This window comes from Xanthomarina spongicola (genome assembly GCF_003148645.1).
Taxonomy (GTDB): Bacteria; Bacteroidota; Bacteroidia; order Flavobacteriales; family Flavobacteriaceae; genus Xanthomarina; species Xanthomarina spongicola.
Map to the genome: position 1 here is coordinate 1 of NZ_QGGP01000005.1, position 57,671 is coordinate 57,671.

Annotated in this window: 51 protein-coding genes and 5 tRNA genes (1 of these 56 running past the window's edge); 12 read left to right on the top strand and 44 right to left on the bottom strand. The window is 31.1% G+C overall.

What is annotated here, in order from left to right; genetic code table 11:
- The 4 genes from LX78_RS10235 to LX78_RS10250 all read left to right on the top strand — a co-directional run.
- Positions 1-1,080 (top strand): gliding motility-associated C-terminal domain-containing protein (locus LX78_RS10235; RefSeq protein ID WP_146192571.1); only part of this gene is annotated, 1,080 nt, incomplete at its 5' end.
- Positions 1,081-1,085: 5 nt separating this feature from the next.
- Positions 1,086-2,024: a PorP/SprF family type IX secretion system membrane protein gene (locus LX78_RS10240; protein WP_109682576.1), complete on the top strand. Its 939-nt coding sequence runs from the start codon at positions 1,086-1,088 to the stop codon at positions 2,022-2,024.
- 10 nt (positions 2,025-2,034) lie between these two features.
- The gene (locus LX78_RS10245; protein WP_170109840.1) at positions 2,035-3,900 is read left to right on the top strand and encodes an OmpA family protein; all 1,866 of its coding nucleotides are present in this window, start codon (positions 2,035-2,037) and stop codon (positions 3,898-3,900) included.
- Positions 3,901-4,064: 164 nt separating this feature from the next.
- Positions 4,065-4,298 (top strand): (4Fe-4S)-binding protein, encoded by a 234-nt coding sequence (locus tag LX78_RS10250; protein ID WP_109682578.1) that lies wholly within the window; start codon positions 4,065-4,067, stop codon positions 4,296-4,298.
- 71 nt (positions 4,299-4,369) lie between these two features.
- On the opposite strand, the gene LX78_RS10255 is transcribed toward LX78_RS10250, so the two are convergent.
- The 25 genes from LX78_RS10255 to LX78_RS10375 all read right to left on the bottom strand — a co-directional run bounded on the left by LX78_RS10255 (position 4,370) and on the right by LX78_RS10375 (position 27,391).
- Positions 4,370-4,687: a DUF3467 domain-containing protein gene (locus LX78_RS10255; protein ID WP_109682579.1), complete on the bottom strand. Its 318-nt coding sequence runs from the start codon at positions 4,685-4,687 to the stop codon at positions 4,370-4,372.
- Between the two features lie 77 nt (positions 4,688-4,764).
- Complete coding sequence (rpoC, locus tag LX78_RS10260) at positions 4,765-9,066, bottom strand: DNA-directed RNA polymerase subunit beta' (protein ID WP_109682580.1); 4,302 nt, start codon at positions 9,064-9,066, stop codon at positions 4,765-4,767.
- Between the two features lie 61 nt (positions 9,067-9,127).
- Positions 9,128-12,940 carry a DNA-directed RNA polymerase subunit beta gene (gene rpoB / locus LX78_RS10265; protein ID WP_109682581.1) on the bottom strand — a complete coding sequence of 1,271 codons (3,813 nt, stop codon included), beginning with the start codon at positions 12,938-12,940 and terminating at the stop codon, positions 9,128-9,130.
- 125 nt (positions 12,941-13,065) lie between these two features.
- The gene (gene rplL, locus LX78_RS10270; protein ID WP_109682582.1) at positions 13,066-13,440 is read right to left on the bottom strand and encodes a 50S ribosomal protein L7/L12; all 375 of its coding nucleotides are present in this window, start codon (positions 13,438-13,440) and stop codon (positions 13,066-13,068) included.
- Between the two features lie 62 nt (positions 13,441-13,502).
- Positions 13,503-14,024, bottom strand: a complete 522-nt coding sequence (gene rplJ, locus LX78_RS10275; RefSeq protein WP_109682583.1) for a 50S ribosomal protein L10 — start codon at positions 14,022-14,024, stop codon at positions 13,503-13,505.
- Between the two features lie 19 nt (positions 14,025-14,043).
- Positions 14,044-14,733, bottom strand: coding sequence for a 50S ribosomal protein L1 (rplA, locus tag LX78_RS10280; RefSeq protein ID WP_109682584.1), 690 nt, complete (start codon positions 14,731-14,733; stop codon positions 14,044-14,046).
- A 17-nt stretch (positions 14,734-14,750) separates the two neighbouring features.
- The gene (gene rplK, locus LX78_RS10285; protein WP_109682585.1) at positions 14,751-15,191 is read right to left on the bottom strand and encodes a 50S ribosomal protein L11; all 441 of its coding nucleotides are present in this window, start codon (positions 15,189-15,191) and stop codon (positions 14,751-14,753) included.
- Between the two features lie 72 nt (positions 15,192-15,263).
- Positions 15,264-15,818: a transcription termination/antitermination protein NusG gene (gene nusG, locus LX78_RS10290; protein ID WP_109682586.1), complete on the bottom strand. Its 555-nt coding sequence runs from the start codon at positions 15,816-15,818 to the stop codon at positions 15,264-15,266.
- Between the two features lie 11 nt (positions 15,819-15,829).
- Positions 15,830-16,027 (bottom strand): preprotein translocase subunit SecE, encoded by a 198-nt coding sequence (gene secE / locus LX78_RS10295; RefSeq protein ID WP_109682587.1) that lies wholly within the window; start codon positions 16,025-16,027, stop codon positions 15,830-15,832.
- Positions 16,028-16,043: 16 nt separating this feature from the next.
- Positions 16,044-16,116: transfer RNA gene (locus LX78_RS10300), tRNA-Trp, on the bottom strand.
- Positions 16,117-16,177: 61 nt separating this feature from the next.
- Entirely contained in the window at positions 16,178-17,365 is a 1,188-nt protein-coding gene (gene tuf, locus LX78_RS10305; protein WP_109682588.1) for an elongation factor Tu, read from the bottom strand.
- A gap of 70 nt (positions 17,366-17,435) precedes the next feature.
- Positions 17,436-17,507: transfer RNA gene (locus LX78_RS10310), tRNA-Thr, on the bottom strand.
- A gap of 9 nt (positions 17,508-17,516) precedes the next feature.
- A tRNA-Gly gene (locus LX78_RS10315) sits at positions 17,517-17,589 on the bottom strand.
- Between the two features lie 28 nt (positions 17,590-17,617).
- A tRNA-Tyr gene (locus LX78_RS10320) sits at positions 17,618-17,699 on the bottom strand.
- 79 nt (positions 17,700-17,778) lie between these two features.
- Positions 17,779-17,852, bottom strand: a tRNA-Thr gene (locus LX78_RS10325).
- Between the two features lie 100 nt (positions 17,853-17,952).
- Positions 17,953-18,255 (bottom strand): ribosome hibernation-promoting factor, HPF/YfiA family, encoded by a 303-nt coding sequence (hpf, locus tag LX78_RS10330; RefSeq protein WP_109307806.1) that lies wholly within the window; start codon positions 18,253-18,255, stop codon positions 17,953-17,955.
- A 37-nt stretch (positions 18,256-18,292) separates the two neighbouring features.
- Entirely contained in the window at positions 18,293-19,183 is an 891-nt protein-coding gene (locus tag LX78_RS10335) for a tyrosine-type recombinase/integrase (protein WP_109682589.1), read from the bottom strand.
- Between the two features lie 113 nt (positions 19,184-19,296).
- Entirely contained in the window at positions 19,297-19,491 is a 195-nt protein-coding gene (gene rpsU, locus LX78_RS10340; RefSeq protein WP_109682590.1) for a 30S ribosomal protein S21, read from the bottom strand.
- Between the two features lie 83 nt (positions 19,492-19,574).
- Positions 19,575-20,993, bottom strand: coding sequence for a carboxypeptidase-like regulatory domain-containing protein (locus LX78_RS10345; RefSeq protein WP_109682591.1), 1,419 nt, complete (start codon positions 20,991-20,993; stop codon positions 19,575-19,577).
- Between the two features lie 14 nt (positions 20,994-21,007).
- Positions 21,008-22,174, bottom strand: a complete 1,167-nt coding sequence (locus tag LX78_RS10350; RefSeq protein WP_109682592.1) for an acyl-CoA dehydrogenase family protein — start codon at positions 22,172-22,174, stop codon at positions 21,008-21,010.
- Positions 22,175-22,187: 13 nt separating this feature from the next.
- Complete coding sequence (locus tag LX78_RS10355; protein WP_109682593.1) at positions 22,188-23,054, bottom strand: ComEA family DNA-binding protein; 867 nt, start codon at positions 23,052-23,054, stop codon at positions 22,188-22,190.
- A 19-nt stretch (positions 23,055-23,073) separates the two neighbouring features.
- Complete coding sequence (locus LX78_RS10360; RefSeq protein WP_109682594.1) at positions 23,074-24,750, bottom strand: alanine/glycine:cation symporter family protein; 1,677 nt, start codon at positions 24,748-24,750, stop codon at positions 23,074-23,076.
- A gap of 90 nt (positions 24,751-24,840) precedes the next feature.
- A complete protein-coding gene (locus tag LX78_RS10365) occupies positions 24,841-25,866 on the bottom strand; it encodes a potassium channel family protein (RefSeq protein ID WP_109682595.1) in 1,026 nt (341 codons plus the stop codon).
- Positions 25,867-25,875: 9 nt separating this feature from the next.
- Positions 25,876-26,103, bottom strand: a complete 228-nt coding sequence (locus LX78_RS14935) for a PspC domain-containing protein (RefSeq protein WP_109307798.1) — start codon at positions 26,101-26,103, stop codon at positions 25,876-25,878.
- 16 nt (positions 26,104-26,119) lie between these two features.
- Positions 26,120-27,391: a DUF2851 family protein gene (locus LX78_RS10375; RefSeq protein WP_109682596.1), complete on the bottom strand. Its 1,272-nt coding sequence runs from the start codon at positions 27,389-27,391 to the stop codon at positions 26,120-26,122.
- A 159-nt stretch (positions 27,392-27,550) separates the two neighbouring features.
- Between LX78_RS10375 and LX78_RS10380 the strand changes: the two genes are divergently transcribed.
- Both LX78_RS10380 and LX78_RS10385 read left to right on the top strand, forming a co-directional pair.
- Complete coding sequence (locus LX78_RS10380; RefSeq protein ID WP_109682597.1) at positions 27,551-28,315, top strand: hypothetical protein; 765 nt, start codon at positions 27,551-27,553, stop codon at positions 28,313-28,315.
- A gap of 180 nt (positions 28,316-28,495) precedes the next feature.
- On the top strand, positions 28,496-28,897 hold the full coding sequence (locus tag LX78_RS10385; RefSeq protein ID WP_109682598.1) for a hypothetical protein: 402 nt from the start codon (positions 28,496-28,498) through the stop codon (positions 28,895-28,897).
- A 101-nt stretch (positions 28,898-28,998) separates the two neighbouring features.
- On the opposite strand, the gene LX78_RS10390 is transcribed toward LX78_RS10385, so the two are convergent.
- The 4 genes from LX78_RS10390 to LX78_RS10405 all read right to left on the bottom strand — a co-directional run bounded on the left by LX78_RS10390 (position 28,999) and on the right by LX78_RS10405 (position 34,741).
- Positions 28,999-29,979, bottom strand: coding sequence for a PLP-dependent cysteine synthase family protein (locus tag LX78_RS10390; protein WP_109682599.1), 981 nt, complete (start codon positions 29,977-29,979; stop codon positions 28,999-29,001).
- A gap of 207 nt (positions 29,980-30,186) precedes the next feature.
- Positions 30,187-31,773, bottom strand: a complete 1,587-nt coding sequence (locus LX78_RS10395; protein ID WP_109682600.1) for a DUF1254 domain-containing protein — start codon at positions 31,771-31,773, stop codon at positions 30,187-30,189.
- 58 nt (positions 31,774-31,831) lie between these two features.
- A complete protein-coding gene (locus tag LX78_RS10400) occupies positions 31,832-33,379 on the bottom strand; it encodes a DUF1214 domain-containing protein (protein WP_109682601.1) in 1,548 nt (515 codons plus the stop codon).
- Positions 33,380-33,505: 126 nt separating this feature from the next.
- Positions 33,506-34,741 (bottom strand): ABC transporter permease, encoded by a 1,236-nt coding sequence (locus LX78_RS10405; protein ID WP_109682602.1) that lies wholly within the window; start codon positions 34,739-34,741, stop codon positions 33,506-33,508.
- Between LX78_RS10405 and LX78_RS10410 the strand changes: the two genes are divergently transcribed.
- The gene (locus LX78_RS10410; protein WP_109682603.1) at positions 34,742-36,037 is read left to right on the top strand and encodes an exo-beta-N-acetylmuramidase NamZ family protein; all 1,296 of its coding nucleotides are present in this window, start codon (positions 34,742-34,744) and stop codon (positions 36,035-36,037) included.
- Position 36,038: 1 nt separating this feature from the next.
- On the opposite strand, the gene LX78_RS10415 is transcribed toward LX78_RS10410, so the two are convergent.
- The 4 genes from LX78_RS10415 to LX78_RS10430 form a co-directional block, all read right to left on the bottom strand.
- Positions 36,039-36,782: a hypothetical protein gene (locus tag LX78_RS10415; RefSeq protein ID WP_146192572.1), complete on the bottom strand. Its 744-nt coding sequence runs from the start codon at positions 36,780-36,782 to the stop codon at positions 36,039-36,041.
- A gap of 241 nt (positions 36,783-37,023) precedes the next feature.
- On the bottom strand, positions 37,024-37,383 hold the full coding sequence (locus tag LX78_RS10420) for a hypothetical protein (protein ID WP_146192573.1): 360 nt from the start codon (positions 37,381-37,383) through the stop codon (positions 37,024-37,026).
- 181 nt (positions 37,384-37,564) lie between these two features.
- Positions 37,565-38,404 (bottom strand): sterol desaturase family protein, encoded by an 840-nt coding sequence (locus LX78_RS10425; protein WP_109682606.1) that lies wholly within the window; start codon positions 38,402-38,404, stop codon positions 37,565-37,567.
- A gap of 45 nt (positions 38,405-38,449) precedes the next feature.
- Positions 38,450-38,944, bottom strand: coding sequence for a YkgJ family cysteine cluster protein (locus tag LX78_RS10430; RefSeq protein ID WP_109682607.1), 495 nt, complete (start codon positions 38,942-38,944; stop codon positions 38,450-38,452).
- Between the two features lie 118 nt (positions 38,945-39,062).
- Here LX78_RS10430 and LX78_RS10435 point away from each other — a divergent pair, with 118 nt between their 5' ends.
- Positions 39,063-39,758 (top strand): class I SAM-dependent methyltransferase, encoded by a 696-nt coding sequence (locus tag LX78_RS10435; protein WP_109682749.1) that lies wholly within the window; start codon positions 39,063-39,065, stop codon positions 39,756-39,758.
- A gap of 3 nt (positions 39,759-39,761) precedes the next feature.
- Here LX78_RS10435 and LX78_RS10440 read toward each other — a convergent pair whose 3' ends face one another.
- From LX78_RS10440 to LX78_RS10450, 3 genes are all read right to left on the bottom strand, one after another.
- Positions 39,762-41,384, bottom strand: a complete 1,623-nt coding sequence (locus LX78_RS10440) for an amidohydrolase (protein ID WP_109682608.1) — start codon at positions 41,382-41,384, stop codon at positions 39,762-39,764.
- Positions 41,385-41,579: 195 nt separating this feature from the next.
- Complete coding sequence (locus LX78_RS10445; RefSeq protein ID WP_109682609.1) at positions 41,580-43,313, bottom strand: TonB-dependent receptor; 1,734 nt, start codon at positions 43,311-43,313, stop codon at positions 41,580-41,582.
- Positions 43,314-43,354: 41 nt separating this feature from the next.
- Positions 43,355-46,378 (bottom strand): tetratricopeptide repeat protein, encoded by a 3,024-nt coding sequence (locus LX78_RS10450; RefSeq protein WP_109682610.1) that lies wholly within the window; start codon positions 46,376-46,378, stop codon positions 43,355-43,357.
- Between the two features lie 188 nt (positions 46,379-46,566).
- On the opposite strand from LX78_RS10450, the gene LX78_RS10455 reads away from it, so the two are divergent.
- On the top strand, positions 46,567-47,253 hold the full coding sequence (locus tag LX78_RS10455; protein ID WP_109682611.1) for a cell division ATP-binding protein FtsE: 687 nt from the start codon (positions 46,567-46,569) through the stop codon (positions 47,251-47,253).
- Here LX78_RS10455 and LX78_RS10460 read toward each other — a convergent pair.
- The 5 genes from LX78_RS10460 to LX78_RS10480 form a co-directional block, all read right to left on the bottom strand.
- Complete coding sequence (locus LX78_RS10460) at positions 47,250-48,200, bottom strand: hypothetical protein (protein ID WP_109682612.1); 951 nt, start codon at positions 48,198-48,200, stop codon at positions 47,250-47,252. The two genes, LX78_RS10455 and LX78_RS10460, sit on opposite strands and share 4 nt — an antisense overlap.
- Positions 48,184-48,651 (bottom strand): hypothetical protein, encoded by a 468-nt coding sequence (locus LX78_RS10465; protein WP_109682613.1) that lies wholly within the window; start codon positions 48,649-48,651, stop codon positions 48,184-48,186. The genes LX78_RS10460 and LX78_RS10465 overlap by 17 nt, the downstream gene beginning before the upstream one ends.
- Before the next feature lie 29 nt (positions 48,652-48,680).
- Positions 48,681-49,595, bottom strand: coding sequence for an SGNH/GDSL hydrolase family protein (locus tag LX78_RS10470; RefSeq protein ID WP_109682614.1), 915 nt, complete (start codon positions 49,593-49,595; stop codon positions 48,681-48,683).
- Complete coding sequence (locus LX78_RS10475; RefSeq protein WP_109682615.1) at positions 49,595-51,025, bottom strand: MBOAT family O-acyltransferase; 1,431 nt, start codon at positions 51,023-51,025, stop codon at positions 49,595-49,597. The genes LX78_RS10470 and LX78_RS10475 overlap by 1 nt, the downstream gene beginning before the upstream one ends.
- A gap of 62 nt (positions 51,026-51,087) precedes the next feature.
- The gene (locus LX78_RS10480) at positions 51,088-52,683 is read right to left on the bottom strand and encodes a right-handed parallel beta-helix repeat-containing protein (protein WP_109682616.1); all 1,596 of its coding nucleotides are present in this window, start codon (positions 52,681-52,683) and stop codon (positions 51,088-51,090) included.
- 106 nt (positions 52,684-52,789) lie between these two features.
- On the opposite strand from LX78_RS10480, the gene LX78_RS10485 reads away from it, so the two are divergent.
- Positions 52,790-53,674, top strand: coding sequence for a glycosyltransferase family 2 protein (locus LX78_RS10485; protein ID WP_170109841.1), 885 nt, complete (start codon positions 52,790-52,792; stop codon positions 53,672-53,674).
- 1 nt (position 53,675) lies between these two features.
- Positions 53,676-54,596, top strand: a complete 921-nt coding sequence (locus LX78_RS10490; protein WP_109682618.1) for a glycosyltransferase family 2 protein — start codon at positions 53,676-53,678, stop codon at positions 54,594-54,596.
- On the opposite strand, the gene LX78_RS10495 is transcribed toward LX78_RS10490, so the two are convergent.
- Positions 54,593-55,015 (bottom strand): sugar 3,4-ketoisomerase, encoded by a 423-nt coding sequence (locus tag LX78_RS10495; protein WP_109682619.1) that lies wholly within the window; start codon positions 55,013-55,015, stop codon positions 54,593-54,595. The two genes, LX78_RS10490 and LX78_RS10495, sit on opposite strands and share 4 nt — an antisense overlap.
- Positions 55,005-55,835: a glycosyltransferase gene (locus LX78_RS10500; RefSeq protein WP_109682620.1), complete on the bottom strand. Its 831-nt coding sequence runs from the start codon at positions 55,833-55,835 to the stop codon at positions 55,005-55,007. The genes LX78_RS10495 and LX78_RS10500 overlap by 11 nt, the downstream gene beginning before the upstream one ends.
- A gap of 41 nt (positions 55,836-55,876) precedes the next feature.
- Here LX78_RS10500 and LX78_RS10505 point away from each other — a divergent pair, with 41 nt between their 5' ends.
- Entirely contained in the window at positions 55,877-57,028 is a 1,152-nt protein-coding gene (locus LX78_RS10505; protein ID WP_170109842.1) for a glycosyltransferase, read from the top strand.
- Here LX78_RS10505 and LX78_RS10510 read toward each other — a convergent pair.
- A protein-coding gene (locus LX78_RS10510) for an O-antigen translocase (RefSeq protein ID WP_109682622.1) crosses the window boundary here: on the bottom strand, positions 57,018-57,671 show its 3' portion. It continues 663 nt past the right edge of the window; only the last 654 of its 1,317 coding nucleotides appear in the window; its start codon lies off the right edge, out of view — the gene reads right to left on this strand; its stop codon occupies positions 57,018-57,020. The two genes, LX78_RS10505 and LX78_RS10510, sit on opposite strands and share 11 nt — an antisense overlap.

Here is a 57,671-nt window from a genome sequence, read left to right on the forward strand (position 1 = left end):
AATGGAAGTCTTGAGATTTGTGAAGATGATACCAATACTTACGATTTATTTAATAGTCTTGGTGGTACGCCTGATTCTGGTGGTATCTGGTCTCCTGCTCTTAATAGTGGTACTGGACTTTTCGATCCTGCTCTTGATGCGCCTGGAACATATACCTATACAGTTGTCAATCAACAATGTGGTTTCTTTGATTCAGCTGAAGTAATTGTAACAATAACAGAATTACCTGATATAACAGGTTTAGAATTAAGTACTAATAATATTTGTGAAGGCGAAAACCTTATGGTTAATATTTTAAACGCTAATTCACTTGAGGATGGTAATTATTTTATTATTTACAATATCACTGGAGCTGATAACTTCACCGATTCTGTTTTGGTTACAATAAATAATGGTGAAGGTAACTTTCTTATTTTAGCAAGTGCTTTCACAATTTATGGAAATTATGAGCTAAATATCACAGATTTTATTCCTGAAAATGGTATCTGTAGTGCTGATACTTCATTTTTAAATCCAATAGTTTTTGAAGTCTATGAAAGTATAACTCCAATTCTAGTTGATCAAGGAGATGTGTTTTGTATTAGTGTTAACCCAACTATAGAAGATCTTTCAAATAATATCACTAACAATGATACAGTAATTTGGTATGACAGTATTGAAAATGGCAATATAATTCCACCAAATACACTATTAGTTGATGGAGAAACCTATTATGCCTCTATAATGTCTTCAAATAATTGTCCAAGTATAATCAGATTAGCAGTCACCGTGAATTTAAAGGCTTGCATTGATGATTTATTAATACCAGATGGATTCTCACCAAATGGCGATCATATTAATGATACGTTTCATATAAATAATTTAAACGAATTATATCCAAACTTCTATTTGGAAATATACAACCGATATGGTAATAAGCTTTATAAAGGAGATATAAATACACCTGATTGGGACGGAAAATCAAATACAGGATCTAGTTTAGGAAACTCGGTTGTTCCAGTAGGAGTTTATTACTTTATTTTAAAATTTAATGATGGTAATCGACAACCAATCCAAGGTCGAGTATATTTAAACATGTAATACAAATGCTGAATAAAAGTAACATAATATACATTTTTTTATTTCTGATAGGAAGTATTTTTACTAGCTATGGTCAGCAAGATCCTCAGTATACACAATATATGTATAACATGAGTCTTATTAATCCTGCATATGCTACTGATAATAGTGAAGTTATAAACTTAGGATTGCTTTATAGGTCTCAATGGGTTGGTGCAGTTGGATCTCCTTCAACTGGAACTTTCTTTGCGCATTCTACCTTAACTGATAGAGTTGAAGGTGGGCTATCTATTTATCATGATCAAATTGGTGACGTTGTAAATAACACCAATTTATTTGCTGATATAGCATACGTAATTCCTGTAAGTGCTAATTCAAAATTGTCTTTAGGTCTAAAAGCTGGATTATCTTTTTATTCTACGAATTTTGATGGTTTTAAGTATTCAGATCCTACACCTGATCCAACTTTTTCAGAGAATTATAGTCGAACCTTTCCAAACATAGGAGTAGGTGCATATTATTTTTCAGATAATTATTATATAGGGATTTCAGTACCAAATTTATTGAAATCAAAATATATTAAAGATAGTGATGGAATTGCTTCAGAAGCTACTGAAAAATTACACATTTTTTTTACAGGTGGCTATGTTTTCAATTTAAATGAAAACTTAAAATTGAAACCTGCTTTTATGGCAATTGGAGTTAATGGAGCACCTATTTCATTCGATTTGACCACGAATGTACTGATAAATAATTTTTTAGAATTTGGTATTGGATATAGGTTTGGAGATGGTCTATCTGGTTTAGTGAATTTTAGTGTCACAAAATCTATTAGAATTGGATATGCTTACGATTATACTATTTCAAATTTAGGTGATTTTAATTCAGGATCGCATGAAATCATCTTATTAATAGATCTTTCAAAACTTGGTAATGGTTACGATAAATCACCAAGATTCTTTTAAAATAATTATTATGAGAATATTCAAAATATTTTTTTTCTTATTGTCTCTTTGTCATGTAGCGCATTCACAAGATGCAAAACTTAAAAAGGCAAATAAATTATTTATGGAAAAGTCTTATGTAAAAGCTGCAGAAATTTATGAAGAACTGAAAGTTAACGATAGTTCACTTATAAATCTAGCTGATGCTTACTACTATAATTCTATGATGAATAAAGCTGTAGAAAATTATTCAAAAGCTATAGCTTCAAAAGTGACTATACCTAATGACATGTATTTTAAGTATGCTCAAGCCTTATATGGTACAAACAATATAAGTAAGGCAGATTCTATAATGTCTAATTATAAAGATAAGAACATAAATTCACCTTCATTTGTAAGTAAGGTTAATATGGCAAATCCTTTTATCTATGAAATAAAACAAATTACTAAAGGTGCACAGCCAGGTGATTTTGGCATCAATTATTTTGGAGATAAACTAGTCTTCTCTTCCTTAAGAAATACGGATAGTAAAAATTATAATTGGAATGAAAAACCATATTTAGATCTCTATTCTGCTAATTTTACAGAAAATAGTGCTCTAGAAAACATTCTACCATTTAATTCTGATGTAAATTCTAAAACACATGAAAGTAATGCTATTTTAACAAATGATGGTAAAACCATGTATTTCTCAAGAACTAGCTTAAAACGATTTAAAATTGGGAACGAAAAAATAGCTACTGTCAGATTGTATAAGGCGTCATTAATTGATAATGAGTGGACTAAAATTGAAGAACTCCCATTTTCTAGTGAATTGTATTCCATACAACACCCATGTTTGAATACTGATAATTCAAAACTTTATTTTTCTAGTGATATGCCAGGTGGAAAAGGTTCTTTTGATATTTATTATGTAACTATTAATGGTGAAGAATATGGAACTCCAATTAATTTAGGAGAATCTATTAATACGCCTCAATTAGAGCAATTTCCATTTATATCTAAAACTGGAAGTTTATACTTTGCCTCAAACGGTTTGCAAGGATTAGGAGGGCTAGATGTTTTTATGTGCGAATTCAATAATGAAACATGGAGTTCTCCTTTAAATCTAGGAAATACTTTAAATAGTCCTTTAGATGACTTTGGTTTTATAGTAAATGTAGAAGACAATACAGGTTTTTTCTCTTCAAACAGAGAAGGAGATGATCATTTGTACCATTTTAATAGAATTGAAAATGAAAGAAAATTAATTGTTAAAGGATTAGTAAGAGATAAAAACTCTAAAGAATTACTATCGGAAACTTTGGTAACATTATTTGATGAAAACAATAAACCTATTGATTCATTTAAAGTAGGATTAGATGGGAAATATTCTTTTAAAGTTAAACCATATAGTTCTTTTAAAATTGAAGGCTATAAACCGTTTTATATTCCAAATGCAATTAATTTTGAAACTGATGATTCAGGTATAATTGAATTAAATATAGAATTAGAGATTGAAACCTATGATGATGCTGAAGAGCTTATTGTAGAAAAAGAAGATGGATACGTTTATATTGAATTAGAAAACATATATTTTGATCTTGACAAATGGGATATTAAACCAAATGCTGGTAAAACACTAGATATACTAGTAAATCTGATGAAAAAATACCCTCGTATGGAAGTACAGCTAGGTGCCCATACTGACAACCGAAGCACCTTTGAATATAATTTGGTTTTATCAGCAAATAGAGCCAAATCAGCTATGAACTATATACTTTCTAAAGGAATAGAAGCAAATCGTCTAACTTCAAAAGGTTATGGTGAAAGTAAATTATTGGTTAATTGTGGAGAAAACTGTACTGAAGAAGAACATGCAATTAATAGACGTTGTGAATTTATTATCATGAAATAGAATAAAGCATCAATTAAAGGTTAATTAACAGGTAGTTCATCGAATAAATAACATTATTGTTGTATTTAATCGAATTTTTAATACATTTAATCGATTTTCTGTAAGTTCAGAATTTCATTTTTATACATTTAATTTAGATTATAACCCCAAATAATGATCTACTTATGGAAACAAATAACCCAAATGTTTTCAGTAATAACGATATTACTGTAACCTACAAACCTCGTGTTTGCATTCACGCAGAGCGTTGCGCAAGAGAACTTTCAAATGTCTTTAGAGATTCCGTTATCCCTTGGATAGATCTTGACGGAGCTTCCACTAAAAAAATTATACGTCAAATAAAGAAATGCCCTTCGGGAGCATTAGATTATTGCTTAAATAAAAAAGAAGCCTGTTAAGTATTTTATACTAGATTTAAAACATAAAAACCCATTGAAAATTCAATGGGTTATTAAAATACTTATTCTTTTTAAGCTTCTCCAGTTGGACCAAAATTTAAAGGAATTGGAGGTTGCTCGTAATCTTTAATTTCGCCATGGGCATTTTCAAATTTATGAACATTATCTCCTAATGCTTTAAATAACCTTTTAGCATGTTGTGGTGTTAAAATAATTCTGGATTTCACCTTACTTTTTGGAGTTCCAGGCATAATACTAACAAAATCAATAACAAATTCTGATACTGAATGATTAATAATGGCCAAATTAGAATAAGTTCCTTCAGCTACTTTTTCATCTAATTCAATATTAATTTGTCCTGGTTTTTTTTTATTTTTTTCGTCTGACATAATCTATTAAGTTTTAAACAAAGAATCCTGCAATAGCAGGATTCTTATAATTATTTATATTTAATGAAAACCAAAACTTAGTTATAATTAACTTCTTGTTTTGCCTGCATCATTTCATCGAATTCCTCTTTAGAACCAACAATTATATTTTCGTAAGTTCTCATACCAGTTCCAGCTGGAATTCTATGACCTACAATAACATTTTCTTTAAGTCCTTCTAAAGTATCAACTTTTCCATTTACAGCTGCTTCGTTAAGAACTTTAGTTGTTTCTTGGAACGATGCTGCAGAAATAAACGATTTAGTTTGTAACGATGCTCTTGTTATACCTTGTAAGATTGGAGTTGCAGTTGCTGGTTGCGCATCTCTTGCTTCAACAAGTTTCTTATCTTCTCTACGTAATAAAGAATTTTCATCTCTTAATTCACGTGGTGTTACAATTTGTCCAGCTTTTAAAGTTGCAGATTCTCCTGCATCTTCTACTACTTTCATTCCAAAAACTTCATCATTTTCTTCAATGAAATCAGATTTATGAACTAATTGATCTTCTAAGAAAGTTGTATCTCCAGAATCTATTATTCTAACTTTACGCATCATTTGTCTTACAACAACTTCAAAATGCTTATCGTTAATTTTCACACCTTGTAAACGGTAAACTTCTTGAACTTCGTTAACCAAATACTGTTGTACAGCTGAAGGTCCTTTAATATTCAAGATATCGTTTGGTGTTATAGAACCATCCGAAAGAGGCATACCAGCTTTAACGAAATCATTTTCTTGAACAAGTATTTGGTTCGATAATTTTACTAAGTATTTCTTAATATCGCCTAATTTAGATTCTATAATAATTTCACGATTTCCTCTCTTAATTTTTCCAAAAGAAACAACACCATCAATAGCACTTACTACAGCTGGATTAGAAGGATTACGAGCTTCAAATAATTCTGTAACACGTGGTAAACCTCCTGTAATATCTCCAGATTTAGCTGATTTACGAGGTATTTTAACTAAAATCTTACCGACTTTAATTTTATCTCCATCATCTATCATTAAATGTGCTCCAACTGGTAAGTTGTAAGAACGGATAGTTTCTCCTTTAGAATCTTCAATATGAAGTGTAGGGATTAACTTTTTATTTCTAGATTCAGAAATTACTTTTTCTTGGAATCCAGTTTGTTCATCTATTTCAACTTGGTAAGTAATACCTTGTTCAATATTTTCGTAACGTACTTTTCCAGCAAATTCTGAAATAATAACACCATTATATGGATCCCAAGCACAAACTACATCTCCCTTTTTAAGTGCATCACCATTTTTAACATTAATAGTTGATCCATAAGGAATGTTATTTGTACTTAATACAATTCCAGTTTTCTTATCAACAAGTTTCAGCTCGGATGTACGAGAAATTACAATGTTAATTGCATTTCCATCTTTATCTTCACCTTTAACTGTTTTAAGTTCGTCTATCTCAGCAATTCCATCAAATTTTACTGCTAATTTATTTTCTTCCGAAATGTTTCCTGCAATACCACCTACGTGGAACGTACGAAGTGTTAATTGTGTACCTGGTTCACCAATAGATTGTGCTGCCACAACACCAACGGCTTCACCACGTTGTACCATTTTATTAGTTGCAAGATTACGTCCATAACATTTAGCACAAATACCTTTCTTAGCTTCACATGTTAATGGAGAACGAACTTCAACAGCATCTATAGGTGAATTTTCTATTGCTTTAGCAATATCTTCATCAATTAATTCTCCTGAAGCAACTAATAATTCGTCAGTTAATGGATTATAAACATCGTTTAATGAAATTCTACCTACAATTCTATCTTTTAACGGCTCAACAACTTCATCATTTTTCTTTAATGGTGTTACTTCAACACCTCTAAGAGTACCACAGTCTACGCTATTTACAATAACGTCTTGAGATACATCTACTAAACGACGCGTTAAATAACCAGCATCTGCAGTTTTAAGAGCTGTATCGGCAAGACCTTTACGAGCACCATGGGTTGAGATAAAGTATTCTAAAATTGAAAGTCCTTCTTTAAAGTTAGAAAGAATTGGATTTTCAATAATCTCTCCACCACCAGCATTAGATTTTTTAGGTTTCGCCATTAATCCACGCATACCTGTAAGCTGACGAATCTGTTCTTTAGATCCACGAGCTCCAGAGTCAAGCATCATATATACAGAGTTGAAACCTTGTTGGTCTTCACGAATACGTTTCATGGACAACTCAGTTAACTCAGCATTTGTTGAAGTCCAGATATCAATAACTTGGTTATAACGTTCGTTATTTGTTATTAATCCCATGTTATAGTTACCCATAATACCATCAACTAAGCCGTTAGCTTTGTCAATCATAGATTGCTTTTCTGGTGGAATAATAATATCTCCTAAACTAAATGATAAACCACCTTTAAAGGCGAAATTATAACCTAAGCTTTTAATTTCATCAAGGAAATTAGCTGTTTCAGGAACTGAAGTTACTTTTAAAATATCACCAATAATATTTCTTAATGATTTTTTAGTAAGTACTTCGTTTATATATCCAGCTGCATGAGGTACATTTTTATTAAAAAGTACACGTCCTACAGTTGTTGGAATAATTTGTAATGTTAACTCTCCTGCTTCATTAAAGTCGTAAGTTCTAACTTTAATTGATGCATTTAACTCAACTTGCTTTTCGTTATAAGCAATAATTACCTCTTCTGGAGAATAGAAAGTTAACCCTTCACCTTTAATAGGTACATCTTTTGTAGACTTACGCTCTTTAGTCATATAATAAAGACCTAGAACCATATCTTGAGAAGGTACAGCAACTGGCGAACCATTTGCAGGATTTAAGATATTATGAGACGCTAACATTAATAATTGTGACTCTAAAATAGCTTCTGGTCCTAATGGTAAATGCACAGCCATTTGATCTCCATCAAAATCGGCATTAAATGCAGTAGTTACAAGTGGATGTAATTGGATTGCTTTTCCTTCAATTAATTTAGGTTGAAAAGCTTGAATACCTAGTCTGTGTAACGTAGGAGCACGATTTAAAAGAACTGGATGCCCTTTTAAAACATTCTCTAAGATATCCCAAACTACAGGTTCTCTTCTATCTATTATTTTCTTAGCAGATTTTACCGTTTTTACAATACCTCTTTCAATTAATTTTCTAATTACAAAAGGTTTGTAAAGCTCAGCTGCCATATTTTTAGGCAATCCACATTCGTATAATTTTAATTCTGGTCCAACAACAATTACCGAACGAGCTGAATAATCAACACGCTTACCTAGTAAGTTTTGACGGAAACGACCTTGCTTTCCTTTTAATGAATCTGATAAAGATTTTAAAGGTCTATTAGAATCTGTTTTTACTGCTGAAGATTTACGGGTATTATCGAATAACGAATCTACAGATTCTTGTAACATACGTTTTTCGTTACGTAAAATAACTTCAGGTGCTTTAATTTCAACAAGTCTTTTAAGACGATTGTTTCTAATAATAACACGACGATAAAGATCGTTTAAATCTGAAGTAGCAAAACGTCCTCCATCAAGTGGAACTAATGGACGTAATTCTGGTGGAATAATTGGAACTACTTTCATAATCATCCATTCTGGACGATTTTCTCTGTTCTCATTAGACTCACGTAAAGATTCTACAACTTGTAAACGTTTTAAAGCTTCTGTTTTACGTTGCTTAGACGTTTCTGTGTTTGCTTTATGTCTTAATTCGAATGATAAGCCATCTAAATCTATTCTAGCTAATAAATCTATTAAGCACTCAGCTCCCATTTTAGCAATAAACTTATTAGGATCTGTATCATCTAAATATTGATTTTCTTTAGGAAGCGTTTCAAGAATATTTAAATATTCTTCTTCTGTTAAGAAATCCATTTTTTGAACTGGTTCTCCTTCAGCATTGTTAGCAATACCTGCTTGAATTACTACATAACGTTCGTAGTAAATAATCATATCTAATTTCTTAGATGGTAATCCTAAAAGGTAACCTATTTTATTTGGTAACGAACGGAAATACCAAATATGAGCAACAGGAACTACAAGATTAATGTGTCCTACTCTATCTCTACGTACTTTCTTCTCTGTTACTTCTACTCCACAACGGTCGCAAATAATACCTTTGTAGCGAATTCTTTTATATTTACCACAAGCACATTCGTAATCCTTTACAGGACCAAAAATACGCTCACAGAATAAACCGTCACGTTCTGGTTTATGAGTTCGATAATTGATAGTTTCTGGTTTTAACACCTCACCTCTTGATTCTGCTAAAATAGACTCTGGTGATGCTAAACCAATTGAGATTTTGTTAAATCTCTGTACTGTATTCTTATCTTGTTTTCTTGCCATAATAAATGGTGATATCGAATTATTTTGTAAACTTAAATTTCCCCTCTTTCGAGGTGATTTTTTATTCCTCTAATCTAATGTCTAGTCCTAAACCTTTCAATTCGTGCATAAGTACGTTGAAAGATTCTGGTAATCCAGGTTCTGGCATTGGTTCTCCTTTAACTATACTTTCGTAAGTTTTAGCTCTTCCAATAACATCATCAGATTTAACTGTCAATATTTCTCTTAAAGTTGCAGATGCTCCATACGCTTCAAGTGCCCAAACTTCCATTTCTCCAAAACGCTGACCACCAAATTGTGCTTTACCACCTAATGGTTGTTGTGTAATTAATGAGTATGGTCCAATAGAACGTGCGTGCATCTTATCGTCAACCATATGTCCTAATTTTAACATATAGATAATTCCAACTGTTGCAGGCTGATCAAATCGGTCTCCTGTTCCTCCATCATATAAATACGTATGTCCAAATCTTGGAATTCCAGCTTCGTCTGTAAATTCGTTAATTTGATCAAGAGTAGCTCCATCAAAAATAGGTGTCGCATACGTACGTCCTAATTTTTGTCCAGCCCATCCAAGAACAGTTTCATAAATCTGACCAATATTCATACGAGAAGGTACACCAAGTGGATTTAAAACTATATCTACTGGAGTTCCATCTTCTAAGAATGGCATATCTTCTTGACGAACGATACGTGCAACAATACCTTTGTTACCATGACGTCCTGCCATTTTATCACCAACTTTTAGCTTACGTTTTTTAGCTATATAAACTTTAGCTAATTTTATAATACCTGCTGGAAGTTCATCTCCAACAGAAATTGTAAACTTCTCACGTCTTAAAGAACCTTGTAAATCGTTTTCTTTAATCTTATAATTGTGAATTAAATCGGCAACAAGCTTGTTTGTATAATCATCTGTTGTCCATGTACCACTTGTTAAGTGTGTATAATCATCAACAGCGTTTAACATTTTAAGAGTGTATTTTTTACCTTTTGGTAAAACTTCTTCACCTAAATCATTAAAGACACCTTGAGCTGTTTTACCATTTATAATAGCAAATAGTTTTTCAACTAAAACATCTTTTAAATCATCAAACTTCTTATCGTAGATACCTTCTAATTGAGTGATATCTTCTTTATCTTTTGCACGTTTGCGTTTATCTTTAACTGCACGAGCAAAAAGTTTTTTGTCTATTACTACACCATTTAATGAAGGCGACGCTTTTAAAGATGCATCTTTAACATCTCCAGCTTTATCACCAAAAATAGCGCGTAATAATTTTTCTTCCGGTGTTGGATCGCTTTCTCCTTTCGGAGTAATTTTTCCAATAAGAATGTCTCCAGGTTTTACTTCAGCTCCAACTCGAATCATCCCGTTTTCATCAAGGTCTTTAGTAGCCTCTTCTGAAACGTTAGGAATATCATTAGTTAATTCTTCGTTACCTAATTTAGTATCTCTTACTTCAAGAGAGTACTCGTCTATATGAATTGATGTGAAAACATCATTTCTTACTACTTCTTCAGAAATTACAATTGCATCCTCAAAGTTATACCCTTTCCAAGGCATAAAGGCTACTTTCATATTTCTACCTAAAGCTAATTCTCCTTTTTGAGTAGCATATCCTTCACAAAGAACTTGACCTTTTACAACTTTATCGCCTTTTACAACAATTGGCTTCAGGTTAATAGATGTTCCTTGATTGGTTTTTCTGAATTTTACTAATTGGTATGTTTTAACATCGCTATCAAAACTTACTTTAGCTTCATCTTCAGTTCTATCGTATTTAATAGTAATTTCGTTTGCATCAACATACTCTACAACTCCATTTCCTTCGGCATTAATTAAAACACGAGAATCTGAAGCTACTTGTCTTTCTAATCCTGTTCCAACAATAGGAGCTTGAGGACGTAATAAAGGAACTGCTTGACGCATCATGTTTGATCCCATTAAGGCTCTATTCGCATCATCATGTTCCAAGAATGGAATTAAAGATGCAGAAATTGAAGCAATTTGATTAGGAGCAACATCTGTATAATGAATTTGATTTGGATCCACAACTGGGAAATCGCCTTCCATTCTAGCAATTACCTTATCGTGAAGAATTTTTCCTTTATCATCAACTTTTACAGTTGCTTGAGCAATCATTTGATCTTCTTCTTCTTCAGCACTTAAATAAATTGGTGTGCTTTTAATATCTACAACTCCATCAGTTACTTTTCTGTAAGGTGTTTCGATGAAACCCATTGAATTTACCTTAGCAAATACTGAAAGTGAAGAAATAAGACCAATGTTTGGACCCTCTGGAGTCTCAATTGGACAAAGTCTTCCATAGTGCGTATAGTGAACATCACGTACTTCGAATCCTGCTCTTTCACGAGATAAACCTCCAGGTCCTAATGCAGATAAACGACGCTTGTGCGTAATTTCGGCAAGAGGATTGGTTTGATCCATGAATTGAGATAACTGGTTAGTTCCAAAGAAAGAATTAATAACAGACGATAATGTCTTAGCATTAATTAAATCTATTGGAGTAAATACTTCGTTATCTCGTACATTCATGCGTTCACGAATAGTACGAGCCATACGAGCTAAACCAACACCAAATTGAGATGATAATTGCTCACCAACTGTACGTACACGACGGTTAGATAAGTGATCGATATCATCAATTTCTGCTTTAGAATTGATAAGTTCGATTAAATATTTAATAATGGTAATAATATCTTCTTTTGTAAGCACTTGCTTATCCATTCCAATATCAAGACCTAATTTTTTATTCATTCTATAACGACCTACTTCACCTAAAGAGTAACGTTGGTCTGAGAAGAATAATTTATCTATAATACCACGTGCTGTTTCCTCATCTGGCGGCTCAGCATTACGTAGTTGTCTATATATATGTTCAACAGCCTCTTTTTCAGAGTTTGTTGGATCTTTTTGAAGTGTATTATGAATAATAGCATAATCTCCTTGTTGCGCACTTTCTTTATGTAAAAGAATAGTCTTTACGCTTGTTTCAAGAATTTCTTCAATATTGTCTTTATCTAAAACCGTATCACGATCTAAAACAATTTCGTTACGTTCAATTGAAACTACTTCACCAGTATCTTCATCAACAAAATCTTCATGCCATGTATTAAGTACACGAGCTGCAAGTTTACGACCTAGAACTTTTTTCAATCCAGCTTTAGAAACTTTTACTTCTTCAGCAAGGTCAAAGATTTCAAGAATATCTTTATCACGTTCAAAACCAATAGCTCTAAATAACGTTGTTACAGGTAATTTTTTCTTACGATCGATATACGCATACATTACAGAGTTAATATCTGTAGCGAATTCAATCCAAGATCCTTTAAAAGGAATTACTCTTGCAGAATATAATTTAGTTCCATTTGCATGAAAAGATTGTCCGAAAAACACACCAGGAGAACGATGTAATTGAGAAACTACAACACGTTCTGCACCATTGATACAAAAAGTACCAGAAGGTGTCATGTAAGGAATAGTACCTAAGTACACATCTTGAACAATAGTCTCGAAATCCTCATGTTCAGGGTCTGTACAATAAAGTTTTAATCTAGCCTTAAGTGGAACGCTATATGTAAGTCCTCTTTCAATACATTCTTCAATGGTATATCTAGGTGGATCGATAAAGTAATCTAAAAATTCTAAAACAAATTGATTACGTGTGTCTGTTATTGGGAAGTTTTCCATGAAGGTATTATAAAGACCTTCATTACCTCTTTCTTCAGATTTAGTTTCTAACTGGAAAAAATCCTGAAAGGATTTAATCTGAATATCCATAAAATCTGGATATTCTGTTCTATTTACAATAGACGAGAAGTTTAATCTTTCAGCTTGTGTTACTAACATCAATGGACGAAATTTTGATTAAAAAAAAATGTTTGTTTATAGCCTGCTGGCTATATACGACAAATGGTCTAGGTCTTAGAGAGTACTCTCCAGACCTAAACCTTTGTTAATTTTGGGTGATAAGCTTACTTAAGCTCAACCTCAGCTCCAGCCTCTTCTAAAGAAGCTTTTAAAGCTTCTGCTTCATCTTTAGAAACACCTTCTTTGATAGCACTAGGTGCACCATCAACTAATTCTTTAGCTTCTTTTAATCCTAAACCAGTTAATTCTTTAACTAATTTAACTACTGCTAATTTAGAAGCACCAGCTGCTTTAAGCATTACATCAAATTCTGATTGCTCCTCAGCAGCGTCTCCACCACCAGCAACTGGACCAGCCATAGCTACAGCAGCAGCTGCAGGCTCGATACCATACTCATCTTTTAATATAGTTGCTAATTCGTTTACTTCTTTTACAGTTAAGTTAACTAATTGTTCTGCGAAATCTTTTAAATCTGCCATTTTTCTATCGTTTTAATAGTTTTAATAAAATATAATTTGTTTAAGTGCGTACACGTTTTAAATTATCCTTCTTTTTCGGATAATGTTTTGATAATTCCTGCTAATTTTCCACCACTTGATTTAAGTGCTGAAATAACATTTTTAGCTGGTGATTGTAATAATCCAATAATATCTCCAATAACTTCCTCTTTAGATTTAATATCTACTAGAGAGTCTAATTGTTCATCTCCAATATAAATTGCTTCTTCAATAAACGCTCCTTTTAAAAGTGGTCTATTTGATTTTTTACGGAAATTTTGAATTATTTTTGCTGGAGCATTACCAGTTTCAGAATACATAACTGAAGTATTTCCTTTTAATGTTTCAGGAAGTTCTCCAAAGTCTTTTTCTGATGCTTCCATTGCTTTTGCAAGCAACGTATTTTTAACAACTGCTAATTTTACGTTTGCTTTAAAACAAGCACGACGTAAATTTGATGTACTAGCTGCATCTAATCCAGAAATATCTGCTAAATAGATATTTGTATTATCAGCTAATTGTGCAGTTAATTCTTCGATTACATGTGATTTTTCTTCTCTTGTCATAATAAAAGTTTTAAACTACTTAACCGATTTTTGGATCTACAGCTAAACTAGGACTCATAGTAGAAGACATATATATGCTTTTTACATAAACTCCTTTTGCTGCAGTTGGTTTTAGTTTCATTAATGTTTGTAATAATTCGTTTGCGTTATCTACAATTTTATCAGCACTAAAAGATGCTTTTCCAATTGATGCGTGAACGATTCCAGTTTTATCAACTTTAAAGTCAATTTTACCAGCTTTAACATCGCTAACAGCTTTAGCAACATCCATAGTAACAGTACCTGTTTTTGGGTTTGGCATTAAACCACGAGGACCTAATACACGTCCTAAAGGACCTAATTTACCCATAACACTTGGCATAGTTACAATAACGTCTACATCTGTCCATCCACCTTTAATTTTATCAAGGTATTCGTCTAAACCAACATAATCAGCACCAGCTTCTTTAGCTTCTGCTTCTTTATCTGGTGTTACTAATGCTAAAACTTTAACGTCTTTACCTGTACCATGAGGAAGTGTTACAACACCTCTTACCATTTGATTAGCTTTTCTAGGATCTACTCCTAATCTTACTGCTAAATCAATAGATGCATCAAATTTGGTATTGGTTATTTCTTTTACTAATGCTGATGCTTCAGTAACAGAATAAATTTTACCTTTTTCTATTTTAGCTAAAGCTTCTTTTTGTTTTCTTGTTAATCTTGCCATCTTAAAAATTTTTTAGATTAATTAGGGGCTTCGCCACCTTTAACAGTTATACCCATAGATCTTGCAGTACCTGCTATCATCTTCATTGCTGAATCAATAGTAAATGCATTTAAATCTACCATTTTGTCTTCTGCGATGGTTCTAACCTGATCCCAAGAAACTTTTGCTACTTTCTTTATATGAGGTTCTCCCGAACCTTTTTTTACTTTGGCCGCTTCTAATAATTGTACAGCTGCAGGTGGTGTTTTGATTACAAAGTCAAATGATTTGTCTTTGAAAACCGAAATCACAACTGGTAAAACTTTACCAGGTTTATCTTGGGTTCTTGCATTAAACTGCTTACAGAACTCCATGATATTTACTCCAGCGGCACCTAAAGCGGGTCCAACCGGTGGCGACGGATTCGCTGCACCTCCCCTAACTTGTAGTTTAACTACTTTACTTAACTCTTTTGCCATTTTTAATAATTTAATTTATTTGCAATTCTTACTAATTTGAAGCATAAGATTGCATTTATTATGTAACAATTATTATACTTTTTCTACTTGCATATAACTTAATTCTAAAGGTGTTTTTCTACCGAAAATCTTCACCATAACTTCAAGTTTACGCTTTTCTTCATTTATTTTTTCGATAGTTCCATCAAAACCATTGAATGGTCCATCGATTACTTTAACAGTTTCTCCAACATTAAATGGAATAGCTACATTAGAATCTGTATCTACAGCTAATTCATCTACTTTACCTAACATTCTGTTAACTTCAGATTGTCTTAATGGAACAGGATCACCACCTTTTGTTTCACCTAAAAAACCAATTACATTTGTAACAGATTTAATAATATGAGGTATTTCTCCAGTTAAATTTGCTTTAATCATTATGTAACCTGGAAAATAAACTTTTTCTTTATTTATTTTCTTTCCGTTACGAATTTGTATTACTTTTTCGGTTGGAACTAAAACTTGATCAACATAATCTTGTAGGCCTAATCGAGCTATTTCATTTTCGATATAAGCTTTAATTTTATTCTCTTGACCACTTACAGCACGTACTACGTACCATTTTTTATCATTCCCTTCAGACATAAATTCTTATTTTAACCGTTAATAAATTTAAAATAGAATCCTACCACTTTACTAAATACTGTATCTACACCCCAAATTGCTAATGAGAAAATGATAGAAAATACAGCAACTAATATTGTTAAACTTTGTGCTTCAGCCCATGTTGGCCAAGACACATTGTTTTTCAATTCTTCAAATGATTCTTTTATATAGTTTACAATTCCAGCCATTATATAATTTTATTTGCACGGGTTGAGAGACTCGAACTCCCGACACCTGGTTTTGGAGACCAGTGCTCTACCAACTGAGCTAAACCCGTAAATACAAGTCAAGGCATTCCGAAAATCGGAATACCTTAACTTTATATTTATTAAACTTTATTAGTCTAAAATTTCAGTAACCTGACCAGCTCCAACAGTTCTTCCTCCTTCACGAATAGCGAAACGAAGACCAACATTCATTGCAATTGGTTGAATTAACTCAACGTGAATTGTTAAGTTATCTCCAGGCATAACCATCTCTACTCCTTCTGGAAGCGCAATGTTTCCAGTTACGTCAGTTGTACGTACGTAAAATTGAGGACGGTAGTTATTATGGAATGGAGTATGACGTCCACCTTCTTCTTTTTTAAGGATATAAACCTCAGCTTTAAATTTAGCATGTGGTGTTACAGAACCTGGCTTACAGATTACCATTCCTCTTGAAATTTGAGTTTTCTCAATACCTCTTAATAAGATACCAGCATTATCTCCAGCTTCTCCTCTATCAAGGATTTGACGGAACATTTCGATACCAGTAATAGTAGAAGTTAATTTCTCAGCTCCCATACCAATAATCTCAACAGGATCTCCTGTATTAGCAATACCAGTTTCGATACGACCTGTAGCAACAGTTCCACGACCAGTAATAGAGAATACATCTTCAATAGGCATTAAGAAAGGCTTATCAACTTCTCTTAAAGGCTCTTCAATCCAAGAATCAACAGCTTCCATTAATTCTAATACTGTATCTACCCATTTTTGCTCACCATTTAAAGCTCCTAAAGCAGAACCAGCAATTACAGGTCCGTTATCTCCATCGTATTCATAGAAAGAAAGTAAATCTCTAACTTCCATATCAACCAATTCGATTAATTCTTCATCATCAACCATATCCACTTTATTCATGAATACAACGATACGAGGAATACCTACTTGACGACCTAATAAGATGTGCTCTCTTGTTTGTGGCATAGGACCATCAGTAGCCGCAACTACTAAGATAGCACCATCCATTTGTGCAGCTCCAGTTACCATGTTCTTTACATAATCCGCGTGACCTGGACAGTCTACGTGAGCATAGTGACGTTTTGCAGTTGCATATTCTACGTGTGAAGTATTAATTGTAATACCTCTTTCTTTTTCTTCTGGTGCATTATCAATTTGATCGAATGATCTTGCTTCTGAGAAACCTGCATCAGCTAATACTTTAGTAATAGCAGCAGTTAAAGTTGTTTTACCGTGATCTACGTGTCCAATTGTACCAATATTTAAGTGTGGTTTTGAACGATCGAAAGTTGCCTTTGCCATGTTTTTAAAAATTTAATCTTAGTTATATAATAATATTAGTGTATTCTAATTTAAACATCTCTTTAAATAGAGCCAATGACGGGAATTGAACCCGTGACCTCTTCCTTACCAAGGAAACGCTCTACCCCTGAGCTACACCGGCTTAAAAAAGAGCGAGAGACCGGGTTCGAACCGGCGACATTCAGCTTGGAAGGCTGACGCTCTACCAACTGAGCTACTCTCGCAATAATTTAATATCCTAAATTTTAAAAGTGGGGAGAGCAGGATTCGAACCTGCGAAGACGTAGTCAGCAGATTTACAGTCTGCCCTCGTTGGCCGCTTGAGTATCTCCCCAATTAAAATTTTTCACTCTTTTAAAGAACTTTATCAATCTTACTAGCCTTTCCTGCTAATAATAATTTCGATATTTTAGAGCCGATGGAGGGACTCGAACCCACGACCTGCTGATTACAAATCAGCTGCTCTAGCCAGCTGAGCTACATCGGCTTTTATTCTCTTTTTTACATAAAAAAAAGCCCGCTATTTCTAACGGACTGCAAATGTATATATTTATTTTCGTATTCAAAACATTTTTTGAGAAATTTTATTATAAATGTGCTCTTAATTTTTCTTTTCGCTTTTTAAGCTGTCTTTCTAATGATGCAATTGCCATATCTGTACCTTCTTCAAACGTTTTACATTGTTTTTTTACTACAAAACTATCTCCAGGCACACTTACTCGAGCTTCAAAAATTTTATTCTCTTTATCACTAGTATTTTCTAATTTCAAATAAACATCTGAGCTTATTACCTTGTCATAAAATAAATCTAACTTATCCATACGCTTTTGAATAAAGTCAATCAATTTTTTGTCTGCATTAAAATTGACGGATTGCGTGTTTACTTTCATACTTCTTTGTTTTTGGTTAGACAATAGGTTAAATAAATTACTTTTTACTTCTAGGGTGTGAGTTTAGATACACTTTTTTTAATTCTGCAATACTATTATGAGTATATATTTGTGTAGCAGCTAAACTTGTATGTCCTAGTAATTCTTTTACAGCATTTAAATCTGCACCTTGGTTTAGTAAATGAGTTGCAAAAGAATGTCTTAAAATATGCGGACTCTTTTTTACCTTACTTGATGCTAAACTAAAATACTCATTAATTATTCGGTAAACAAGTGTTTCATAAATTTTAACTCCTTTTTTTGTTAAAAAAAGATAGTCTGAATCTTCTATACTTAGTAATTGGTTTCTCGATATAATATAATCCTTCAATGTTTGAATTACTGATTCTATTAACGGAACAAAACGTTCCTTATTTCTTTTTCCAAGAACTTTTAACGTTTTATTAGAATAATCGACATCTTTTAATTTAAGTTCTACTAATTCTATTCTTCTAATTCCAGTAGAATAAAAAAGCTCTATAATAAGTTTGTTTCTTATACCTTCAAAAGTATCTTCAAAATGTATTTCGTCTAAGACTGTCGCTATTTCTGTTTCAGAAAAAGGAACTTGAATTTTTTTACTTGTTTTTAAGGCTTTGTGTTTTGCTAAAGGGTTTGACTGAATACTTTCAGTCTTTAATAAAAATTTATAATAAGAATTTAAAGCTGAAACTTTTCGGTTTATGCTTCTATTTATAATGCCTTTCTCAACTAGGCTTACAATCCAGCTTCTAATCTGTGAATAGTTGACTGTTTCAATTGCATTTGAATCGAATTCTAAATTTATATATTCTGAGAATTCATTTATATCTTTTTGGTATGCCTTTATAGTAAGTTTCGAGTATTTCTTCTCGAGTAATAAATAGTCTATAAACGATTGAAAAGACATTTGTAGGTTTTGAGTGTTTAGTAAATATAATAACTTTAAAAAGAAGGTTAAGTAAATAACAAAAAAAATCCTGCAAATGCAGGATTTTTATATGATTTAACAAAATAAAGATATTAGATGTTTTCCTGATCTCTTAAATTTTGAACGTATTGTGCTTTTTGTATTTGAGCTCTACGTACTACAGATGGCTTATCAAACTGCTTACGTGTTTGTAGTGCGCGTTTTGTTCCAGTTCTATCAAACTTTCTCTTGTAACGCTTTAACGCTCTATCTATATTTTCTCCTTCTTTAATTGGTATTATTAACATAGTGTCTTAACCTCCTCTCTTTTAGAATTTCAAGGCGCAAATATAAAAACTAATTTAGAATTGACAATTCTTTTTTTTAAAAATTATTCTTTAAATAATGTAGACCTTTTTGTTAAGTCTTGAATCAGCTTTTCTTCTTCTTCACTTTCAAGTAAGGTGTTATAGTTTTTCCAGAATGATTTGTTATATGGTTTAGGTGAAAATATGTCGGAATCCCATTCTTGATTTAAGGCTTCTTCAATTATTTCTTTATCTAAAATAATTTCTGTAAACAATATTTCTTGTACTGTGTAATAGTATCTTTCGTCCTTATCGTAATTAGATTCATCTTTACTGTCTGTTGGTTTATAACCTACATTTACCAGTTTAGGAGTTTCGTAATAAATATAATTTGGATACATCTTATCTTCATATTCCATATAAGTAATTATCAACTTATGATTGAGATGTGTATCGAATAATGATTTACTTCTGTTTTTCTGAATATCGGAAGCTGCAACAAGTTGATATTCTATTTTTTTAATTGCATAGGTGTCCCAATAAATATATAACCAACCTTCGGCTTTGTAACCATCGTTGTAAATTCCTTTTGTGTTTAGATTTATAAAATCTGAACTTTCAGAAATTTTAATTTTATATATTTTTCTATCGTTGTCAACTAAAACAGTATCTAGTTCAAACTGATGCTTTTCAAGTATGTTCTCATCAAACAAAGCTTTAGAATCGCTTGAATTTCTTAAAAGATTTAATTTTCCTTGAAATAAGTTTTGTAAACCATTAACTCTATTATCATTCCATTTAATGGCTTTTACTAAGGAAGCTGTTTGAATAGTATCTCGCTTTAAGTTTTTAGCTTGTAGGTTAACATTTCTTGCTTGATATTTTAAATACGAAGTATAAGCTAGTAAGCTATCAACATCTCTTAAATCGTAACTTTTTCTAACTTGATCTACATTTATTTTAAGATACTCTTCTGAAGACGTTGCAGAACTAGAATCGTAAAGCGTAATAGCACTTTCAATTAACCATTTAAATTCTTTTTTATTTCGTTCTTTATGTCTTAAAAATCCTTTTTGTAAATATGAAGAATCCGGAAGATTTTCTGATAGTCTTTCTAGCGCTCTAAGTACAATATCGTTTCCTGTTTTTGGCCTTGTTTCGGCAACCAGAAGAATTTCGTCTAAAGACGCAACATCTGATTCTAAATAAACATCGAATGTATTGTCGAATTCATTAACTGGAATCTTATAACTTTTAAAGCCAATAGAAGAAATGACTAAGGTGTCGCTCTGATATTTTTGAGGAACCAATAAAACAAATTTCCCATCTGCATTTGTTATAGTACCAATTGTCGTATTTTTAACATACACACTTGCACTTTCTAATGGCAGAAAAGATTCTGTATCAAATACTGTGTTTTTTAATTCGGTTTGCGAAAACGTTGAAAAACTAACTAATAAAATAACTAGACCTAAAATATGTTTGAAATGGGAAAGCTTCATATTTAATTATTTAATTAAGTAGCAGGCTTATAATTCTTATCGTCTAAAATCATTTTTGCTAAAATTTCACGAAGAATCTCCGATGTTCCTCCACCTATTGGACCAAGTCTACTATCGCGTAATAATCTAGCCATAGGATATTCTTCCATATAACCATAACCACCTAAAAATTGCAGACAGTCGTATATTACTTCGTCTGCCATCTTAGTCGATTTCAATTTAGACATGGTAGCTTGCTTTACAACATATTCGCCTTTATTAAGTCTGTAAGCTACAGAATAGTTAAACTCTCTACAGATTTCCATATCTGTATATAATTCTGCGAATCTATGTCTTAAGGCTTGAAATTTATTGATTGTTTTTCCAAAAGCTGTACGTTCGCTCATGTATTGTTTGGCGTAATCTAAAGCGAATTCTGCTCTGGCATGCGAATTGATTCCCATAATCAATCTTTCTAAAGCAAAATGCTGCATGATGTATGGAAAACCTTTACCTTCTTCACCCATTAAATTGCTAGCAGGAATCGTAACATTATCGAAAGCAATTTCTGCTGTATCACTAGCTCTCCATCCTAACTTATCTAATTTGGTAGCAGAAATTCCTGGTGTATCTCTATCCATGATAAAAATACTCATTCCACGATGTCCTGCATCTGGATCTGTTTTGGCAGCAACTACTAAATAATCGCTATAAACACCATTAGTAATAAAGGTTTTAGAACCATTAATAACATAAGAATCTCCTTTTTTTATAGCTGTCGTTCTCATTCCAGCAACATCACTACCTCCAAAAGGTTCTGTAATACAAAGACAACCAATTTTATCTCCAGTAATACTTGGTGCTAAATATTTTTCTTTTATTTCGTGGCTTCCTTCTTTATTAACATGCGTCATGGCTAAATATGCATGAGCCCACATGTTTGCTGCAAAACCTCCAGAATTTATTTTTTGAAGTTCCTCTAAGAAGATTACAGTATAAAATAAATCAAGATTCAAACCTCCATATTCTTCAGGATAAGCTAATCCGAAAAATCCCATGTCGCCAAATTTTTTCCAAATAAAACGTTCAACCGTTCCGGTTTTTTCCCATTTTTCAATGTGAGGAACTACTTCTTTCTGTAAAAAATCTTGGAGACTTTCTCTAAACATTTGATGTTCTTCTGTGAAGTACATACTATTCATACTTTTTTCTTTATTAATTGAGCTTCAAATATAATTTAATTATCTCGATTTTATTCGCTGGAAAGCTTTTAACTTTTAATAATTCGTCTAAAGAATTATAACCTTCTCTTAAGGTTCTTTGTTCTATAATGTGATGAGCAACCTCATAATCTATATATTGAATGGTTACCAATTCTTCAATAGTTGCTGTATTTAAATGTATTTTTTCTACTTGCCTAGGAGTTTTTACAGTGAATTGTTCTGTAATGCGTTCAATAACTTCTGGAGACAACCCATAAACCTCTTGTAACTGAACATCTGCAATAAAGCCTCCATATTTATTTCGATAAGCAACAATACGTTTTGAGTACGCCTCTCCTATGCCATTTACTTTTTGAAGTTGCGAAGCCGAAGCAGTATTTAAATCTTGTTTCTGTTCAAATGTTTTAGGCTCATTATTATTTTGATATGAATAATTGGATTTAGGCTTAGGATTAGTAATCCATTCCGGAAATTTAAAATAAGGTGAAATTATAGCTAGCAAAGAATCTGAAATCTTTGTCACATTTTGAAACTCTTCTGCAGAATTAACCCATTTATCTTCTGCTCTAAATTGTAATAGCCTATCTATTTCTTCATTAGTCATTCCAAGTGTATAGCCTTTATAATCTGTAATAAAATTAGGATTAAATGGGTATATTTTTGGTTTTCGATTTTCAATTTCAACCAGACGAAGAGAATCTATTTCATTTTGGAAAATTAATAATTCTTCTTCATTTACTTGAGGTACTTTAGATGAAAAATCAACAAAACTATAAACAGCTTGCAAAAGGATAATGATGAGTAATAATAAGAAAATCCCATTCCGTTGTTTTTTTGTAAACGTGAAATGGGATTTCATTTTATGAGGTTTTTATATTTTACATATGTTCTGTAACATCTACAGCTCCATCTTCAATTGCTTCTTTTTTAGCAGTAATGGCACCAATATAACGTTTCATTTCGTCTCTTACTTTTGGGAATAAGAAGAATAAACCTATCATATTTGGGAATACTAATGCCAGAATCATAGCATCAGAGAATTTTATAACAGCATCTAGTGTTGCTGCAGCTCCAATTACTACAAATAATAAGAATAATATTTTATAAACTAAATCTGCTACTTTTCCTTTACCAAATAGGTATTTCCAAGATTGTAATCCATAATAAGACCACGATATCATAGTAGAAAAAGCAAATAACACAATAGCAACTGTTAACACATAAGAGAAATGTGGTATTACAGAATCGAAAGCCATTGAGGTTAAATCTACACCATTAATTGGTAAACCAGTTTCATTTAAAAGAACACTACTACCATGTGCTGCAGAATAATTAAATACGGATTGCACATCTGTTCCATTAATATTAAAGAAAATAATAACTAAAGCTGTCATGGTACAAATAACTACAGTATCAATAAATGGCTCTAGTAAAGCAACTACACCTTCTGATGCTGGATATTTTGTTTTTACAGCAGAGTGAGCAATTGCAGCAGATCCTGCGCCAGCTTCGTTTGAGAAAGCTGCACGTTGAAAACCTACAATTAAAACACCAACTAAACCACCAAGTCCAGCCATAGGCGTAAATGCTCCTTCTATAATCAATTTAAAGGCTAAACCAATATCGCTAAAGTTTGCAAAAATAATTATTAGGGAGGCAACAATATAAATTCCTGCCATAAAAGGAACCACTTTCTCTGTTATACTAGCGATTCTTTTAATTCCACCTATAATAACAATTCCAACTAAAACAGCTAAAATAATTCCAATAATTACACCATTGGAACCTCCTTCTAACTGAAGCATGGAACTAATTTGTACAGCTGCTTGGTTAGATTGAAATGCATTACCACCTCCAAAAGAAGCACCAACACATAAAATAGCAAATATAATCCCTAAGACCTTACCTATTTTAGCAAAACCTACTTCTTTAAGTCCTTTTGAAAGGTAATACATTGGACCTCCATATATCGTTCCATCTTCACCAACATCTCTATATTTTACACCCAGAGTACATTCTACAAATTTCGTAGACATTCCAATTAGTCCACATATAATCATCCAAAATGTTGCTCCAGGACCTCCAAGACCAATAGCTACTGCAACACCTGCAATATTTCCTAATCCAACTGTACCAGACACTGCTGTTGCCAGAGCCTGAAAGTGAGATACTTCACCATGAGCGCTTTCGTCACGAATGGTATCTTTAATATCTTCAATTGCAAGGGCTTCATCATTATTATATAACTTATCAACACCATGCTTTTCAATATCAACATATTTACCTCTAACAGTATTAATAGCTGTTTTAAACTTTGTAATGGCTGGAAATCTAAAATAAATAGTAAAAAACGTAGCGCCTCCAACTAATAGCAAAACAACAAAAGGAATATTATATTCTCCAATTGGTACAGTAGTTAATATAAATCCTTCCCACCAAACTGCAATTGGCATAAAGGCATCGTTAATTTTCTCGTCTAACCCTTTCTCTGCTTCTTGTGAAAAGATTAAGATAGGTGTGATAAGGGTTAAAATTGAAAGAAGATATTTCTTCATAAGAATTTTTAATTAGTTAGTTTTTTTTATTAGTGTGACAAGATGCTAAAAAAAAATGATTTTTTAAAACATCTCTAGTTAAAAAGTATTTTAGTGTTGAATATTATAAACTGAATTTAAAGTCTGTATCTGCTCTGGTCTTCCTAGAACTATTATTTTAGAATTAGGCACTAATTTCAATTCTGCTTCAGGATTTATTAAATACTCTCCATTTGCATCCTTATATCCTATAATACTACAACCGGTTTTTTTACGAAGATCTAAATCTCTAATAGTTTTTATTTCAGAAGTATCATATAATTGTTCAACAGAAATTTCTTCAATATTAATATTAGACTTTCCAACAATAGATAAATTATCAATAAATTCTAATAAACCAGGTACAACAACTAATGATGCCATATGGTCTCCTCCAATCTTATCTGGAAGAATCACGTTGTTTGCTCCAGCAAGTTTTAGTTTTTTATAGGATGTTTCTTGAGATGCACGACTAATAATATTCATGTTTTTATTAATCTGTCTAGAAGAAAGTACTACAAACAAGTTATCGGCATCGTTAGGTAATGCTGAAATTAATGTACTTGCTCTTTCTATTCCAGCTTGTATAAGTGTTTCGTCTTCATTAGCATTACCAATAACGAAAGGAAATAACACGCTTTGAAATTTTTCTGCAATTTCTTTTTCCCGTTCTATAATTACAAATGGCTTTTCATAAGCTAATAATTTTGTAGCTGCTTGCTTACCATTTCTTCCAAAACCACAAATAATAATATGGTTTTTAAGACTATCAATCTTTTTTTGCATCTTTTTTTGTTTTAGTCCTTCAAAATTATTTTTACTTATAATATACTCTGTAATAATACTTATAGCATAACCAACTATTACAACACTTGTAAGAATTAAAAATATAGTGAATATTTTAGAAGTGTCATCCAATGGCTGTACTTCTCCATAACCAACAGTTGTAATGGTTATTACAGTCATGTAAAAAGCGTCAATCCATGTTAGTTGAGATAATACTTTAAATCCAATAACTCCTGCACTTAACAAAACAACTAACAATAATATTGCCGTGTAGATTTTAGATCTTAAAAGTCTTATTAAAGGGTTATGCATTTTTTGAGTTTATAAATCGAATACTGACGAACGTTTTGTATAAAGTAAATCTTTAATATGCATCCAAAAAGCAATAAACAGATATAGTGCAAATCCAAAACCTAAGGTTACAAAGGTTAAATATAAAAAAGAAGTTCTCACCACCTTTGCTCTAATTCCAAATCTGTCAGCAATACGCTGGCAAACGTAATATCCATGCTTTTGAAAATAAAGTAAGATTTTATAAAAAATGTTCATGCTGCAATTTAATAATTTATTTGATGATTAAAGCATTACCAACTGCACATTGCAAACATTTATTTTTATTGCAATATTCTTCTTTTAATTGAAGTAAGGCTTGAGATTGCAAAGCAGATTTTGACACCTGTTTTAAACTGTTAAATGCAGAAATAATGCTATTTTTTTCTGAAGGTATTTGTTGTAGTAACTTTAATATAGTTTCGTTAATATCTTCATTTTGACTTTTTGCATAACTAAATTTAAGAGGAATAATGGTATTAATAAGTAACAAGTCTATAAATGATTTAGTTATTTTTTTCTGACTTAATTTAGATACTTTTTGAAATGTATAATGTGATTTCCAAAATTCTGATGTGCTTACTGAAAACAATTTATAAAACCCATCTATTGTATTTATTTCTATAACTTTTGAAAACAAATGTTGTTCTGTATGATAAAGTGTTGCTAGCTGTGAAAGCCTAATAGTTGGAAAATTTTGAGGTCTTAATCTAAAAAACTGAACTGGAATAACTTGGTCTTTATTTAAATTAAATTTTTGATTTAAAAACTCATACTCTTTTTTTAACTCTAAATAATAAACATCTTGAATATCTTCATCCAGAAACCCAGCTTGTCCAAACATTAAAGCCTCTAATGATTTAGGTTTTGCATGAAGTTTTCTAATAATTGAAAAATCTATCGAATTGGCTAAACTAAAAAATGAGTCGCCATTTACTTTCAAACCAAAATTTTTGGTTAACATTTTAAATAAAACGGCTTCCCAATTATTTTTTGAAGTTTCCAATAACGTTTCAATAGTTTTTGATTTTCTCTCTAAACGTTCAAAATAAATACGCTCTAACCAATTATTTAAGACAAACTCATCAATTTCATGAAAATCTGTTTCACAATTAATCCATTTATTTTTTGCTGCAAATAATTTATTGTAGTTCTGTAATACATTGGCATCTATATATTGTTTAAGCTCCAAGGTTGGAATAATGGAATTATTCTTTCTAAAAATTTCAGTATCATGTTCCCAAACCACATGCAAAATTACATTATCATAAGCTTTATCACTTTCATGATTATGCACAAACCAATCGCTAGATTTAATATGAATTTCTACATTTCCAGCCCAAAGCTGCTCTGCAATTTTAAGTTGTGCATTAAAAAAGTCTGGCCCAGAATTGGTGTTTTGTTGTCCTACTGAAACAATTTCTAGACGCTCATGTTGTGTCGTTTGCAAATGATTGCTATTTACTTTTTTATGTTGCCAGATATAATGTAAAAAGTCTTCTTGCATAATATTAAAAGTACAAGATACAAAAATTCAATATCCAAATTACCTCTGTTAAACTACAATTAATAAGACCATAGAAATTCTTATTTTTCCCTAAAAGAATGATTTTAATATTATATCTTTAAGCTAGTATTATTTGGTTTAAATATTAAAAAAAATAAAATGTATAAAAAAGTTATTCTTACTTGTTTTCTACTAAGTAGTTTATTTATTACTGCACAGGATTCAAGCGATTCAAATTCAGAAACTAAAAACACCTCCTGGAGCTTTTTAGTAGAACCTTATTTAATGTTTCCTAATATGAAAGGAGATACACAAATTCGAGAAAATTTACCTTCATTAGGTGTAGATGCAGATACCGATAATATTTTTAGTCATCTTAAAATGGGAGCTATGCTTTATCTTGAGGCTAAAAATGAAAATTGGGCAATAACATCAGACTTTGTTTATATGAAACTTGGCGAAGATGTAACACCATCTTCATTAGTGCAAAGTGGCGAACTGGAAGTAAAAGAAACTTTATGGGAACTGGATGGTTATAGACGAATCCTTCCTATGCTTGAAGCTGGTATAGGTATGAGGCTAGTGAGTGTAAGTGCAGATGCAGATTTTTCTTTTGTATTTCAAGATAGAAGTGCAGATATTACTGAAACTTGGATTGACCCTATTATAGTTATTCGATCTCATAATGTAATAAAAGACAATTTTCTTTTAAATGTAAAAGGAGATATTGGAGGCTTTGGAATAGGCTCGGAGTTTACATGGCAAATACAATTAGATGCTGGTTATAAATTTTCAGATCTTTTCAATTTAATGATTGGTTATAGATATATTGGTATTGATTACGAAACTGGAAGTGGACAAGATTATTTTGCTTATAACATTGATACCTTTGGTCCCGAAATACGTTTAGGGTTTAATTTCTAAGGGTTAATATTTTTAAAAGCAAAACTATTTAATAACCATTAGTAACAATTAATTACCATGATACGTATATAACGCTATAAAATGGTAAGCTTCAGTTAATATAGAAGAAAGTTAATAATTCCATATATTAGCACCTTCAAACAATCAGCCATCTTTTAATGGCACAAAAAACTTAAATCTATGAAGACCTATATAGGAATTTTATTTTTCGGAATGATTTTATTTTCCGGATGCGATCAATCTGATTCTAAAAAAACAGATAGTGCTACAGACCAAACAATTACACAAGAAGAACCAGCAAAACAAGTAACTAACACACCAGAAAGTAATTCTGATAATGTTTCTATTACTTCTACGCCAGTTAAGACTGCTACAGGCTTGAATCCTCCTCATGGGCAAGCAGGTCACGATTGTGCTATTGCAGTTGGTGCGCCTTTAGATGGTAGTAAAAGTTCATCTCCAGTAGTAAACCCTGGAAGTTCATCTCCTGTTCAGACTCAGACTGCCCCAGGAATGAATCCTCCTCATGGACAAGCTGGTCACGATTGTGCTATTGCAGTTGGTGCGCCATTGAATAAATAATATTTTAAATTAAAACATAATAAAAAAAACCTGAGCTAAATACTCAGGTTTTTTTAATTTATTAAGATTCTTCGGTCGTTTCACTCCTTCTGAATGACAGATTAATCGATATAACCCATTTTCTTCATCCATTCGTCGTTGAACATTTTACCTACATATCTACTTCCATGATCGTGGAATAAAACCACAACGACATCGTCTTTTGTAAACTGTTCTTTTAATTGCAACAAACCTTTAATAGCAGCTCCAGCAGAGTTTCCTAAAAACATACCTTCTTTCTTTGCTAATAATTGGGTGTAAACAGCTGCATCCTTATCGGTTACTTTTGTAAAACCATCAATGATGTCGAAATCGACATTTTTAGGCAAAATATCTTCACCAATGCCTTCGGTTACATAAGGATAGATTTCTTTTTCATCGAAAATCCCTGTTTCATGATATTTCTTAAATACAGAGCCATAGGTGTCTATTCCCCAGACCTTTACATCTGGATTTTGTTCTTTTAAATATCTTCCTACTCCAGAAATAGTTCCACCTGTACCAACACCAACAACAAAATGAGTAATTTTTCCTTCAGTTTGATTCCAAATTTCAGGACCAGTACTTTGGTAATGCGCTTTGGTGTTGCTTAAATTATCGTATTGGTTTACGTACCAAGAGTTAGGAATCTCCTCACCTAAACGTTTAGATACAGAATAATACGAACGTGGATCGGTTGGGTCTACATCTGTAGGACAAACAATAACTTCTGCTCCTACAGCTCGAAGTATGTCTGTTTTTTCTTTACTTTGCTTGTCTGCCATTACAAAAATACATTTGTAACCTTTAACAATAGCTGCTAAAGCCAAACCCATTCCTGTATTACCAGAAGTCCCTTCAATAATAGTTCCTCCAGGTTTTAAACGTCCATCTGCTTCGGCATCTTCAATCATGGTAAGAGCCATTCTGTCTTTTACAGAATTTCCAGGATTAAAGGTTTCGTATTTTGCTAATACCAAACAAGGTAAATCTTCAGTTAATTTATTTATTTTAACCAAAGGTGTGTTTCCAATGGTTTCTAAGATATTTTTCGCGTAATCCATTCTAAAAATTTTCAGCTGCAAAGGTAGGTTTTTGCTATGAATTCATGAATACATTTTAAAAAGAATTAAGTTTTGGAATTTTAGTATATATTATTTGAATGTTTGCAACCAAATATTTAAAAAGCTTTTTTTTTAGGCAAACTTTAAAGTAAAAAAACCGAGACTTTGTCATCGGTTTTTTTAAATCCTTTTTATATGTAGTGTATATTATTTCACCAATTTAAAATCACCAGGCTGCCATGTTTTGTCAAACCAAGGTTCTAGTGGACCATAGAGTCTAAAAATCACAAAAAATCCTTTGCCTTTTACCGACTGTAACCAATTGGCTTCTTTACCTTCGGGAGCACTATTTGTCGCTCCAAAATACAAGGTAACAGATCCATCTTCGTTCTTTACTAATGGTGTTCTTTGGCTACTTACGCTAGGTAAAGCCTGTCCGGTTTGCAATTCTGAACGTGTTTGTGGATCGTACATCACCACCGACCAAAAATCTTTTACCGGCACATTTGCAGGAATATTAAGGGTATAGTTGTTTTTACCATCAAGATAGTTGCCGTCTGCATCTAGAAAAGCTATAGCATATTGTGACCCTTTACCTATCATTTTTAAGACCATAGCTGGGGTATTTACTGTAGCTGCATAGAAAAAGCGTGTTCGTGCATCTAAGAATCGCCCTCCTTTACCATCACTTTTCAACCACTGATAACTACCACCAATAAAACCAGATTCCCAATGTCCAGTTTCAAAAATAGATGATTCTTTCTCTCTAGTTTTAAATGTTATTGCCCGAGCCGTGGCGTTTCCTACAGCTACGGCATCTGTTAAGATGTCTTGCATTCTATTATCTGGATTAAATGGGATTTCTTTTTCTATTCCAATACTTGCAAACAAACCACGTAATTCTGGATCTAAGAAAGAAACCGGTTCTCGTTGAATGACATCGTTTAGTTCTTTGAAAAAATCGAAATTGTTTGCATGAATAGTGTTAAACAGCTTTTTCGAACTATTAATGAATTTCATAGAAGGTTGTTTATCTTTATCTTTTATCGGATAAATTTTTAAACCGTTACGAAACATTTCTGATGAGAAATCTGGTTTTCCATCTACTAAGAAGCCTCTAAGAATAAGCCAATTGACATAGCTTGTAGATTTGGCCACAAAATAGCCCTCTGGTGTTTCTCCATCAAAATCGGGTGGTAGTATTAAGTATTTACCTCCTTTACCCCTGTCTGGACCAGGAGCACCCATATCTACTACAAATCTAAAATAAGCATCGTTTACAGTACCTGGGCCACAACCTGCAGGAATCTCTACAACTGTAGGTCCATCATTTTTTAAATCGAGAAAAGTGGTTGCATACACCGTACTAGTATTGCCTGTTAAAAATAATGGATTAGAATCCATTAATTCATCGAATATAACTACTTGATTCGACGTGTTAGCACCTGCTTCTTCCAAACCCAACCTAATACCTTCTATAGAAGTCGCTGGAATTCCGTTTAAAAATGTTTCAACACCTCTCATAAAGTCGAGATTGTCGTATACTTTTTTTGTGGTTTCTTCAGACGGCAGTCCATCGAAGAAGTTTAAGGTGCCTAGCCTTGTTTCTACCACATCTGGAGTCAATATTTTATCAGGAATATCTGTATTGTACTTTTCTTTTATCGATTCTAGTGAACTCGTTTCGACTACCACGTCTTCTACTTTATTCTCTTCACTAGTATTTTTGCAGTTGATTATAGCCAAAAGGGAAAAGACACCGATGGCATATGGCAATTTGTGTTTTAAATTCATACTTAAAAGGTTTTTAATTGATTGTTTGATTCATTTTTATTTAATAAATTATATAATGTTATTTCATCAATTCAATATCGCCAAGCTGCCATGTTTTATCAAAGAATGCTTGCTGAGTACCATAGGTTCTAAATACAGGGAACCATCCTTCATCTTCATTGGTTTGAACCCAGTTGCTCTCCTTACCTTCAGGAGATGTATGACTTATGTACAAATCAACACTACCATCGTCATTTATTTTTAACTCCTTATCTCTCGAGTCAATGCTAGTAGCTCTTAGTTTATCTTTTGCCTCTGTATTGTCTATGAAACAACGTGTCACTTCGCTATAAATAGTAAACGCCCAAAAATTTGAAGCTGGCATATCTGCTGGAATATGGATTTTGTATGTATTAGAACCCAATAAGAAATTACCGTCTTTGTCTTTTTTGTTGGTTAAATAACTAGTAGTTCCAGGGCCAGGAGTGTTCGATTTCATACCTGCAGTTACTGTTACTGCTTCGAAATAATATTCATTGCTTTCATCTAAATAGTAATCTGTCTTGCTTGATTTGGTTAATGGGAAATTACCCATCAATCTGTACCAAGTAGTATTGTCATAATAAGGTTTGTCTTCTCTTGGCTCAATCTGGTTTGCTCTAGACATCAATTCTCCCAATTTGGCACCTTCAGTCAAGGTCTTTTTCAGTTCTGCTGATGGATTTAATGGTTGACCATTTTCAATCCCAAAATACCTCATGTAAGTATAGAAGATTTTATCTTGTTGCACCATCGGTTCATCTTGAATAAACTGGTGCACCAATTCAAAATATGCATATCCACTTGGCATGACACCCGAAAAACGTTTGTTTGTATTAGAAATAAATTTTGCTGGTTTCAATGGTTCACCAAATTTTCCAATCAAAAAGTTATCTTTCATCTTGTCAACTTCTGCTTGATCAGTTGATAAGAATCTGGTACCAATCATAATTTTATTGGTGGTAGCGTTAATTACAAAATACCCTTTCGTATCTAGTTTTGAAACATCATAACCATTTGGAATAATCAGGTATTTTCCACCTTTCCCTTTGTCTTGACCAGCTAATCCTAAGTCGCCCAATGAAAGTTGGAAAAAATCTAATACACCACCAGCTGAAGGACCTGCTGGATAATCAATAACTACAGGACCTGTATTGGCAAGGTTTGCCCAACCAATTACATAAGGTGTAGTCGCATTAGCGGTTAGAATACCAACTTTTTCATCGAAAGACTTGTTTTCAACAAAATCTAAATCGTTTGCACCATATACTTCAGAACTGGCGTTGTACCATTTTTGAAATGATACCACTGGCAGTGACCATTCGTAAATAGAAACTGCACGCTGAAGGTACAGTTGGTGATTCAGCTTATCAATAGATTCTTTGGTAATAAAGGTTTGTTCCATTTGAATATCACCAAAATCGGTTTTGATTAATTCATCGCCTTGCAAAGTCGCATCTACAAGTGACACTGCATTTTCATTAGCATTTTCCGTATTGCCAATAGTTGTGGTTTCTTTTGATACTGGTCGATTGCAACTAAAGAATACTGATACAACTGCTAACAGTAATTTTAATTTAGTTTTCATAATATATTTGTTTTGATTAGTGTTTATTTATGCACATAATACCTATTAAAAGGTTTCTGTATGATGAAATTAATAATTTAAATTGATTAATTATGGTTTAATGTTTTTTAAGTTTAAGAAGCAATGCTATTCAAAACGAATTGCTTTTACTGGCGAAATTTTCGTGATTAGATACGAAGGCAATAACAACATAACCAAACAGAGAACAAAAGTCCCTATGTTTAAGGCTAAGATATAGCTTAAACTTATGTAAACTGGAGCTTCAGTTACATAATACACATCTGGATTTAATGGAAAAAGTTTGAAATATTTTTGTGAGAACAATAAGCCTAAGCCAAGAATATTTCCCCAAATTAATCCTAGAGTAATTAAATAAGATGCATTGTATAAAAAGATTTTTCTAATAGTCCAATTATTTGATCCAAGCGCTTTTAAAACGCCAATCATTTGAGTTCGTTCTAATATTAAAACCAGTAAAGCTGTAATCATATTAATGCCTGCAACCAGAATCATGATACCAATAATGCCATATATGTTTTTGTCGAAAATTTTAATCCATTCGAAAATAGACCCAAATTTTTGCTCTACCGTTATTACGTTTAATAATGATGGTGTGTTGTTATAAATGTCGTTATAGATTAAGTTTAATTTGCTATAATCATCTACAAAAACTTCAAAATGTCCAGCTTGATTGTCTTCCCATTTATTAAGACGTTGTAAATGCCGTAAATCTCCAATAACATATGTTTCATCAAAATCCTTAAAACCAGAATTATAAATGCCTACAATTTTGTAAGTAATCATGCTTGGTGGCTTGTTTGGGTCTTCTTTTCTAAATAAGGCTGTAAACGTATCGTCTAACTTAAAGCCTAGCCTATTTACTAAATATTCAGAAATTAATACTTCTTCGTTTCGCTCTTTTGCGTAATCTGGTAGTCTTCCTTCTTTTAAAAAATCTTGAAAATAAGTCCATTTATAATCTGCTCCAACGCCTTTTAGAATAATAGCTTCAAAATCTGTTTCTGTTCTAATAATTCCAAATTTAGTAGCAACTGCTTGGATATGATTGATGCCCTGAACCGAATTGAATTCAGGATAAAAATCTTGATTCAATGAAACAGGACGTCCACTTTCCTGTGAATTATTGCTATCGAAATTAGAAATAATAATGTCGCCATTAAAGGCAACCACTTTTTCTCTTATTTTTTGTTGAAGTCCAATTCCTGTAGCAATAGCAATCATCATCACCACAATTCCAATAGCAATTGCAGCAATACCAATTTTTATTATTGGTGCCGAAACACTACTTTTATACGCTTTACTATCAATTATGCGTTTGGCTATAAAATATTCGAATTTCAAATGATGCAAATAAAATTTATTCACCTCAAAAATACAGTTTTATTATTTGTTTTAATACTCATTTCTTGTGGAAACTTTTCAAGTGTTGAAGGTGGGCATAACAATGAAGATATTGCTTCGTCGCAAGCTCCTCGTAATGACAATAGTATTATAGTTGGTGCCAATCAAACAGAAAAATATTTGCCTTTACTAAAAGGAAAACGTGTTGGTGTAGTTGGTAACCAAACCAGTGTTATATTTAAAGAGAATGCCACGTCGTCCAAATCCCTGTCTGTTGACAGGCAGGCTAGCGAAGATAATTATACGCATCTAGTAGATTCTTTAGTTGCGCTAAATATAAATGTAATAAAAGTATTTTCTCCAGAACATGGCTTTCGAGGTGCTGCAGATGCTGGAGAATTGGTTGAAAATGATAAAGACACAAAAACTGGATTACCAATAATTTCACTTTACAGAAAAAACAAAAAAGCAACTCAAGCTGCTTTAGAGAATCTGGATATCATGATTTTCGATTTCCAAGATGTTGGTGTGCGTTTTTACACATACATTTCAACCTTACATTATATGATGGAATCCTGTGCAGAAGCAAATATTCCCTTACTTATTTTAGATAGACCAAATCCAAATGGGCATTATGTTGATGGTCCAACACTTGAAATTGAAAACAAAAGCTTTTTAGGTATGCATACTATTCCATTAGTTCATGGTTTAACCATTGGCGAATTCGCACAAATGCTTAATGGTGAAAAGTGGCTAGAAAACGAAGCACAATGTAACATTACCATTATTCCTGTTAAGAATTATACTCACGACACTTTTTATCATGTACCTATAAGACCTTCACCTAACCTTCCTAGCGATCAAGCTATAAAGCTTTATCCAAGTCTGGGTCTTTTTGAAGGAACAAATATAAATGCAGGTCGTGGAACGGAATTTCAATTTCAACGTTATGGAGCTCCTTTTTTAGATAAGAATGTTTTCAACTTTACTTACACACCAAAAGAAAATTTTGGAGCTAAAAATCCAAAACACAAAGATGTTCTTTGTTATGGTGAGGATTTATCAAACGACACATTACATGGCCAAGTGTCTTTAAAATGGTTGATGAAAGCCTATAACAACGCTACAGACAAAAGCAAAGTGTTTAATACTGCTAATTTTACGAAGCATGCAGGAACTGCAAAATTGCAGCAGCAAATAGAAGCCGGTTTAAGTGAAAAAGACATTAAAGCCACTTGGCAAAAAGATCTTGAAGCTTTTAAGAAAATTAGAAAAAACTATTTATTGTATCCATAATTTAATCGTAACGTCTTCCGTTTGGTCTTAAGTTGTTTCGTCTATAATCTTCTCTAGATTGAATGTTATGATTCCTATATCTTATATCTGTAAGGTTATAAGCTTTAAACCTTATAGGCTTTTCTTTAATTATTTCGTTTGTAGTTTTTATATTCTCTAAGTCATCAAATGCTTGTGTTTGATTATTAGAAATTGTATTTCCACTAATAGCACTTAACTTGTTAGTTTCATCAATATGACTTGCAAGATGAACTGGTTTTTTCATCTTTTTTATAATTTTATTTTCACTAAGATCCAGAATTGCAATTTGATCTCCATGTAAAGACATGTTAGTTGGTAGAGTATTCATTTCCATTTGATTTCCTAGTTCAATTGGTATTAATCTTGACACTTTAAAGACAATGGTTTTTCTGTAGATATAGGTATCGTCATGACCTTCTGTAAGAACCACAGCAAAGGTATAATCTCCAATTGGCAAATCGTTTAAAGGAATTTGTAGATTCTTTGTTTCATCGTTTATAGCAAATTCTTTAAGATTTGAATCTCCAATAATTTCAATTTTATTTAGAGCAAACTTACTATCTAGATAAAGGGTATCTCCAGAAGTGTTTAAATCATGGTTTAAACTTTTCGCAATCTTATTTACATTTTTAAAAATTGATGAATAAACAACATCTTGACTGTAAGATGGCTTAATAAAAACAATTAATAAAAATATAAACATGGCCGATTTTAGGGTCTTCATAATGTCAAAAATTTTTACAACTAATATCACTTTGCAAGAATGAAATCCTTACTTTATATCTTTAAATTAATACAAAATCATAGTCAAATAAATAAAAAGACCAAATATTCGTTAATTCAATTTTTTATTAGACAAACTGTTTAAACATATACATTTCAACGATTATTTCTACATATTAAATGAAGGAAGTTGTAACGAAATTCAATTTATTTGAAATGAATATTACTTAGAAAGCAGCATTTTAATGCTCAATAGAAGCCATTGGATAAGGACCATAAACATAAATTACAAAAATAATTTTCTTAGGAGATTGCTCAACTACCATAACATGTTTTCCTCTTGATAATTTAGTAAGTGGTATTTGTAGATCTGTTTCACTTAAATAAACATCTAACTCCCTTTTATAAACAGAATTTATGGAATAGACATGTACAATTTCAGAATCACTTTTTAGTAGTAAAGTGTCTTTGGAAGTATTAAGATCGTGAAATAATGTACTAGCATTTTTGTTTCTGTTTTTTTCAATTTTCGCAAAAGCATTTTGCGAAAAAATTGAATTGGAAAAAATACTAATACTAAGTGTAAGTAAAATTGATTTCAAATAAATATAGTTTAATTCAACAATTATCGAAATCAACAGTAACTAGTTAATCCTCAGGATAAAACTAGATGTATTTCTGTATTTATTTATAAAAACCCTACAAACTACCAAAAAAAAAGACGAATTGTATAAAATATGTTAATAAACTGTTTAAAACTTCTGACAGTCACCAAGTTAGAGACTATTTTTTTTCTGGAATAATGGTAGGTTTTTGGTATTTCTGAAATGGCTGTTTTAGTAACTCTCCAATCTTTCCATTTTTAATTTCATCTGGAAAAACATCTACACCATAAACTAGTTTATCTCTATCTAAAGTCATATATGTTCCAAATAATCTGTCCCAAACAGAAAATATATTGCCATAATTTGAGTCTGTATATGGCAATACATAATGATGATGAATTTTATGCATATCTGGAGAAATAAACACATAACTAATTACTTTATCCACTTGCTTTGGTAATTTTATATTAGCATGTGTTAATTGTGTAAAAACAATTGATAAAGACTGATACATAAACACAATAGCTATTGGTGTTCCTACAATAAAAACACCAATTAAAGTAAATACAAAACGTATAACACTTTCTATTGGATGATGCCTATTTGCTGTTGTTGTATCTACATTATGGTCTGTATGATGTACCAAATGAATCATCCACAAAGGCTTTACCTTATGTTCTACATAATGTGCCAAATAAGCTCCAAAGAAGTCTAATAACAAGACACCTAAAAGAGCATATAACCATATTGGCATTTCTGGTAACCAATTTATAATACCAAAATTATTTTCTTTAACCCAATCTGCAGATAGCAATAAAATAAAAGCTAAACCAAAGTTTATTAATATAGTAGTTAGCGTAAAAAAGAAATTAGGCCAAGCATGTTGCCATTTTTTATAATTGAATTTAAAAAGTGGAAAGGCACCTTCCAGCATCCAGAAAAAAGTAATTCCTCCTGCTAATAGTAATCCTCTATGGAGTGTTGGGATGGTTTCGAAATAATTAATTATAGATTCCAAGGGCTAATATTTTGATTAAATATACAAAAAGAATGTATTCTAAATTTATAGCTTTATGCGTTTTTTCATTTCTTCCACAATATTAAAAGCAGCAGGACAAATAGCGACATTTTTTAAAGTTAGATTAGAAATCTGCTGAAACTTTTTTCTATCTGTATGTGGGAATTCGCTACAAGCTTTTGGTCTAACATCGTAGATTGAACAATAATTATCTGCGCCTAAAAATGTACAAGGAACACTTTGTAAAACATAATCATTCTCCTCATCAACACGCAAGTAAGTATCTATAAATTGCTGTTGTTTCATTCTAAAATGTTTGGCAATACGCACCACATCTTTATCTGTAAACAAAGGACCTGTTGTCTTGCAACAATTGGCACACTCTAAACAATCTGTTCTATTAAATTCTTCTTCGTGCAATTCCTGCATCACATAATCCAACTGTTTTGGTGGCTTCTTTTTAAGCTTTGTAAAGAAGGATTTATTTTCCTTATGCTTATCTTTGGCGAGCTTAGGAAGATTATTTATGATGTCTTGCATAACGTAAAAATACTATTTTCGTCATTACGAAGGAAGAATGACTGAAGTAATCTTTAAAATTGAAACTAAAATTAAACAGATTGCCACGACTTCCATAAAGTCTCGCAATGACAAGACTATGAAAGACCTATTCGGAAAAGCCTTATTAGATTATCAAAACGATAATTATACGGAAGACATCATCACTTCAACCAATATTTCTGAAAATGACGAACTCCCTCTTCCCTATTTATTTAGAAGCTTCAAAGAGATGCCTAAACTTGAAAAAAAGGCGCTTCAGCTTTCAAAAGGAAAAATTTTAGATGTTGGTTGTGGCTCTGGAAGTCATAGTTTGTATTTACAGGAAAAAGGTCTAGATGTAAAGGCTATAGATATTTCAAAAGGAGCTATTGAAGTCGCGAAAAAACGTGGCGTCTTGAATGCTGAAGTTTTAGATATTTTAGATGAAAAAGAAACTTTCCATACCATTTTGTTTTTAATGAATGGTACAGGAATTTTTCAAGAGCTAAAAAACGTATCAAAGTATTTGAAACATTTAAAATCGCTTTTAAAACCAAAAGGACAAATTCTAATTGATTCGTCTGACATCAAATATATGTACGAAGACGAAGATGGTGGTCTTTGGATTGATACCAATGCTAATTATTATGGCGAATTAGATTATTATTTATGCTATAAAAATGAAGATGAAGAACCTATGAAATGGCTCTATCTTGATTTTGACACTTTAAAACTTGCTTGCGAAAGTGTTGGATTAACATGTGAAAAGGTAATGGATGGTAAGCATTATGATTATTTAGCGAAACTCTATTAAATCTTAATTTATTTTTCCTCCAATAAATGTCTGTTGAACTTTAGTTGTAGGGATCTCTTTCACATCAATAGTCATGATGTCTTTATCTAAAATAATGAAATCTGCAAATTTACCAACTTCAATACTCCCTTTTTCATGCTCTTCAAAATTTGCATAAGCAGCCCAGATGGTCATACCTTTTATAGTTTCTTCTCTAGTTAAGCCATCTTGTATATTAAAACCATCTTTTGGAAAACCTGCAACATCTTGTCTTGAAACTGCTGCATAAAATGTTGCAATAGGATTTACTTTTTCTGCTGGAAAATCTGTTCCCAAAGCAATCTTTCCACCAGCATTTAAAAGTGTTTTAAAGGCATAAGCTCCTTTTATTCTTTCTGAACCTAATCTGTCTTCAGCCCAATACATATCGCTTGTTGCATGTGTTGGTTGTACTGAAGGTATTATATTCTCGTTTTTAAAATAATTGAAATCATTATCTGTAATTACTTGAGCATGTTCCACTCTCCAACGTCTATCTTGTTTTCCTTGTAGTGTTTTTTCGTATGTTTTTAAAACAACTCTATTAGCCGAATCTCCAATAGCATGTGTATTCATTTGAAAGTTGGCAGCTTCAATTCGTGTTGCTAAATTTTCAAATTCATCTAATCCAATAACCATAGCTCCAAAATGGTTTTCCTTATCTGCATAAGGTGCTTTTAAAGCAGCTCCACGAGAACCTAAAGCGCCATCAGAATACACTTTTACGGATTGCACATTTAGTTTATCTGTTTTAATTTTCCCTTTAGGTAAATAGTAATCCAAGTTTTCTTTAGTATTACTAATCATTGCATACACTCTAATTTTTAAATCTCCTGTTTGTTGTAAACTGTCTATAAGTTCAATGACATTTCTATGTAATCCAGCATCTGAAACTGTTGTTAAGCCAAGATTTGTACAGACTTTTTGAGCATCTAACAAGGCATTTATTTGATCTTGTCTTGTAGGTTCTGGAAAAACAGCTTCAACCATTTCTGCAGGTCTATCGATTAAAACACCTGTTAATTCGCCATTTTCAACAACTACTTCACCTCCTTCAAGCTTAGAGTTTTTAGTTATATTAACTAAGTCTAGTGCTGCTTGATTACATAACATAGCATGTCCATCTACTCTTGATAAAGCCACAGGAGTATCTGGGAATAAAGCGTCTAATAATTTTTTATCAGGATAGGTTTTGTCTTCCCAATCGTTTTGATCCCAACCACGACCAATAATAAAATTTGTTTGTTTTATGTTTTGAAAATCTAACACACGTTTCATCACATCGTCAAAACTGGTTGTTCCAAATAAATCTACTTGCTGCATATTTAAACCTAAACCATACATGTGGCAATGCGCATCTATAAAACCAGGAAGAATGGTTTGACCTTTTGCATCAATAATGGTATCTGCTTCGAATATATCTTGAATGTCTTTTGATGTTCCAATTTTCAAAAACTTACCATCTTTAATAGCAAAAGCTTCAGTTTTACCAAAATTAGCATCTACCATATACACATTGGCATTAATAACAATAGTATCTACTTGTTGCTTTTCTTTTTGGCAAGAGAAGATGAAGATTAAAACGAAAATGGATATAAGTTTTTTCATATTGCATATATTAATTCACTGTTCTTTTTTATAACGATGTGTAAAAATAACAAAAGCGTTCAAAATTGAACGCTTTTGTTATTGATTTAGATTTATTGATGAGATTCTTCACTTCGACTACGTTCAGTGCAGGCTTCATCTCTTTACTAAGAAAGGTAGTTTTAAATTATGAGATTCCTGCTTTCGCAGGAATTCTTAAAAATCAAACTTATAAGTAGCTCCTGCTAAAACTTGAATGCTTTGTACTGGGTAATTTAACCAACGTTGGTAATTTTGATTGGTAATATTATTAGCCTTTGCAAAGACCGAAAATCGATCGTTTATATGGTATCCAACATGTGCATTAACATCGAAATAACTATCTAATGTTGTTGAACCAAAAGATACTACTGGAAACGTAGTAACATAAACTTGGTCTTTACGTTCGCCAACATAATATAAACTAGCTCCTGCAAACCAATGAGAATCTATTTGATAATCCATAAATAAAGATCCTGTAAGGCTAGGTAAATTCCATGCTTCGGTTTCGTTATCTGTACTGTAAGCAAAAAAGTCTGCTTTAACACCTAGAGTAAAATTTCGGTTGACATCGACACTTAATTCTCCTCCTATATTAAATGTTGACACATCATCATAAACTACAGAAAACGAATTTCCAAATTGGTAACTTTCATCTGGACTGATAAATTCTATTTCGTTATGTCTAAAAAGAGCTTTATCAGTTTCAGCAAAATAAGCTCCATAAATATCATAACTAACACTATTAGACACTTTGCCTTTTAATCCTACAAAGGCATTATATTGTTGATCTGTTGGTGCCACAAATAATGTAGGTGATACAAACTTGTTTTCATCAGCAAAATTTTCGTAAGTATTTTGAATCAAACCTCCTTTAATACCTCCATAAGCTATTAAAACTTCATCTACTAAACGATATGAAGCTGCAATATTTGGATAGATATAAAACTTGTTATCTCCTCCTTCAAAATCGTTTAAGTAATATAAAGAAACTCCTAAATCAAGAGTTAAATCTTCATGAATTAATCGATATGTTGGAGCCAAGCCAATATTAAAGTTACCATACTTTAATTCTGAGTTTGTATAATAATTTCTATCAAAAGAACCAGACAAATAATCGAACATTAAATCGGTAGAAATTTCAATATCTGCTATTGGAATATCTGCCGAACCTTTAGCATTAAATCTATTTTCAGCAGAACCTTGGTCGTCTCCAAAATGTCTAAAAAACACTGAAGCAGATTTTATATAAGTGTCCTTAAAAGTAATATCTCCACCTAGATTTCCACCATAAAAAGTATGGCTTACATTTAATTGTGTTTCAGGCGATGTTTCATCATAATAAGGTTGTGGTAATCCATACCAATTAAAAATTTGATGTTTGAAACCTCCTTCTACATTCCAACTTAGATCTCTTTCTTTTCTTGAAAAATTAACATTCGCATTGGTATCGTAAAAATAATCGTCTAATAACACATCATCAATACCTCCTTGAGAAGAATGATGCTTAAAATAACCACCAACATTATCGGTTTTATTTAATGCATAGCTTAAATACGCATCTCCTAAAATGGTTGCATAGCTACCAAATCCTAACGAAGCATAATTATCATAACTTTTAGCAGGTTTTTCTTTATCTACTAGAGCTGCCTTTCCTTTAGCAGGCGTAAATGTTGAAGCAACAGGAAAAGAGAATATATTGTATTTAACTTCTTTTTTAGTAGTGGTTTCTTTATCGTCAATAGTAGGTGTTTCTTTTACCTTAAACGCATCAGAAATTGTTGGTGTGTAAGGTTTAACTACATTAATAACATCTGTTTTTATAGTATCGTTATCTCTTTCTTGAGAATAAGATATAGAAATACTTAAGATGAATAAAATGATACTAATTTTATGAATGTGCTTTCGCATAGATTTTATTTTATTTTTGATTTACGATTGATGAATTTTGATTAATCTTCCTCTGGTAATACAGATGAGTTTGTTTTAGCTTGTTCTGCTTTAATTTTAGTTAGTTCTTCTTGAGCTTCTGTAACAACATCTTCAAATTCTTTAAAGTTTTCAATAACACTTTCTAAAATATAGGTTGACTGAAAGGCTTCGTCTAATTGATAATAGTTTTTAGCCATCAATACAAGACCTTTAGCGCTAAAATATTTATAACTAGAAAAATCTTTAGCCAAACGTTGTGCAGTTGTATTAGATTCTTCAAAATCACCTTCCTTGTTTTTAAAATAGGCATTGTAGTACAAAGCTTCGGCTGCTGCTTCTCCTGTTGCTGTTTTTTCTACTTCAATAAAAGCGTCTTTAGCTCGAGCTTCGTCTCCATTTTTTATTGCTGAACGAGCAATTATTAAATGTGCATCACTTTTAATTTTATTATCTAAAACGCCATGATTTAAAACCTTTTCAGCATATGTAACTGCTTCATTATACTTGTTTAACTGGTAATAAGCTTTCATTAAATTAGATTGTGCAAAAATGACATTCTGAGGAAAACTAGCTTCCACTTCTAAACGTTTTAGTGTAGGAATAGCTTCTATCCAGCTTTTCTTTTGCAAATATATTTGTGACACTTTAGAAAGTGATTCTTCTGTAAATTCGCTTGGTGAAGCATCTGCAACATACTGATAGTGTGGAGCAGCATTTTCTTTTAAATCCTTTTTAAAATATAACTGAGCCAAGTAAAAATGTGCTTGTAAAGCGTGTAACCCTTTAGGAAACTGACTTAAATAACTATTAAATTGCTTGATAGCATCGTCGGTTTTGCTTTCTATGTATTTCTTTTCTGCAGATTCGTAAGTGGTATTATCTAAATCGGCATCAGTAACATCCACATAATCTAAAGTTCTTACCCAAGATGCATAGTCGTCCACACGACCTAAGTCTATATAAATTAACCTAGCAGTTGCAACAGCTTGATTAGCTTCTGGTGTTCCAGGAAAGTCTTTTGCTACAGCCTTAAACTTGTTTAATGCTTGCTCATTATCACTCTTATTATAATGCACCAATCCTTGACGCAACATAGATCTTGGTACAAACGTACTCATTCGGTATTCAGAATTTAATCGATCGTACATTTTTAATGCCTTTACATCTTCTCCTGTTTTTACATAAGAATTTCCAAGTTCGTACATGGCATCATCTCTTAATGTAGATTTTGGATAGGTTTGAAGAAATAATTCTAACTCTGATATTTTTTTAGAAGCTTTACCTTCATAACCATAACTAATCGACTTCTGAAAAAAGGCATAATCTGAATCTATTTTATTGATTTTTATAGCTTCATCGTAAGCCTGAATAGCTTCTCCATAATTACTGGTCACAAAATAAGCATCACCAAGTCTTAATAAAGCATCATTTAATCTTACCTTATCTTCTTTATGATTTTGGACAAATAGATTAAAATTCTGAATGGCTTGACTATAATTTTTTTGTTTAAAATAAGTATAAGCTAAATTGTAATCTAAATTTTTTATTTCAGGTGTTTCCGAAGCAATAGCTTGTTGTTGAAACTGTTTAAAACCAATTAAGGCATTTTCATAATTTGTTAAATTATAATTTGTTTCTGCTTCCCAAAAGGTTGCTCTAGCTGTGTATCTTGAATCTCTAGGTTCATTTATAGAATTTGAAAACATCTCTAAGGCGTCTTGATAATTTCCTTCGTTGTAAAGTTCAATCCCTCTATAAAAAGCCACTTTCTGATAAGCAACCTTATTTTCAAAACTATTTTTTCCTTTCAATAATTTTAAAGCTTCCTTATAATTTTTAGATGTAATATAAGAATCGATTAAAAGTATTTCAATTTCTTCTTTATAGGCAGAGTTTGGATATCGATCCAAATAACTAGTTAAAACTTGTGGAACAGATTGGTATGGGTTTCCTATTTCATAACTAATCTTTGCATAATTTAACCAAGCATCTTCCTGAATTTTTAAATTATAATCCATTTGAGATGCATTACGAAATGCATTTAAAGCTTCCTGTTTTTTGTCTAATTCTACATAACTTTCACCTAAATGGTAATACGCATTTTGAGCCACTGCATTGTTACCATCAATTATTTTATTGAATTCTGAAATAGCACTCTCAAAATTTTCTTGTTTATAATGCGCATAACCCAATTGATAATAATCTATGTTATTCCATTTACCTTGTCTGCCTTTATACTCTGATAGATATGGAATGGCTTCAGCATATTTTTCTAGATTGAAATAACTCTCTCCAATTATCTTATTAAGTTCTGAAACTTCGTTTCTATCGCTATTTGGTAATTGTTCTTTGGCAAGTTTAATGGCTTCTTCAAATTTGCCAAGTTTAAAATTTAAATCTGCCTGATAATAAGACAGTTTCTCCTTGTATTTTTCTTCACCACTAACTTGATCGAAATATTGATTGGCTTGTTCGTAATCATCACTTTCATAAGCCATAAAACCAATATAATACTTGGCTTGAGATCCATATTTTTGTGAATTTTCTACACGAGATAAATACTTTTTAGCATCTTTATAATTCTTGGTTGAAAAAGCCACATAACCATTGTTGAAATTAAATTTTTCTTGTTCGTTTCTGGCTAAAGATTTTTCATCCACCTTATCATACCATTTTTTTGCATAGGCATATTTACCATTTGTAAAGTAATAATCTGCCACATCAACAAATGCTGTATTTCTTTTAGTACTTGTAGGATAATTTTTAACAAAATCTTCCATTAACTGGTCTGCATTTTGCTGATTTAATCTAACGCCACAGTTGGCAATATAAAAGGCACAATCGGATTGTAAAACATCTGTTTCAGCTGTTTTTTGAATTTGAGTAAATAAAGACTGAGCTGCTAAATATTGCTGGTTATCGTACAAAGTCAAAGCTTTTTGATAATCTACCAGATGATTGGTATAAATTGCAGATTCTTGACTAAATACATTTAAGTTAAAGCTTAAAGCTATAAAGAATATAATTATTTTATGGATACTCATAAATGTGCTTTTTCTATTAAAATCAAAGATAATTTAATCTCCATTTTATAACGTTAGAATTATGTTATAATTATAAACAGACTTGTTAATATTGTATTTAGGTAAGGAATAATCAAGATTTTATTTTCCCTATTACCCTTTTATTGTTTACTTTGTGGTGGTAAATGTAATTACCTTAAAATACTACTATGCAAAACGTGCTTTATCTTAAAGATGCTTCTATTTATCAAGGAGATAGTCTTGTTCTATCAGATGTTAATGTAGAAATAAACAAAGGAGATTTTGTTTATTTAATTGGTAAGACTGGAACTGGAAAAAGTAGTTTTATGAAAACACTTTATGGTGATTTACCTTTAACTGAAGGAGAAGGTAGCATTGTTGATTTTAACTTAAGAACTCTTAAAGAAAAAGACATACCTTTTTTAAGACGAAAATTAGGCGTCGTTTTTCAAGATTTCAAACTTCTTAATGATAGAACCATAAACGAGAATTTATTATTTGTTTTAAAAGCTACTGGCTGGAAAAACAAAAACGAAATGAATACTCGTGTAGAAGAAGTTTTAAATAAAGTTGGCATGAAAACCAAAGGCTTTAAATTTCCACATGAACTTTCAGGAGGAGAACAACAACGTGTTGCTATTGCTAGAGCTTTATTAAACAACCCAGAACTTATTCTTGCTGATGAACCTACAGGTAATCTAGACCCTCAAACAAGTATTGAGGTTATGGAAGTTTTACAAGACATTAATAAAAATGGGAATACCATATTAATGGCTACTCACGATTATGCATTACTATTAAAATATCCAAGTAAAACACTTAAATGCGACGATAATCAAGTGTATGAAGTAGTACAACGTAAAGCAACTACCTAATTCTTATTTCTTATTTTTTGAAACAGTAATCTAGTTTCAAAAACCACTGGCAAACTTAATAAAGTAGTCTTGACATCCGTTTTAAGATAAAATGGCGACATTATTAATAACAAACCAATGTATAGTGGCGCGCTAAACATGTTTACTTGTAAGATAAAATGAATTCCTAGATGTAAGCTTAATAATAAAACTCCCCAGATTTTATGTAAGTTTGGTTTGAAGAAAATAAAAACTGAACATATTTCAATATAAACCACAGCTAAATACATAAGCCATCCAATATAATAATGTTCTAAGAACCATGCTCCTATAATGGTAGGATCAACAAATTGATATTGTGTAATAATAACATTTCTGAAGGATAATGGTGAAAATAGGCTAACTTCTTTTGTTAAGAATTCTACAACTCCCCAAAGTAATTTCCATGCACCAGTTAAACTATATGCCATTAATAAAAAGAACTGCGCAGTTGCAAAAGTTAAAATAGTTTTTTCTTGATATTTATTTTTTCCATGTGTTGGAATAAACATAAAACAAAACAATATCATTAAACATAGATGTGAGCCATGATTAATTTTGCCAAACGAATTATTAAATGCTATGTATAAAAAGTAAATAATAAACACATAAACCTTAAAAAATTTCTGATTTGGTTTTAAACATAACCACACAAAAGAAATGAATAAATTAATCTGAAAAAATAGTGTTAAATATCCTGTAGATATATCATTAACTAGCATCATTGGCCATAATGGATCAATCATTTTTGTATTTCCATCATGATTATCTGCAAATAAATTTACAAATAATGCAAATAAGAAAAATAAATAAGAGAACTTAACAATGGTCATAATCTCATTATATAGCTCCTCTTTAGGTTTACTAAATAAAGGCAATATTCCATTGGCATATTTCCAAAAAATATGATTTTTAGTTATTTCTTTCAAATGGGATGATGTTATTGTTTTTAACAGTTAAAACTTGACTGTGATTTTCTGTAGCTTTATAATTTTCAATACTTAAATCCAACTCCTTTATATACAAAGTATATTCACTATTCTCGGGTAAGACATTTAAAAAAACACCTTGGTAAGTATTTTCAATTCCTGGAATAGCTATTACATCATGATAAAAATTATTTACCATTAAATTTAAATCTGTAAGTGCTAAATCATGTACTGAATATAAGTCTAAAATATTGGTTGGTTTTGGTAAAATGGAGTCACCAATTTTATTTACAAGTACATATGGATAAACAAGATTATTTGGTGTTTTAGAATATAAAGACCATCTAAAAAATGGGTAAATTTCTTTTTTTTTGGTAAAAACACGTCCTATTATTGCTATAGCAAAATAAAATATAGCCCAAAACACAACAAAGTTTTTATAAAATCTCATAAGCTTCTAACAATATTAAACAATTTTTACTACTTGTTTAAATATTGGTTTATTGTTAAAGTACATTTTTTTGCTCCTTTAGCATTTAAATGATCGGCATCTTGAAAATCTTCTAAAATAAACTGCTTTTCATTTAACAAATCTATTCTTGTAACATTTGTATTAATAGCTTCTAATTGTTTACAAACCGAATCTATTTTCTTCCATTTTTCAGAATTCAATAAAGAGACATATTCTGGAACAGATGGCATATTTACTAAAAGAATTTCAATGTTTTTGGATTTACACAAATCAATCATTTGCTGAATTCTTTCAGAATTTAAACTAAAATTCATTGAGCCGTCTTCATGTTTTTTTGCCACAACACGAGCCAAACGTTTCATTTCAACAGAATCAACTGTAGAGGAATATGTGTTTCCCCAACCATTAACATCACAACCAATTAAAGTGCCTTTTACTTTGTAATCTTTATAGGTATTCCAAGTATAATTGAATTTCCTAGAAAAAACCAAACTGTATTTTTTAGGGTTATACCATGTAACTAATGGAACTTCTAAGTCCATTTGAGATGCATAAAAATATTTTCGCCAAATATCTTCTTGTGTATTATCTGCCTGACTTAAAGTCGTGTATTCTACAGCTAAAACCACATATTTTAAGCTATTAAGGTTATTGATATGCTTTTCTAACAAGAGTTGGTCAAAATAAATAGTCTGACTAACATTAGATAAATTATAAGCTTTAAGAGAAAGCCATTCTGGATTGATACCATAGAAAGTATGAGAATCTCCTAATATAAGAACTTCTATATCTTTATTATTTGAAATTTGCTGGTGTTTATAAGTGTAATTATTAGGAACCGTTCTATAAAACACTTCAGCTAATATCCATACCACTAATATTGGAATTAAAAATAAACTGATATATGTTAGTAATTTCTTCATTAAAATTGAAAATATATAAACGGTTGTGTGTCTCCTGAAAAATAAAATATTGCAAAAACAATAACATAATAAATAGCAATTCGTAAGGGTCTAGAATTAATAAAATCTATTTCCAAAAGATGTTTTCTGTCTCTTTGAAGCCATTCGAAAATCATATAAATAATTAAAAACAACACTAATCCTCTTGAAACTGTTGGAAATGAAAATAATGATATAGAAAAAATGCCTTTAAAATAAAGTAAGGCATGAGTAACATTTTCTGCTCTAAAAAACACCCAAGCCAAGAGCACTACTAAAAATGTAGAACCTATTTGTAGGACTGTTTTAATAGAAGGCAACAGTTTATTTTGGTCTGCTATGTCTTTAAACTTAGCGTTTTTATTACCAAAAATAAGTGGTATAAAAAAAAGTGCATGAATAAATCCCCAAATAATAAATGTCCAATTTGCACCATGCCATAAACCACTAACTAAAAAAACAATAAAAATATTTCTCGCCCATTTTGCTTGAGAACCTTTATTTCCACCTAATGGAATATAAACGTAATCTCGAAACCAGGTACTTAATGAAATATGCCATCGTCTCCAGAATTCTCCAAGATTTCTTGATAAATAAGGTGAATTAAAATTCTGCATTAAATCGAACCCTAATAATCTAGCTGAGCCAATTGCAATATCTGAATACCCTGAAAAATCGCCATAAATTTGAAATGCAAAGAAGAATGCTCCAAAAAACAATGTGCTACCACTATATTCTGGGTAGTGCCCAAAAATTTCATTCACTGCTAAGGCACAGTTATCTGCAATGACCATTTTTTTAAAAAGACCGATTAAGATTAATCTTAAGCCATCGACACTTTTGGCATAATTAAATTGTCTTTTTCTTTCAAATTGTGGTAATAAATTAGACGCTCGCTCGATAGGTCCAGCAACTAATTGAGGAAAGAAACTTACAAAAGCAAAAAATGAAACCACATTATTTGTTGGCTCAATTCTTTTTCTATAAATATCAATGGTATAACTTAAGGTTTGAAACGTGTAAAAACTAATACCAACTGGAAGTAAAATATGTAATGTACTTGACTCTAAACTTCTACCAAATAGTGAAAATACTTCTTGAAAAGATTCTATAAAAAAATTGTAGTATTTAAAAAAACCAAGAACTCCTAGATTTACAATAAGGCTTGTAAGCAAGAGGGCTTTTCTTTTACTTTTCAGTTCGGTTTTTGCTAATGACATTCCAACCAAATAATCTACGATAGAGCTTAAGAAAATTAGTCCTAAAAAGCGCCAATCCCAACAAGCATAAAAGAAGTAACTAGCAATTACAAGAAAAACATTCTGAATTTTAATGTTTTTCTTGAAAACAAACCAATACAACAAGAAGATTATTGGCATAAAAATGGCAAAATCTATGGTATTAAAAAGCATTGGTTTTTGTTAGAAGTTAATTGTAAATATATGCTTTTTGTGAATTTAGAACATCATTCCATTTAAATTCCTAACCAATTTAAAAATCTTTCAAAAAAACTTTCAGTCTCAATTTTTTCATTTTTCTTAAATTCAATGTAATAAACTCCAAAGTTGTTGTACGATTTATTAGCATCACGATCCACATTCATTTTAAATTCTACTTTTGAAGATTCATTTAATTTGCCTGAAGCTAAAACAGTTTTAAAATTCTCAACATCTTTAATAATATAACTTGATTCACTTGGAAGATTATATTCAGAAAAATCGACTAAAACATCATTCATTTCTTTGTTAAAAAGTACAACTCTATAGGTGTTCTCTTGAGTGTTGATTTTGGTTATTATTGGTTTTTGATTAGAAGTGAATTCTTTAAAATGCTTCCATTTACTATTTATTCCTAATCCATAAATATCCTGCCATTGTTTAACAGAATAATCTATTTCTCCTTGGATTCTAATTGGTTTAGAATTTCTTGTGTAATATGTATTATTTTCAAAAATCCAAGATGTATTATTTATATACTTCATTACAGGTTTAAATAGCCGAGCATAACCACTATAAATCGTATTATTTTTAAAGGTTATAGATTTTGCACTTAATACTCTTAATGCATCTTTTCTACCTATAATAATGTTGTTTAAAATATTAATATTTTCTACAGGTGAGTTATTATTAAAACCCAAGGTAAGAGAAGGTGCATCAGAATTCTCGATAGCTTCAGACAAGGTTGTGTTATGATAAAAAATATTATTTGTAACCTGAATGTTTTTGGCAATATTAATACCATTTCTATCATTTGTAGCTACTATAACATTATCGACAGTTCTGCCTGAGACTAAGCCACTATTGAAAACAACATTATTATCAAGATTTATATTTTTTACGTATTCATTACTTGCTTTTTTATTTGCAGACCAAACTTCTATCCCTTTATAGTAATTATTAAAAATTATATTATTCTTTAAAATTCTTGTTTTAGTATTACTATTGTTTTGAACATAAAACCCTTCTCCTATTCCAGCATATTTTTTGCCTTTATAACCATTATTATAAACAATACAATTAGAAATAATAGTACCACCTGTATTCTTCCAAGACCCAAAACCTAAGCCATTATTTCCATGTATAATAAGGTTAATGAATTGACAATTTTCCCCACTATTATGACTAACACCACCAAACGGAAGAAATCCTTCTACACTCTCGTCCCTAATAATTAAATTGGTTGGTGAAATTTCAAAATCTCGATATGTGACATTATTACCATTAACAGTTAATGTAGCTTCACTAACTCCAGAAACATTACCATTTAAAATAGCCCATTCGTTTGGAAATGATGATACTGTAATATACTTGCCATTAATTATACTACTTAATTTACTGTAAAAGCGTCCATTATAAACACCTTCATGTAACCAAATAATATCACCACCATTAACCGTTTCTGAAGACTGACTTAAAGCTGTTTGCAAATCCCAAGGCTGATTTAATGATCCATTACCAGTAGTTTTTCCTGGACTTATAGAATGAGTTTTTGGAAACACATGAAATTCTTTTTGCGAATACCCAATTAGTATTACAAAAAACAACAAATTAAAGAGATAGACTTTTTTCATGAATTCAAAAATACAATTACCATACCAATAGAAAATTAAATATGGATTTTTAAATGTAATATAAATAGATTTTATTGATTAGATTTGAACAATTGATCTAATGTTAATGCTATCCATATTAATTCCTACATATCATTACAATGCTTATCCTTTAGCTATACAACTTGAAAAACAAGCATTAAAAGCAAATATTACTTTCGAGCTTATTTGTGTAGATGATGGTTCTTTTTCTCATTTAAATATTGAAAATCAAAAAATTAATACTCTTACAAACTGTAAGTTTATTGAAGCAAAAACAAATATTGGAAGAACAGCAAGCAGACAGTTTCTAGCTGAAAAGGCTCAATATAATTGGTTGCTTTTTTTAGATGCAGATACCATACCTATTTCATCAAATTTTATTAAAAACCTTGTTGAATATTTAAATTCTAACTTTCAAGTTGTTTTTGGAGGTATTTCTTATCAAGACATCAAACCAAGTTCAGATAAATTATTAAGATGGTATTATGGGAGTGAAAGAGAGACTAGATCTTTAGATGAACGCTTAAAAAGACCTTACCAATCTTTAATCTCTGGAGCTTTTACTATTGAAAAAAATCTTTTTTTAAGTATTAATAGTAAATTTTTAAATAACGCTTATGGTTTAGACATATTATTTGCTCATGAATTAAGATTACTTAAAACTTCCGTAAAGCATATTGATAATCCAGTTTATCATCTTGGTATTGAAGAGAGCACCAAATATTTAATTAAATCAAAATCGGCTTTAGACACTCTTTCAATCATGCTTAAAAATAATATTGTTAGAAAAAACGCTACAAACTTATTAAATACTTATAATAAGTTAAGCATATTTGGAATTGCTAGTGTATTTGGAAAAATCATGCAAACATTTAATACTAACATAGAAAAAAACTTACTAGGATCTTCACCTAATTTATTACTATTCGATTTATACAGATTAGGTTATTTTTGTAGAATACATAAATAGTATGAAACCATTTTTTTCAATAATAATCCCTTTATTTAATAAGGAAGCTTATATTAAAAACACCTTGCTAAGTGTTTTTAATCAGTCTTTTAAAGATTTTGAAGTTATTATTGTTAATGATGGTTCCACAGATAATAGCCTAAATATTGTTGATACATTTAAAGACGAAAGAATTAAGATTTTTTCAAAAACAAACGAAGGTGTTTCAGCTGCCAGAAATTTTGGTTTCACTAAGGCATCTGGGAAATTTTTAACGTTTTTAGACGCAGATGATATTTGGGAAGAAACGTTTTTAGAACAAGTATTTAAGCTTATTAATAACTATCCAGAGGAACATGTTTTTGCAACAGCTTTGAATATTAGAACCGAAAAAGGCTCTTATTATGCTACTTATAATAATCTTAATTTAAATATAAATGAAATAGCAGTCTTAGACTATTTTCAATATAGTTTAGATCATTCTATTTTACATTGTGCAAGTTCTGTCTTTAGTAGAGAAGTTATAAACACTATTGGTGAATTTAATAAAACTCTTAATACAAGTGAAGACACCGATTATTGGATTAGAATAGGTTTAAAATACCCAATTGTGTTTTTGAATAAACCACTAGCAACACATCAAGTTGTAGAAAATGGATTAACTAAATCAAATAGAAAAAGATTTAAGTCTATAGATTACTCCAGTTATAAAGCTTTAAATCAATCTGTATATTTTAATGAATATATTAATAAAAACATGTTTGCTTCTGCATTAAAATATAGACTTGTAGGTGATATAGAAAGTTTTAGAAAACTTAAAAGTGACATTGATTTTGGTAAATTAAATTTCAAACAAAAATGGCTACTTAAACTACCTCTGTTTATAACAAAAATTGGAGTTAAAACCTACAATCTACTAACACACAAAAAGAATTATTTTTAACTTTTAAACTGCAAGAACTGTTTGTATTTTCTAATATAATCTTCTTCATCAAACTCTTCTGAAGCCAGAACCAAACAAACAGAACCTGAAGAGAAGTTTTCCAATTCACGCCAAATACCTTTTGGTATTAATAAGCCTTTATTAGGTTTATTAAGTGTTATTGTTTTCTTTTGGTTTCCATCGTCTAAAACTACATCGAAGCTTCCACTTAAAGCAATTAAAAACTGATAGAGATTTTTATGTGCATGTCCACCTCTATAAGCATTACTAGGCACATCGTACAAATAATAAACACGTTTAACAGTAAAAGGAATACAATCTTTTTCAATAACAGATAAATTCCCTCTACCCTTTTTATCTTCAATTTTCGGGATATCTAATATTTTTATTTGCTTTATTGTTGTTATATTACTTTCCATGTTTCAAGTCTTTGTAGGTTTTTATTCCTTGATTTGCCACTTTAATTTTAGATGAAACTTCATTCATTTTTATTAACCTCTTTCTTAACAATGATGCTATTAATCTAAACACATATAACCATACAAAAACACCATGTAATTTATAGTTTAAAGCACTTCTTGCAAAAATAAATCTATCTGATGCTACATCATCACTTGAACTTAATGGTTCATGCATGACTATATATTCTGGCGAAAAATACGCTTTTATCTGTTTGTTTTTAACAACTTCATTTAAAAATAATCTATTTTCTCCATCTTGAAATACACTTCCTAATCCAAAAAGTTCATCGAATTTCAAATTATTTTTCAGAACCGATTCTCTTTTAAATGATATTTCTATTGAAAGTACTTTTCTGTAAAACCTATCTAAACTTGTTACTTGATTTGGATAATTACTGTATGGTTTCTTTACTGAAGTAAGTGTTTTAAAGGTTATAATATCTGCATCTGTTAATTTATTATAACTCTCTAAAATTGGTTTTTCAAAATGCTCTAAATACACGACATCATCATCAGCAAGCAAACAAATATCTCCAAAGGCATTTTGTATGGCTAAATTTCTGCTTCTACTCAACCCTTTTTCAAACGAGTTAATAACGCGAATGTTTTTAGTTTCAGAATGTAATAACCTTTCTTTACTTGTTTGATTAATAATTAATATGTGATAATCTTCCAGTGCATTATTTTTAAACATCTTATAAATAAAACCCAATGAGGTTCTGTTGGTTGTAGCCACAAGAATTTCTAAAGGAATTTTAGTTTTTTCTGAAATGTTCATTGAAACGATTATATTTGAAAAGCAAAGGTATCAAAATAAGCATGCAAATACTTTTAATTGGAGAATTTAGTCGACTGCATAATTCCTTAAAGGAAGGATTAGAGCATCTTGGTCATGAGGTTATTCTTGTTGGTAATGGAGACTTATTTAAAAAATTTCCAGTTGATATTAATATTGAAATTTCAACTTTTAACAAACCCTTTCTATTATTTATTAGAAAAGCAATTCATAAAATTACAAATTTTGATATAGCAGATTTTGAAGTTGCTTACAAATTAAAAAAAAACTTAAAAACCCTTCATGATTTTGATGTTGTTCAACTTATAAATGAAGATGCACTTTCAATACATCCTAAGCTTCAAATCCCTTTATTAAAAACACTAATAAAACAGAATAAAAACATGTTTTTATTGTCTTGTGGAGACGATTATACTAACATTAGTTTTTATCTAAAAAACAAAGAAAACTATTCTATTTTAACTCCATATTTAGAGAATACATCTTTAAAGAAGGAATTTAGTTATTGTTTAAAATATGTGTCTCCTCCTTATAAAAAACTTCACGATTTTCTATATAAAAATAGTTGTGGTGTCATTGCTTCAGATATGGATTACCATATTCCTTTAAAAAATAACAAGTCTTATTTAGGCTTAATTCCAAACCCAGTAAACACAGATAAAATAGCATATAACCCTTTACAAGTTGATAGCAAGATTCATATTTTTCATGGTGTAAATACATTATCTGAAATTAAAAAAGGATCTCAATTCTTTAAGGATGCCTTAGAGATTATTAAGGAAAAATATTCAGACAAAGTAGCCATTCATACCACTTTCAATTTACCATACAAAGAGTATATAAATGTTTATAATCTGGCACATATTGTTTTAGATCAAGTTTATAGTTATGACCAAGGCTACAATGCTTTAGAAGCTATGGCAAAAGGAAAAGTTGTTTTTACTGGAGCTGAAAAAGAATGGCAAAATTATTATAAAATTGACGAAGATTCGGTTGCAATTAATGCTTCACCAAACATATCTTCCATAGTTGAAAAACTAGAATGGCTTATTGAAAACCCTAATAAAATATTAGAAATTTCAAACAACGCAAGAGCATTTATTGAGAAAGAACACAACTACATTTTAATTGCAAAAAAATATCTTCAAGTTTGGGAATTATCTTCTAAGAGTTAGAGTTTAAATCGTTTTTATCTGGAATTACTCCAAAAAGCGAAGAGCTAAAGATTAACAGAATAACACCATAATACATAACATAAGTTACAAAATGCGCAATTGTTGCGCCTTTTACTCCGTAAATATCAATAAAGTAGATACTTGTTGCGTACATAATAATAACAGAGAAAGCTTCGGTTATAATATAATGCCAAAACATTTTTTTAGCTAAAAATTGGTAAGCAATTACTATGGATAATACTTTAACAAAGTCGCCTAATAGTTGCCATAAAAATAAGTCTTCAACTGGTTTAAATTCGCTAGAAAAAACAATTGTTATGATATACGTTCTTAATAAGTAAATAACAAATAACCCAATTGCAAATATTGGAATTATAGTTTTATAAAAGTTAAATACTTCGTTTCTAAAATCTTTTGCATTATCTATTTCAGATAATCTTGGCAGAATGTAAAGCGTTAATAACGAACTTACAAACATTAAATAATACTTTGAAATACGATTCATGGCTTCCCAGAAACCTGCCTCTTTAAACCCTATATTGTCTATTATATAAGATCTAATTGCAAGGGCAACTAAAGGCAAAACAATGGCTGAAAACAAAGCCATAACAGAAAAAGAGCTTAGTTTTTTAGCTTTTTCTAA

Coding starts and splice junctions, on each gene's coding strand:
- rpoC (WP_109682580.1), bottom strand. CDS start 9,066: ATGGCAAGAAAACAAGATAAGAATACAGTACAGAGATTTAACAAAATC.
- LX78_RS10455 (WP_109682611.1), top strand. CDS start 46,567: ATGCAAAACGTGCTTTATCTTAAAGATGCTTCTATTTATCAAGGAGAT.
- LX78_RS10410 (WP_109682603.1), top strand. CDS start 34,742: ATGATGCAAATAAAATTTATTCACCTCAAAAATACAGTTTTATTATTT.
- LX78_RS10475 (WP_109682615.1), bottom strand. CDS start 51,025: ATGCTTTTTAATACCATAGATTTTGCCATTTTTATGCCAATAATCTTC.
- LX78_RS10495 (WP_109682619.1), bottom strand. CDS start 55,015: ATGGAAAGTAATATAACAACAATAAAGCAAATAAAAATATTAGATATC.
- LX78_RS10505 (WP_170109842.1), top strand. CDS start 55,877: ATGCAAATACTTTTAATTGGAGAATTTAGTCGACTGCATAATTCCTTA.
- LX78_RS10465 (WP_109682613.1), bottom strand. CDS start 48,651: ATGAGATTTTATAAAAACTTTGTTGTGTTTTGGGCTATATTTTATTTT.
- LX78_RS10240 (WP_109682576.1), top strand. CDS start 1,086: ATGCTGAATAAAAGTAACATAATATACATTTTTTTATTTCTGATAGGA.
- nusG (WP_109682586.1), bottom strand. CDS start 15,818: ATGTCTGAAGGGAATGATAAAAAATGGTACGTAGTACGTGCTGTAAGT.
- LX78_RS10250 (WP_109682578.1), top strand. CDS start 4,065: ATGGAAACAAATAACCCAAATGTTTTCAGTAATAACGATATTACTGTA.
- LX78_RS10360 (WP_109682594.1), bottom strand. CDS start 24,750: ATGAAGAAATATCTTCTTTCAATTTTAACCCTTATCACACCTATCTTA.
- rplK (WP_109682585.1), bottom strand. CDS start 15,191: ATGGCAAAAGAGTTAAGTAAAGTAGTTAAACTACAAGTTAGGGGAGGT.
- LX78_RS10350 (WP_109682592.1), bottom strand. CDS start 22,174: ATGAATAGTATGTACTTCACAGAAGAACATCAAATGTTTAGAGAAAGT.
- LX78_RS10440 (WP_109682608.1), bottom strand. CDS start 41,384: ATGAAAAAACTTATATCCATTTTCGTTTTAATCTTCATCTTCTCTTGC.
- rplL (WP_109682582.1), bottom strand. CDS start 13,440: ATGGCAGATTTAAAAGATTTCGCAGAACAATTAGTTAACTTAACTGTA.
- hpf (WP_109307806.1), bottom strand. CDS start 18,255: ATGAAAGTAAACACGCAATCCGTCAATTTTAATGCAGACAAAAAATTG.
- tuf (WP_109682588.1), bottom strand. CDS start 17,365: ATGGCAAAGGCAACTTTCGATCGTTCAAAACCACACTTAAATATTGGT.
- LX78_RS10345 (WP_109682591.1), bottom strand. CDS start 20,993: ATGAAGCTTTCCCATTTCAAACATATTTTAGGTCTAGTTATTTTATTA.
- LX78_RS10365 (WP_109682595.1), bottom strand. CDS start 25,866: ATGCATAACCCTTTAATAAGACTTTTAAGATCTAAAATCTACACGGCA.
- LX78_RS10415 (WP_146192572.1), bottom strand. CDS start 36,782: ATGAAGACCCTAAAATCGGCCATGTTTATATTTTTATTAATTGTTTTT.
- rplA (WP_109682584.1), bottom strand. CDS start 14,733: ATGGCAAGATTAACAAGAAAACAAAAAGAAGCTTTAGCTAAAATAGAA.
- LX78_RS10380 (WP_109682597.1), top strand. CDS start 27,551: ATGTATAAAAAAGTTATTCTTACTTGTTTTCTACTAAGTAGTTTATTT.
- LX78_RS10490 (WP_109682618.1), top strand. CDS start 53,676: ATGAAACCATTTTTTTCAATAATAATCCCTTTATTTAATAAGGAAGCT.
- LX78_RS10390 (WP_109682599.1), bottom strand. CDS start 29,979: ATGGATTACGCGAAAAATATCTTAGAAACCATTGGAAACACACCTTTG.
- LX78_RS10430 (WP_109682607.1), bottom strand. CDS start 38,944: ATGCAAGACATCATAAATAATCTTCCTAAGCTCGCCAAAGATAAGCAT.
- rpoB (WP_109682581.1), bottom strand. CDS start 12,940: ATGTTAGTAACACAAGCTGAAAGATTAAACTTCTCGTCTATTGTAAAT.
- LX78_RS10355 (WP_109682593.1), bottom strand. CDS start 23,054: ATGAAATCCCATTTCACGTTTACAAAAAAACAACGGAATGGGATTTTC.
- LX78_RS10245 (WP_170109840.1), top strand. CDS start 2,035: ATGAGAATATTCAAAATATTTTTTTTCTTATTGTCTCTTTGTCATGTA.
- secE (WP_109682587.1), bottom strand. CDS start 16,027: ATGGCTGGAATTGTAAACTATATAAAAGAATCATTTGAAGAATTGAAA.
- LX78_RS10375 (WP_109682596.1), bottom strand. CDS start 27,391: ATGCAAGAAGACTTTTTACATTATATCTGGCAACATAAAAAAGTAAAT.
- rplJ (WP_109682583.1), bottom strand. CDS start 14,024: ATGACAAGAGAAGAAAAATCACATGTAATCGAAGAATTAACTGCACAA.
- LX78_RS14935 (WP_109307798.1), bottom strand. CDS start 26,103: ATGAACATTTTTTATAAAATCTTACTTTATTTTCAAAAGCATGGATAT.
- LX78_RS10500 (WP_109682620.1), bottom strand. CDS start 55,835: ATGAACATTTCAGAAAAAACTAAAATTCCTTTAGAAATTCTTGTGGCT.
- LX78_RS10385 (WP_109682598.1), top strand. CDS start 28,496: ATGAAGACCTATATAGGAATTTTATTTTTCGGAATGATTTTATTTTCC.
- LX78_RS10480 (WP_109682616.1), bottom strand. CDS start 52,683: ATGAAAAAAGTCTATCTCTTTAATTTGTTGTTTTTTGTAATACTAATT.
- LX78_RS10445 (WP_109682609.1), bottom strand. CDS start 43,313: ATGCGAAAGCACATTCATAAAATTAGTATCATTTTATTCATCTTAAGT.
- LX78_RS10435 (WP_109682749.1), top strand. CDS start 39,063: ATGAAAGACCTATTCGGAAAAGCCTTATTAGATTATCAAAACGATAAT.
- LX78_RS10395 (WP_109682600.1), bottom strand. CDS start 31,773: ATGAATTTAAAACACAAATTGCCATATGCCATCGGTGTCTTTTCCCTT.
- LX78_RS10450 (WP_109682610.1), bottom strand. CDS start 46,378: ATGAGTATCCATAAAATAATTATATTCTTTATAGCTTTAAGCTTTAAC.
- LX78_RS10485 (WP_170109841.1), top strand. CDS start 52,790: ATGCTATCCATATTAATTCCTACATATCATTACAATGCTTATCCTTTA.
- LX78_RS10255 (WP_109682579.1), bottom strand. CDS start 4,687: ATGTCAGACGAAAAAAATAAAAAAAAACCAGGACAAATTAATATTGAA.
- LX78_RS10400 (WP_109682601.1), bottom strand. CDS start 33,379: ATGAAAACTAAATTAAAATTACTGTTAGCAGTTGTATCAGTATTCTTT.
- LX78_RS10470 (WP_109682614.1), bottom strand. CDS start 49,595: ATGAAGAAATTACTAACATATATCAGTTTATTTTTAATTCCAATATTA.
- LX78_RS10335 (WP_109682589.1), bottom strand. CDS start 19,183: ATGTCTTTTCAATCGTTTATAGACTATTTATTACTCGAGAAGAAATAC.
- rpsU (WP_109682590.1), bottom strand. CDS start 19,491: ATGTTAATAATACCAATTAAAGAAGGAGAAAATATAGATAGAGCGTTA.